This is a genomic window from Paenarthrobacter sp. NEAU-H11 (genome assembly GCF_050573415.1).
Classification (GTDB): Bacteria; Actinomycetota; Actinomycetes; order Actinomycetales; family Micrococcaceae; genus Arthrobacter.
In genome coordinates this window covers 1-56827 of the sequence record NZ_JBNZGA010000013.1, presented here as the reverse complement: position 1 = coordinate 56827, position 56827 = coordinate 1, and the positions used below count along the sequence as shown (strand labels likewise).

At 60.5% G+C, this 56827-nt stretch carries 55 protein-coding genes (1 of these 55 cut by a window edge); 20 read left to right on the top strand and 35 right to left on the bottom strand.

The window, feature by feature from the left end:
* The 13 genes from ACQ3DC_RS15890 to ACQ3DC_RS15830 all read right to left on the bottom strand — a co-directional run.
* Positions 1-1085 carry the 5' portion of a sensor histidine kinase gene (locus tag ACQ3DC_RS15890; RefSeq protein ID WP_430752704.1) on the bottom strand. It extends 130 nt beyond the left edge of the window, so only the first 1085 of its 1215 coding nucleotides appear in the window; its start codon is at positions 1083-1085; its stop codon lies beyond the left edge, outside the window.
* Positions 1086-1186: 101 nt separating this feature from the next.
* Positions 1187-1846: a LuxR C-terminal-related transcriptional regulator gene (locus ACQ3DC_RS15885; RefSeq protein WP_430752703.1), complete on the bottom strand. Its 660-nt coding sequence runs from the start codon at positions 1844-1846 to the stop codon at positions 1187-1189.
* Positions 1847-2226: 380 nt separating this feature from the next.
* On the bottom strand, positions 2227-2655 hold the full coding sequence (locus tag ACQ3DC_RS15880; protein WP_430752702.1) for a DUF4913 domain-containing protein: 429 nt from the start codon (positions 2653-2655) through the stop codon (positions 2227-2229).
* Positions 2652-4421, bottom strand: a complete 1770-nt coding sequence (locus tag ACQ3DC_RS15875) for a type IV secretory system conjugative DNA transfer family protein (RefSeq protein ID WP_430752701.1) — start codon at positions 4419-4421, stop codon at positions 2652-2654. Before ACQ3DC_RS15875 ends, ACQ3DC_RS15880 begins: the two co-directional genes overlap by 4 nt.
* A complete protein-coding gene (locus ACQ3DC_RS15870) occupies positions 4418-6013 on the bottom strand; it encodes an ATP/GTP-binding protein (protein WP_430752700.1) in 1596 nt (531 codons plus the stop codon). Before ACQ3DC_RS15870 ends, ACQ3DC_RS15875 begins: the two co-directional genes overlap by 4 nt.
* A complete protein-coding gene (locus ACQ3DC_RS15865) occupies positions 6014-7522 on the bottom strand; it encodes an SCO6880 family protein (RefSeq protein ID WP_430752699.1) in 1509 nt (502 codons plus the stop codon). It lies immediately after the preceding gene.
* Positions 7509-8681 carry a hypothetical protein gene (locus ACQ3DC_RS15860; protein ID WP_430752698.1) on the bottom strand — a complete coding sequence of 391 codons (1173 nt, stop codon included), beginning with the start codon at positions 8679-8681 and terminating at the stop codon, positions 7509-7511. Before ACQ3DC_RS15860 ends, ACQ3DC_RS15865 begins: the two co-directional genes overlap by 14 nt.
* Positions 8682-8796: 115 nt before the next feature.
* Entirely contained in the window at positions 8797-9552 is a 756-nt protein-coding gene (locus tag ACQ3DC_RS15855; protein ID WP_430752697.1) for a hypothetical protein, read from the bottom strand.
* A gap of 21 nt (positions 9553-9573) precedes the next feature.
* Positions 9574-9843 (bottom strand): hypothetical protein, encoded by a 270-nt coding sequence (locus ACQ3DC_RS15850; RefSeq protein WP_430752696.1) that lies wholly within the window; start codon positions 9841-9843, stop codon positions 9574-9576.
* A gap of 43 nt (positions 9844-9886) precedes the next feature.
* Positions 9887-10477, bottom strand: coding sequence for a DUF6668 family protein (locus ACQ3DC_RS15845; RefSeq protein WP_430752695.1), 591 nt, complete (start codon positions 10475-10477; stop codon positions 9887-9889).
* Positions 10478-10522: 45 nt separating this feature from the next.
* Complete coding sequence (locus ACQ3DC_RS15840) at positions 10523-11950, bottom strand: chromosome partitioning protein ParA (protein WP_430752694.1); 1428 nt, start codon at positions 11948-11950, stop codon at positions 10523-10525.
* Between the two features lie 40 nt (positions 11951-11990).
* Positions 11991-12500: a hypothetical protein gene (locus tag ACQ3DC_RS15835; RefSeq protein WP_430752693.1), complete on the bottom strand. Its 510-nt coding sequence runs from the start codon at positions 12498-12500 to the stop codon at positions 11991-11993.
* The gene (locus ACQ3DC_RS15830) at positions 12497-13576 is read right to left on the bottom strand and encodes a CHAP domain-containing protein (RefSeq protein WP_430752692.1); all 1080 of its coding nucleotides are present in this window, start codon (positions 13574-13576) and stop codon (positions 12497-12499) included. The genes ACQ3DC_RS15835 and ACQ3DC_RS15830 overlap by 4 nt, the downstream gene beginning before the upstream one ends.
* A gap of 168 nt (positions 13577-13744) precedes the next feature.
* Between ACQ3DC_RS15830 and ACQ3DC_RS15825 the strand changes: the two genes are divergently transcribed.
* Positions 13745-14896, top strand: coding sequence for an alpha/beta fold hydrolase (locus tag ACQ3DC_RS15825; RefSeq protein WP_430752691.1), 1152 nt, complete (start codon positions 13745-13747; stop codon positions 14894-14896).
* Here the strand turns inward: ACQ3DC_RS15825 and ACQ3DC_RS15820 are convergent.
* The 3 genes from ACQ3DC_RS15820 to ACQ3DC_RS15810 are packed head-to-tail and all read right to left on the bottom strand — an operon-like array spanning position 14893 to position 16710.
* Positions 14893-15804, bottom strand: coding sequence for a hypothetical protein (locus ACQ3DC_RS15820; RefSeq protein ID WP_237430659.1), 912 nt, complete (start codon positions 15802-15804; stop codon positions 14893-14895). The two genes, ACQ3DC_RS15825 and ACQ3DC_RS15820, sit on opposite strands and share 4 nt — an antisense overlap.
* A 6-nt stretch (positions 15805-15810) precedes the next feature.
* Positions 15811-16197: a hypothetical protein gene (locus ACQ3DC_RS15815; protein ID WP_430752690.1), complete on the bottom strand. Its 387-nt coding sequence runs from the start codon at positions 16195-16197 to the stop codon at positions 15811-15813.
* A gap of 60 nt (positions 16198-16257) precedes the next feature.
* Positions 16258-16710, bottom strand: coding sequence for a hypothetical protein (locus ACQ3DC_RS15810; RefSeq protein ID WP_108598333.1), 453 nt, complete (start codon positions 16708-16710; stop codon positions 16258-16260).
* A 711-nt stretch (positions 16711-17421) separates the two neighbouring features.
* Between ACQ3DC_RS15810 and ACQ3DC_RS15805 the strand changes: the two genes are divergently transcribed.
* Positions 17422-17658 carry a hypothetical protein gene (locus tag ACQ3DC_RS15805; protein ID WP_028272859.1) on the top strand — a complete coding sequence of 79 codons (237 nt, stop codon included), beginning with the start codon at positions 17422-17424 and terminating at the stop codon, positions 17656-17658.
* 302 nt (positions 17659-17960) lie between these two features.
* A complete protein-coding gene (locus ACQ3DC_RS15800; RefSeq protein ID WP_430752689.1) occupies positions 17961-19703 on the top strand; it encodes a MarR family transcriptional regulator in 1743 nt (580 codons plus the stop codon).
* A gap of 182 nt (positions 19704-19885) precedes the next feature.
* Here ACQ3DC_RS15800 and ACQ3DC_RS15795 read toward each other — a convergent pair whose 3' ends face one another.
* Together ACQ3DC_RS15795 and ACQ3DC_RS15790 are read right to left on the bottom strand one after the other, a co-directional pair.
* Positions 19886-20494 (bottom strand): hypothetical protein, encoded by a 609-nt coding sequence (locus ACQ3DC_RS15795; protein WP_430752688.1) that lies wholly within the window; start codon positions 20492-20494, stop codon positions 19886-19888.
* Positions 20495-20622: 128 nt separating this feature from the next.
* Positions 20623-21564, bottom strand: a complete 942-nt coding sequence (locus ACQ3DC_RS15790) for a ParA family protein (RefSeq protein WP_430752687.1) — start codon at positions 21562-21564, stop codon at positions 20623-20625.
* A gap of 1453 nt (positions 21565-23017) precedes the next feature.
* Between ACQ3DC_RS15790 and ACQ3DC_RS15785 the strand changes: the two genes are divergently transcribed.
* Positions 23018-23299, top strand: a complete 282-nt coding sequence (locus tag ACQ3DC_RS15785; RefSeq protein WP_430752686.1) for a hypothetical protein — start codon at positions 23018-23020, stop codon at positions 23297-23299.
* 35 nt (positions 23300-23334) lie between these two features.
* On the opposite strand, the gene ACQ3DC_RS15780 is transcribed toward ACQ3DC_RS15785, so the two are convergent.
* On the bottom strand, positions 23335-23466 hold the full coding sequence (locus tag ACQ3DC_RS15780; RefSeq protein ID WP_430752685.1) for a hypothetical protein: 132 nt from the start codon (positions 23464-23466) through the stop codon (positions 23335-23337).
* A 297-nt stretch (positions 23467-23763) separates the two neighbouring features.
* Here ACQ3DC_RS15780 and ACQ3DC_RS15775 point away from each other — a divergent pair, with 297 nt between their 5' ends.
* Positions 23764-24294: a hypothetical protein gene (locus tag ACQ3DC_RS15775; protein ID WP_430752684.1), complete on the top strand. Its 531-nt coding sequence runs from the start codon at positions 23764-23766 to the stop codon at positions 24292-24294.
* A gap of 481 nt (positions 24295-24775) precedes the next feature.
* On the opposite strand, the gene ACQ3DC_RS15770 is transcribed toward ACQ3DC_RS15775, so the two are convergent.
* On the bottom strand, positions 24776-25747 hold the full coding sequence (locus ACQ3DC_RS15770; protein WP_430752683.1) for a restriction endonuclease: 972 nt from the start codon (positions 25745-25747) through the stop codon (positions 24776-24778).
* A 266-nt stretch (positions 25748-26013) separates the two neighbouring features.
* Between ACQ3DC_RS15770 and ACQ3DC_RS15765 the strand changes: the two genes are divergently transcribed.
* Positions 26014-27720 carry a hypothetical protein gene (locus tag ACQ3DC_RS15765; protein WP_430752682.1) on the top strand — a complete coding sequence of 569 codons (1707 nt, stop codon included), beginning with the start codon at positions 26014-26016 and terminating at the stop codon, positions 27718-27720.
* Positions 27721-28008: 288 nt separating this feature from the next.
* On the opposite strand, the gene ACQ3DC_RS15760 is transcribed toward ACQ3DC_RS15765, so the two are convergent.
* Complete coding sequence (locus tag ACQ3DC_RS15760) at positions 28009-28431, bottom strand: hypothetical protein (RefSeq protein ID WP_430752681.1); 423 nt, start codon at positions 28429-28431, stop codon at positions 28009-28011.
* 272 nt (positions 28432-28703) lie between these two features.
* The gene (locus ACQ3DC_RS15755; protein ID WP_430752680.1) at positions 28704-29789 is read right to left on the bottom strand and encodes a helix-turn-helix domain-containing protein; all 1086 of its coding nucleotides are present in this window, start codon (positions 29787-29789) and stop codon (positions 28704-28706) included.
* A gap of 130 nt (positions 29790-29919) precedes the next feature.
* On the opposite strand from ACQ3DC_RS15755, the gene ACQ3DC_RS15750 reads away from it, so the two are divergent.
* Positions 29920-30105, top strand: coding sequence for a hypothetical protein (locus tag ACQ3DC_RS15750; RefSeq protein ID WP_430752679.1), 186 nt, complete (start codon positions 29920-29922; stop codon positions 30103-30105).
* Positions 30106-30404: 299 nt separating this feature from the next.
* A complete protein-coding gene (locus ACQ3DC_RS15745; protein ID WP_430752678.1) occupies positions 30405-33707 on the top strand; it encodes a type ISP restriction/modification enzyme in 3303 nt (1100 codons plus the stop codon).
* A gap of 351 nt (positions 33708-34058) precedes the next feature.
* On the opposite strand, the gene ACQ3DC_RS15740 is transcribed toward ACQ3DC_RS15745, so the two are convergent.
* Complete coding sequence (locus ACQ3DC_RS15740) at positions 34059-34403, bottom strand: hypothetical protein (protein WP_430752677.1); 345 nt, start codon at positions 34401-34403, stop codon at positions 34059-34061.
* A 452-nt stretch (positions 34404-34855) separates the two neighbouring features.
* Between ACQ3DC_RS15740 and ACQ3DC_RS15735 the strand changes: the two genes are divergently transcribed.
* Entirely contained in the window at positions 34856-36046 is a 1191-nt protein-coding gene (locus ACQ3DC_RS15735) for an HNH endonuclease (protein ID WP_430752676.1), read from the top strand.
* A gap of 111 nt (positions 36047-36157) precedes the next feature.
* On the opposite strand, the gene ACQ3DC_RS15730 is transcribed toward ACQ3DC_RS15735, so the two are convergent.
* The gene (locus tag ACQ3DC_RS15730; RefSeq protein WP_430752675.1) at positions 36158-37489 is read right to left on the bottom strand and encodes a DNA sulfur modification protein DndB; all 1332 of its coding nucleotides are present in this window, start codon (positions 37487-37489) and stop codon (positions 36158-36160) included.
* Between the two features lie 17 nt (positions 37490-37506).
* A complete protein-coding gene (locus ACQ3DC_RS15725; RefSeq protein ID WP_430752674.1) occupies positions 37507-37785 on the bottom strand; it encodes a hypothetical protein in 279 nt (92 codons plus the stop codon).
* Between the two features lie 384 nt (positions 37786-38169).
* On the opposite strand from ACQ3DC_RS15725, the gene ACQ3DC_RS15720 reads away from it, so the two are divergent.
* A complete protein-coding gene (locus ACQ3DC_RS15720; protein WP_430752673.1) occupies positions 38170-38307 on the top strand; it encodes a hypothetical protein in 138 nt (45 codons plus the stop codon).
* Positions 38308-38498: 191 nt separating this feature from the next.
* Here ACQ3DC_RS15720 and ACQ3DC_RS15715 read toward each other — a convergent pair whose 3' ends face one another.
* From ACQ3DC_RS15715 to ACQ3DC_RS15695, 5 genes are all read right to left on the bottom strand, one after another.
* Positions 38499-39632, bottom strand: coding sequence for a hypothetical protein (locus ACQ3DC_RS15715; RefSeq protein ID WP_430752672.1), 1134 nt, complete (start codon positions 39630-39632; stop codon positions 38499-38501).
* Between the two features lie 361 nt (positions 39633-39993).
* Entirely contained in the window at positions 39994-41388 is a 1395-nt protein-coding gene (locus tag ACQ3DC_RS15710; RefSeq protein ID WP_430752671.1) for a restriction endonuclease, read from the bottom strand.
* Positions 41389-41661: 273 nt separating this feature from the next.
* A complete protein-coding gene (locus tag ACQ3DC_RS15705) occupies positions 41662-42108 on the bottom strand; it encodes a DUF2188 domain-containing protein (protein WP_430752670.1) in 447 nt (148 codons plus the stop codon).
* 369 nt (positions 42109-42477) lie between these two features.
* Positions 42478-43446: a hypothetical protein gene (locus ACQ3DC_RS15700; RefSeq protein WP_430752669.1), complete on the bottom strand. Its 969-nt coding sequence runs from the start codon at positions 43444-43446 to the stop codon at positions 42478-42480.
* A 249-nt stretch (positions 43447-43695) separates the two neighbouring features.
* Complete coding sequence (locus ACQ3DC_RS15695; protein ID WP_430752668.1) at positions 43696-43923, bottom strand: DUF2188 domain-containing protein; 228 nt, start codon at positions 43921-43923, stop codon at positions 43696-43698.
* Positions 43924-44151: 228 nt separating this feature from the next.
* Here ACQ3DC_RS15695 and ACQ3DC_RS15690 point away from each other — a divergent pair, with 228 nt between their 5' ends.
* The 6 genes from ACQ3DC_RS15690 to ACQ3DC_RS15665 all read left to right on the top strand — a co-directional run bounded on the left by ACQ3DC_RS15690 (position 44152) and on the right by ACQ3DC_RS15665 (position 47436).
* Complete coding sequence (locus ACQ3DC_RS15690; protein ID WP_430752667.1) at positions 44152-44538, top strand: hypothetical protein; 387 nt, start codon at positions 44152-44154, stop codon at positions 44536-44538.
* 397 nt (positions 44539-44935) lie between these two features.
* The gene (locus tag ACQ3DC_RS15685) at positions 44936-45202 is read left to right on the top strand and encodes a glutaredoxin family protein (protein WP_430752666.1); all 267 of its coding nucleotides are present in this window, start codon (positions 44936-44938) and stop codon (positions 45200-45202) included.
* A gap of 5 nt (positions 45203-45207) precedes the next feature.
* On the top strand, positions 45208-46113 hold the full coding sequence (locus tag ACQ3DC_RS15680; RefSeq protein WP_430752665.1) for a single-stranded DNA-binding protein: 906 nt from the start codon (positions 45208-45210) through the stop codon (positions 46111-46113).
* Positions 46114-46407: 294 nt separating this feature from the next.
* Positions 46408-46860, top strand: coding sequence for an ABC transporter ATP-binding protein (locus ACQ3DC_RS15675; protein WP_430752664.1), 453 nt, complete (start codon positions 46408-46410; stop codon positions 46858-46860).
* A gap of 16 nt (positions 46861-46876) precedes the next feature.
* On the top strand, positions 46877-47146 hold the full coding sequence (locus tag ACQ3DC_RS15670) for a ParB family protein (RefSeq protein ID WP_430752663.1): 270 nt from the start codon (positions 46877-46879) through the stop codon (positions 47144-47146).
* A gap of 2 nt (positions 47147-47148) precedes the next feature.
* Positions 47149-47436: a helix-turn-helix domain-containing protein gene (locus tag ACQ3DC_RS15665; RefSeq protein ID WP_430752662.1), complete on the top strand. Its 288-nt coding sequence runs from the start codon at positions 47149-47151 to the stop codon at positions 47434-47436.
* Positions 47437-47960: 524 nt separating this feature from the next.
* On the opposite strand, the gene ACQ3DC_RS15660 is transcribed toward ACQ3DC_RS15665, so the two are convergent.
* Positions 47961-48269, bottom strand: coding sequence for a hypothetical protein (locus ACQ3DC_RS15660; protein WP_430752661.1), 309 nt, complete (start codon positions 48267-48269; stop codon positions 47961-47963).
* Positions 48270-48517: 248 nt separating this feature from the next.
* On the opposite strand from ACQ3DC_RS15660, the gene mobC reads away from it, so the two are divergent.
* Genes mobC through ACQ3DC_RS15645 form a run of 3 tightly spaced genes read left to right on the top strand, consistent with a single transcriptional unit; the run spans position 48518 to position 51293 of the window.
* Complete coding sequence (gene mobC / locus ACQ3DC_RS15655) at positions 48518-48913, top strand: plasmid mobilization relaxosome protein MobC (protein WP_066435253.1); 396 nt, start codon at positions 48518-48520, stop codon at positions 48911-48913.
* A gap of 7 nt (positions 48914-48920) precedes the next feature.
* Positions 48921-50525 carry a relaxase/mobilization nuclease domain-containing protein gene (locus ACQ3DC_RS15650; RefSeq protein ID WP_430752660.1) on the top strand — a complete coding sequence of 535 codons (1605 nt, stop codon included), beginning with the start codon at positions 48921-48923 and terminating at the stop codon, positions 50523-50525.
* A gap of 9 nt (positions 50526-50534) precedes the next feature.
* A complete protein-coding gene (locus ACQ3DC_RS15645; RefSeq protein WP_430752659.1) occupies positions 50535-51293 on the top strand; it encodes a hypothetical protein in 759 nt (252 codons plus the stop codon).
* A 145-nt stretch (positions 51294-51438) separates the two neighbouring features.
* On the opposite strand, the gene ACQ3DC_RS15640 is transcribed toward ACQ3DC_RS15645, so the two are convergent.
* The 4 genes from ACQ3DC_RS15640 to ACQ3DC_RS15625 all read right to left on the bottom strand — a co-directional run bounded on the left by ACQ3DC_RS15640 (position 51439) and on the right by ACQ3DC_RS15625 (position 55666).
* The gene (locus ACQ3DC_RS15640) at positions 51439-51783 is read right to left on the bottom strand and encodes a hypothetical protein (RefSeq protein ID WP_430752658.1); all 345 of its coding nucleotides are present in this window, start codon (positions 51781-51783) and stop codon (positions 51439-51441) included.
* Positions 51784-52133: 350 nt separating this feature from the next.
* Positions 52134-52811: a hypothetical protein gene (locus ACQ3DC_RS15635; protein WP_430752657.1), complete on the bottom strand. Its 678-nt coding sequence runs from the start codon at positions 52809-52811 to the stop codon at positions 52134-52136.
* Between the two features lie 83 nt (positions 52812-52894).
* Complete coding sequence (locus tag ACQ3DC_RS15630) at positions 52895-53278, bottom strand: hypothetical protein (RefSeq protein WP_387551306.1); 384 nt, start codon at positions 53276-53278, stop codon at positions 52895-52897.
* 531 nt (positions 53279-53809) lie between these two features.
* On the bottom strand, positions 53810-55666 hold the full coding sequence (locus tag ACQ3DC_RS15625; protein WP_430752656.1) for a glycoside hydrolase family 15 protein: 1857 nt from the start codon (positions 55664-55666) through the stop codon (positions 53810-53812).
* A gap of 283 nt (positions 55667-55949) precedes the next feature.
* Here ACQ3DC_RS15625 and ACQ3DC_RS15620 point away from each other — a divergent pair, with 283 nt between their 5' ends.
* Positions 55950-56783: a hypothetical protein gene (locus ACQ3DC_RS15620; RefSeq protein WP_430752655.1), complete on the top strand. Its 834-nt coding sequence runs from the start codon at positions 55950-55952 to the stop codon at positions 56781-56783.
* The last annotated feature ends 44 nt before the right edge of the window (positions 56784-56827 follow it).

Sequence of the window (56827 nt, the reverse complement as noted above, 5' to 3'; positions counted from 1 at the left end):
CGTTGGGCGGGGACCTTTTCAGTGTCGAAACCAGGACCCTCGTCCGTGATTTCAATGACAGCTTGAGCGGCTCCTGTGAGGGGGTCGCGATCGAGAATGACCTCGACCTGGCTGCCGCCACCGTAGGCGTGAATTGCGCTGTTTCTTACAGCTTCGGCCGTTGCTTGAATCAATGCGCGGCTGGGTACCAGGGGGAGGGCCAGGGGCTCTCCCGTGCTGAAATCCGTACATGTGATCTTGGTGGGGTAGCCCGCGGTGGCACCTGTGAGACGCCCGACGAGCTCAGCTGTGCTTATGAACGATTGCTCATTGCCCGTGCGAAGCGATTCCAACTGATCCAAAGAGTCTTTGGCCGCTTTTGCTGCGGCGTCAATCATTTCCGTTGATTTTGCCCGGGCTGCGATAGTCAGGGTAGCCATTACGGTGTCGTGGGTAAGCCCGTCCAAACGCGTCCGCTCGGTGCGCAGCGCCTCTGCTTTTGCAGCGCCAGCTGTTTTCAAAATCGCAGCCTCAGCGGCGCGATCGGCAGCGTCAGACGCCTTGCGGAGTGTGGTGATGGGACTGATGATCACCACCGCCATGGCGGCTGTCAGCAAGGCATCCTGTGCTGATTCGTACCACGCGCGGGCGTTACCGGCAGTTGTAAGCGGTACCAGGCACACAAGAGCTGAGAACACCGCACCGTATATAGCTGAAAAACCCGCATTGGAGGCGATGCATGCCAGTGCAATGCCGATACCGGCAATCCCATAGGACCAAGGCCGAGACGCTACTTGGCCGCCATGCCCAATCAGTCCTAGGTGCCATAAAAGAAAGCTGACGAGTATGAGCGCTGCCGAGATCCCTGCGGCTGTCTGCACCTGCCTTCCTTGATGCCGCACTAGTGCTGTCCAGAGAATAGTGCCCGGAATGCCCACCATAAGAGCCAGGTCCCATCCGAAGGCGCTCGTAGGTATCTGTACAACAAGGTCTGGAAGGGCAAGGCCATATAAGACTAGTGAGAATACGGACACCGAACGCGTCAGTAGCCGTTCGATGTTGGTTCGAGAAATTGTCTTCGGCTCCGTGGAGTTTTTCTTTGCCACTGCCATCCTTTCCGGGGCAAGGGATGGGGGTCTAGAGGAGCTATTCTGCAAAATAAGTTGGCGATGCCATGAGGAACATCTCTGCTCTTACCGAAGAGACTTTAGTCAGGATCAACAAGGCCGTCCTCCACTGCCCGCCGCCGCAGCGCTTCCTTGTCCTTAGCCTCTCGCCCCACTGCTTCATACTTTTCACGGACACGTCGAATGTAAGTCTTTACGCTGCTGTCCTTGACATTCATTTGGGCAGCAACTTGTGCTCGTGTTCTCCCGGTTGCGTACAAGCGGAGCGCTTCGCGTTCCTGATCGCTCAAGTCAGCGATCGCAGAAAAAGCGGCGTCTCCGTCGATGGCTGCTGCCATCTGTTGATTGTCAATAATTTCTCCGTCGGCAACTCTTCGAAGGAAATTCAGAGTCCGTTCGTAGTCCTCCGATTTACGCGAAACTCCCGCGGCGCCCGCGGCCAGTGCCTCCCGAAGATCTGCAGCCTTGTCGGCTTGGCTGTACACCAAGACCTTGTACCCAGCGTTAATGATTCTTCGAACGTTGTCCCCCGGCCTGGTTCCGTCGGCGAGGGACATATCAAGGGCGACGACGTCGAACATCTTTTCTCCCCCTGCCAAGAGATCTTCGACCGTGTCGCTGGCCCGGACTACTACGACTGGTACAGACGCAGTCTTGGCATCGAGGTAGGCCGCCGCTGCGAATCCCACCCGAAGCATCTCGTGGTCATCGACAACGCCGACCCTAATTACTGTTTTCATCAAAACCCCTATCGCGCGTAGTACGACCCATGCCGTCCCGCTAAGTATTCCAAGTTGCACGCGCGGATTTACGGATTCAGGCGTACTTCAAATGTTTGTCACCCATATGGGTGACAAACATTTGATTTACACGAAAACGGAGTCGTACGCGCAAAATGTGACCCTATTCTGGTGTCAACTGCTCCAAGTAAGGGAAGCCCGGTGCAGTCCTCTCAGTTCGACTTTCGAAGGCCCGTCCCATTTTCCTGCCGTGGATAACCCGGATTGACCCCAGCCGTGGACAGCTTGGAAGTCGGCTCAGTTCCTGGCGTGTGGTCCGCGGCAGCAAAGACTTAAGCGTGTCCCACGTCTTTTCGTCAATTCGTGACCATCCGGCGGTGTTAGTCAAAGATTCCTGCTTCAGGGGTTATATGGGGAAGAGCAGTCTTGTCAGGGGTGGGGGTTTTGTGTCCGTCGTAGGCGCATTTTTTGAAGGGGCCTTCTTTGTCCATGAGGATGCGCATGTGGGGGTCGGCGTGGTTCAGCCACCATGTGCTGACGCCGAGGGCGGGTTCGAGGCGTAGGTGTTCCCATGCGCGCCAGATGGCTTCCATGCGGATGAGGGCTTCGGGGTGTTTGTACCATTCTGGGCACCATGCGTAGGCTGCGCCCTCGTTGACTTCGCGGACGTAGGACTGGGCCAGGAGGTCAGCGAAGAACTCCACGGCGCTGGAGTAGACCAGTTCCGGTTCGGGCTCGGCGTGGCTGTGCCGGCCGGTCGCGGACTGCTCCTCTTCGTCTCCGAAGGCGTCCGCGAACTCTTCACTCACGGATTGTCCCCGTCCGTCCACGGGTTATGAGCTGGCACCGACACCGGCTCCCGCTCAATTGTTTCCTTGGCTGCGAGGGAGTCTTTGACCTTTTGGGCGTGTGGCCCTTTCATCCAGGGGATCGTTTCGATCAAGGTGGCCGGGGCGCCGGAGGCGAGCAGGATGGCCCGGAACCTTGGGAGCGCTGTTAGGTCGGCGACGGACAGGATTTCGTCCTTGCTTTCCTGCCGGGAGGAGGAGGATCCGGTTCTGCTGTGGCTGCGGGAGACGTTGATGTAGCTGTACTGGCCGATGAGGCGGGAGAGCTCGTCGAGGTAGCCGACTTCGGAGACGCCGCCGCCGTAGATTTTGACGTTGGATGCGGACCAGAGTTTCCGCATTCCTTCGAGGTTCCAGACTTCCACGCCCTGGGACCAGGACTGCAGGATGGTCATGAGGATGATGCCGCGGGAGCCGTAGTGGCTGTACTGGTCCGGCAGGGCTTTCCACCGGCAGACGTTCGCGGCTTCATCGAGGATGCCCAGCAGCGGGGTTGCGAGGCGCCCGCCGGGTTGGGAAGTGGCGTACTTTTCGGCAGCTTCGACGACGGCGACAGTCAGAGCGGTGACCAGCGGGCCTGCGGTTCCGACTCCTTCGCGGGAGAGGCTGTAGAGCGTGCCTTTGCCGCGGACGAAGTCTTCGGGGACGAACTGCGGACGGGGGTCGGTGTCGACGGTGGTGCCCGGTGTGGGGGTGACCCATTGGCTGACGTCCCGGTCGGTGAGGCAGGAAACCATTTGCCGGGCGGTGCCGTAGACGCCGGCCCGCTGCTTTTCCGGTTCCCTGATGTGGCCGATGACCATGTCTGCGAGAAGGTCAAAGCCGGCGGTGCGGAGGATGTCAGCCGGTGCTTCATCGTGTGGGCGGGTCAGCCAGGTGTACACCTGCGTGATCGGGGCGGCGCTGAGCGAGGCGGCGAGCAGGAGGGCTTTGAGCAGGTTTTGCCCGGCCGGGTCGAAGTAGGCATCTGGCTTGGTTCCGGGTTCCCGGGAGCCTGCGGAGAAGTGGGAGGCCATGTTCCCTGCCGTGGCTTCGTTCGTCACGTACGAGAGCGGGTTCCACCACCAGGATGGCTCTTCCTCGGCAACGGCCTGCGGGTCAAAGACCCACACCTGCCCGGCCTCCGAGCGGATAGGCCGGGTGACGTCGACGATGTCACGTTTGTTCGATGTGGCGATCACCGCGCCGGGTGCGTCAAGAATGGCGGGGACGGCGTAGGAGGTGGTCTTCATCGTGCGGGGACCTGCGATGAGGATCAGCATGTCCTCCCAGGATGCCCAGAGCGGCCGCTTCCCGGCAACGCTGCGGCCGAGGCGGACACCGGTGGAGTTTTCCACGCCGAGGCGCACGGCCGTGGCCGTGGCGCCCTTGGTCGAGAGGTGGTTCAGGTCCTTGCCTCGGCCCATGTACACCGCTGCCTTGTCCACCCTGGTGCGTTTGCTCGCGGTCCGGGACCGTACCAGCAGCACAGTCACCACCAGTGCGATCAGGACACCGGCCAGCACGCATGCCACCACTGTGGACTGGTCTGGCCAGGGCACCCGGCCCTTGGCCAGCCCGGCGATCAGGTCAATCGGGTGCGCCGGCGGGAAGTCGAGGCCGGCCATCCAGGACCCGAGGTGGGCGGCAACCCAGGTGCCGCCGCCGAAGATGGTGGCGGCGCCGATGGCGAGCCAGATCCCCAGGGCGTCGCCGAGGCCTGTTCCCTTGCGGTTCGGGGCACTCATGCCGCACCTTCTTCCCGGATTGGAGCGGCCGCATCCAGCAGGGTTTGTGCCGGTGTATGCCAGCGCTTGTTTGTGTCGTTCAGGGAGGCTTCGATGGAGGTCAGGCCGATTTGGACGGGGATGCCTGGGCGGCCGCCGACCTTGATGAGGAACTTGCCCCGGCCCGGGGGTTCGACGTCACCGCCGCGGGAGTCCCATGAGGGCGGGTCCTGCCAGGAGATGAGTTTCTGTTGTTCCTGCCTGGAGAGCGGGATCGCAGCCGTCAGGAGTGGCATTTCAGAAGCGGGGAGGCCTGCGCAGATGACCATGCCGGAACGTTCGACAAAGCCGCGGGCTTTCATTCTGTCTTCTTCCGCCGGGAGGGCCAGCAGGTCCGACATGGTGTGGGAGATCATGACCTGCCCGACCCCAACACTCCTGTTGAGCCGGGTCAGGGCGTCGACGCGGTCGACCATGCCCTTGCCCGAGCGCAGCGCCCGCCACAGCTCATCGAGGACGACGAAGTAGTTCCGGCGTGGTTCCAGTCCGGCGTCTGCGAGGGCGTTGGCGACGTTGACGGTCCCGAATCCGTAGGACCAGCACGCCAGGAGGATTGCTGCCTGCAGGTCGGTTTCGGTTTCGTCGATGCTGGAGACATCGAAGACCACGGCCCGGTCCCGCCGCATGGGGTTGGTGGTTTGCCGGGAGAAGATTTCGCCGAGCTTCCCGCCACCGGTCAGGCCCAGCAGGGTCGCTTCCAGCGCACGGGTTTCCTGGAGGTAGACGGTCATGTCGCCGCGGTCCAGGGCGACCTGGCGCAGCTCGGCCGGGGCCGCGGTGATGACGTCGAGGAGGTCTTTAAGGACCGGGATGCCGTTGAACGTGTCATCGAGCACCCGCAGGGCCCGGTCAAGGATGGTCTGTTCCTGATCCGTTGGGGGTGAGTTCCGGCTGATCGTGATGAGGGAGACGACCATATTTAGCCGCCGGCCGTGGGCGTCGGCCCGGACCCGGACGGCCGCGTCGTGGTGCCCTTGTTCTTCCAGCAGCTGGGCGACCTCGACGGCCTGGCCGGGATCAAGGATGTTCAGGTAGCCCCGTCCCCGGCCGAGCCGGATGACCTGACCGCCCAACGCCTCGACCGCGTCGACGTGCTCTGCCTTCAGGTCCCCCAGCACGAGGGGGTGCACGCCCTGGCCGGAGAGGCCCAGAAGCATCCGTCGCACCAGCGTAGATTTACCCAGCCCGGGTTTGCCGAGAATGAACGCAGACGGGTTGGAGATCAGGTGGGCACGCTGGAACCAGCTGATCGGGTCACAACAGACCGTCGCCTGGGTCTCCTCATGCCGGCCCAGCGGCACACCAATCATCGGGGAGGACGTGCCGGAACTGAACGGCCACAACCCGCACACCTGCACCGTCGTGCCCCGGTACTCCCGCACCGCAGGAACCAGGGCAGCTGCTCCCCCGCCACGGCCGCCCCAGCCACGCGAGCCGGGACCCCGGACACGGCCAGGACGCGACGCCCCCTCCTTCCCTTGCCCGGTGGAAGACTTCTTTGCTGTGTTTACTGTTTTCACTTTCTTCGCTTGCAGGATCGTGTTGCGGGCCATTTAGAGGGCCTCCCTGACTTCGCTGGGCAGCAGGATGTGTTTGGGGAGCACCAGGCCCAGCGGCAAGGACGCGGCGAAAGCGGTGTCCTGTGAGCCGTAGGCGCGGCGGAGCAGGACCCGGGCGGTCCCGGAGGTCTGCTCGATCGCAGCCACCGCATCCGGAAGCCGGGCAGCGTCGGTCACCGTGGCAGTGACGACCATGCCGAAGTTCACCAGCCCGGCACCCTGCGCTTCCTCCTGGGCAGTCTGAGCCGCCGACCGGGCATCGACCAGGGCCCTGGCGCTGGGACGGTTTCCGGAGGTGATGCGGACGTTGGCGTTGTTCTGGTCCCGCTCCACCACTGCGGCGGCACGGGCCGAATCCATCGGACGGTACAGCAGGGAGACGCGTTTGCGGTCAACGTCCCCGTGCGGGGCCAATAGCCGGGACAAGACCGAAGAGTTCACCGAACCCCGGGGTGCACCCGTCATGGTCCAGGAGACAGAGAAGGCACTGTCGTGCCGGTACTCGTCCCAGTTCGCCTGCGTCGCCGTGGGGCCGACCTCGCCCCAGGTCAGGGCGACCGGGGAACCGGCCGCGTGGGCCTCATCGATAATCAGCGCCGCGGGCGGATCGTAGGCAATCCGGACGACCTCGCACAGTTCCTGCGCTGACATCGGCCGGGCGATCCCGGCGCCAGTGGCCTGCAACCGGGCACCCAGCCCAGGAATGCGGGAGGCGATGTCGCGGGCCACGTCCTCCGGCTCCCGCTTCCGGGACCCTGCACGGAGGGAAGCGTTAAAGGTCAGGGACACCCAGGCCCGCACGGTCGCAGAACCTTCCGGGTAGGTCCGAATCACCTCCCGAAGGATGGCCTTAGCCGCTTCGGGGGCGTTCTCGTCAATGTTCATCTCGACTTCATTGCGCAACCGGTAGCCCGAATCCGGAGCCGTCTCTACAGTCACTGCGGCGGCTTCCAACCCTGCCTCATCGCCCAGTCCGGCGAGCCAACCACCCCAGTTCGCCACCCACGCATCGACCTGCTCAGGATCCACGAGCGAGGCGCCGTCTGGTTCGGTGGAAAAGATGACGGTGAAGTGACTGGTGGTCGGTACATGGAGCATGGCGAAGGGGCGGTTGTAGGAGTCGTTGAACTCATACAAGCGCGACTTCGCCGCCAACCCCGGAAGCTGATACATGCCCCACTCCGTCACCCCCAACGGACCCGAGCGGTACAAGTTCGCACCCGAGGAACGGGCGAGCCGAAAATTCATCCGGGTCGCGAAACGGTCCACCACGGACTGGCCGTGCTTGTCCTTGACGGTCAGCAGCAGAACCAGCACCCCGGCGACGGCCAGGACGCCCAAGCCCGCGAAAAGGCCCCAAATGGCAAAACTGATGATACCCAGCAGCAGCCCGGCCATGACAATCCCGGTGCCGACAGCGCCAAGGTCCCCCAGACCTGCTGACCTCGGGACCCGCCAGTTTCCGTAGGACGGTTCCTTGTATTCGGTATTAATTGCTGCCACTGGGGCCCTCCCCCGTTGAATCCTGCGCTGTCTGTTGTGCGGCCGAAGAGGCCCGTGAAGCTACCTGCCCGCCAACGGCGACAGCGACGCCGGCCGGACCTGCAGCCTTCGCCGCCCCCGACGCGGCTCCCGGGCCAGTTATGCTGGCCCCCGCACCTGGGGTCGAAGCCCCGGGGCTTCCTGCAGTGCCCTTACCGGGGACTCCCCCGGCTCCGGACGCTCCGGCGGATCCCGGGGAAGGTTTAGCGTTCCCGCCGTTGGTCCCGCCGGGACCTTGACTGCCGCCAGGAGACGCAAAGCCCTTGGATGGTTGGCTGGGCGGGGTCGGGGAAGCATTCCCGCGGCCGCTTCCGCTGCGGCCCAGAGATACAGCACCAGTGGCCATGGCCCCTGCAGCAGCAGGGGCGCCTCCGCCAGAGCCTGAAGCGATAGCACCGACCATCGGGGTGACAAACCGCATCAAAGCCGGGAGGGCAAGTACTGCGACCACCATGAGCGCGAGTCCTGTAATTGAACCGAGCAGTGCGTCTTTTTCCGTGCTGAAGTCCATGAGCTTGAAAGCTGACGCGTACACGATGGCTGCTGCGGGCTTGTACAGAATGAAGGCAATGGTCCACCCAACGGCCTTCTGAAACCACTGCCTGCCCATCTCTGTATTAGTGAAGGCAGCGGTAGTGGGAAGAATGCCGGCCAAGATGACCAGCATTCCGCCGCGGACAACCATCAGGACTATCTGGACCAATGAGGTCAGCAGGCCGATAAGGCCGAGGATGATGAGAATAAAGACAGCGTCGCTTTGGTGAATGACTGCCATAGCCGTGAACGCCTCGGCAAACCCCCTCCCGTCTGTGGAGCGCTCAATGATGGCAGCCGAGAAAGCGTCGGCCGCCATGACCAAGATTGAAATCACGCCGAGGCCAAGCCCTGCAACCAGTGTGAGTGTCAGAAGCGACCTGAGGAGGTCCTTTAGTGGCGCCCCGCGCTGCTCCCAAATCATCCGAGTACCGCCAAGAATGACCGAAAGTACGGCCAGCGTCAGCGTCCAGTAAGACAGTTCAGAATTCAGAAAGCCCACCACCGGGCTGGCCGTCACGCCGTCCTCTGTCGTGAGGTTAGTCGTCGGCATGCTCACCCAAAACGTCGACAGGGTAGTCACCATACGGCTCAGTCCTTCGAGGATGGACTGCGCAAGATTTCCTATCGCGTCATTTGCGATGTCGGCAACTACATCCCCGGCGACGCAAGTAATGTCCCCCAGCTTGCATTCAGCCACGTCAGACTCCGGACCAGAGGATGAAGCCGCTTAGGGAACTGAGCCGGGACGTGCCGTTGAATATCTGTCCATCATCAGCGGCCTTTACTTTCCAGTCCCCATCAACCCACCGGAGCGATAGCACCGAATGAGCCAGGGCACCGTTCGGTAACTCAAGGGCCAGATCAACGTCTGCTTCCATCGCGCTGTAGGACTTGATCAGAAATCCGCGTATCTGAGCGCTGTCTGTGCCAGTCGCTGACGAAGGCGACCTATTCTCGGCATCCTTTATGGCAGCATCCCGGCCGGGACCGGGGACCAAGAGCTTGTCGGCCAGCTTCAGTTCGTCCTGCTCGGTTGAAGAACCTAGGGCAATGACGTTGGCCGCGGCGTAGAGGGCTCCGGTTGGTGAGTGCGCGAAGCAGGAACGGAAACCGTCGGTGTCTGTGACTCCTGGCCCGAAGGTGTCAGGGTCTTTGGGCGTTGCCATCCTTCCTACTAGCTCCCAGTTGGACCCGGGGGCAGTTCCCAAAGCCGTTTCCGAGGTAGAGGGCAGACCGCAGATGCTACTGGACGCGGCGTTACTTGGTGTCGAGGCCGCCGTTGAGTTGCCTTCCAGAGCGGACGGGGCTGGCTGCTGCGCGCCACCGTCCCCCTTCGGGAGCAGGAAGATGACGATGACGGCTGCTATCAGTGCGACCACGAGGGCGGCCGAAATGACGAATCCGGGTTTGGTGAATGGATTCCGTTCGGTGTTGTTCTGTGTGGATTCGCTCATGATGAACCTCCGGGGATTGGGTTAGACGAAGGCGCGGACGATACCGGAGGCGCCGGTGATGATGATGCAGCCGGCGAGGACCCAGCCGAGCTTACCGACGGATTCGCCCCCTTCGCCGCGTCGTAGCTGGATGACCATGCCGATACCGACGATGATCACGCCCAAAACGCCGAGGACCAGGCCGATGCCGGAGGCCCAGTTCAGTACGGTGAGCAGGCCCTGTGCCTGGGGAGGTACGACAGGGGTCGGGTTCGGGATGACGCTGGCGGGAAGAGCTGCGATGAAGTTCATGGTGAGACCTTTCGAGGTATGGCGCTGTAGAGCTGTTGGTTGGTTAGTTGGTGAGGGCTGTTAGGTCGGTGATCAGGCGTTGGTAGTCGCGGCCGGGTGTCCCGGTGGTGGTGTCCCCTAGCCGCCAGGATTCGACCCAGGGGAGCATCCAGAGTCGGGGGGCTCCTCCGCCGATGAGAGCTGCGAAGTCCCGCAGGGCTTTGGGTAGTTTTCCCGGTGCATCGGCCAGGACCGCGAGGCCTAGCAGGTTAACGTCGGGAGCTGCGCCGGAGGCCCATTGGATGAGGGCTCTTTGCGCTGCTTTCAGTCCGTGCATGTCTGAGCGGCAAACCAGGAGGACGGCAGGTTTGCTGAAGCCGTCTTCAAGGATGGGCCAGGCATGTTCTGTTGGGCGTGCGCCCTCCACGAGGTGGCTGAGCCGGGTTTCGCCCGCTCCCCCGTGGGCGCCGGTAACCCAGACCGTTGCCGTGCCGGTGACCGTGCGGCGGGCGAGGCGGTCAGCTGCGTCGGGTTCCACCATCCCCAGGACCGGGCGGGTGATGATCGCCGGCGGAGAACCATGTTCATCTGCGGTGGCTGCTTCGGGCTCTGCCGTTTCTGGGCTGGTGATCCAGGGGTTCAGTTGCTGGTTCATCTGCATCCTCCTTTCAGGACTGGATTGTGGCGGTCAAGGGGGTACTTAGAAGCCTTTGGCGACGGCTGCCGCGGCGGCCAGCCATGCGCGCTGGGTGGCGGGCTGGAGGGCTTCGTAGCGGATGGGGCCGTTAACCAGGGCGGGGTCGTAGGGAATCCGGACGAGGGCCCGGACGAACGGTTCAAAACCATCGGCGATCCGCTGGGCCTCGTCCTTGGCCCGCTTCAAGGCATCCCCTGACATGGCGCGCTTGGCATCGGTGGATTCGGAGACGATGACAACGGCGTTGCGGGCCAGCTCGGCGTCGTGGCCACCACGGGATTCGAGGGTCTGCAGCGTCAGCCGGGCGGCTTCTGCGCGGTCCTCAATGGCCGTCACCGGCACGACGAGCTGGTTGGTGTGGTGAATCATCCTGCGCCAGTTCGCTGCCCGGGCGGTGTTGCCCGAATCCATGACCACCAGCCGGTAGTACCGGGTGAGGACCTGGTGGGCGATGTCCACTTCCTCAGCGGTGACTTCGTGGTCGCCTTCCTCGTTCTCATCCGAGCGCAGGACATCGAACTTGTCAGCGGTCTGGTGGTGAACGAATTTAGCAATCTCGGCAGCGTTCGTTGCCGGGGAGAGCAGTTCGGTCGAGGAATCGATCAGGTCCAGAACGCTCCGGTCATGGGCGCCCTTTTCCGTCCGCCAGCCCAGGGTGCCTTGGGATTCGTTGTTGTCCCAGGCGACGGTAGCTGCCCCGCTGTAGCGGGCGAGGATGGCCGAGAGCATCACGACCGTGGGGGTCTTGTTCGCACCACCCTTGCGGTTGACCACGGCAATGGTCCGGGGACCGGGCCAGTGCTGGCTGACCGTGCGGATATCTTCCCGCTCGGACAGTTCTTCGGCGGACGGGTCCATCCGGAAGCCAAGGCGCGTGAGCGCACCCCGCCAGCCCTGCGTGGCGGGTTCCAGGACCGGGGCGCTGACCAGGAAGGAGGTTTCCTTCAGGCTGCGCCGGGTCGGTGCCTCCTGGGCCTCCGGGGTCGGCGTGGACGTGGTTTCGGGTGTCAGGGTCATGGATGTTCCTGTCGCTAATGGGACGTTGCCCGGTACCTCAGTAATCGACTCGTCATTGATGGGCGCAGGGATGGTTTCTGCAACCGCAGGAGCAGGCCGGGATGCTGCGGGGGTGGGAGCTTCAGCCAGGCGGCGGCGTGAGGCCTTGGCCATGTAGGTGACGGACTCCTTAGTGCCGTCCGGGTTCACGATCAGCTCACCCTGGCCTTCCGGATCATCGACCTGGACACGCACCGGGCGATTCAGCGTCTTCGCTTCCCTGACCACGAGGGACAGGGCATTGTCGCGGAGTTGCTGCAGGGACTCTGCCGCTTTCACACTCCGGGAGTTGCCGGCAACAACCACTTCTGCGGTGCCGTTGGCACGGACGATGGCGTTGATCTTGGGGAAGGCCGGGACATCAGTCTGGTTCATGACCATAGCGTTCTACCTTTCTGAAACGTGGTGAGGAGTGTCAGGAAGCCGGTGGGGTGAGGCGGTTGACCTTCCACGGGGATTCCTTGCGCGTGCGGAGCAGCTGCACTGTGTAGGTCCCGGCGTCGGTGGGCACTGCCGCCATGACCCCGTAGCCGTTGGCTTCATCGACGTTCAGCATGGCCGGGCCGGTGACGCGGCTGGCGGGAATGTTGGCCGGGTCCACGGCGGAATAATCGGCGGTGGCCTGTGGCGTCAGCCAGCGGGCAAGATCATTGGCCCACTGCTCTTCCCCCAGACCAGGGCGGGCAAAGTCCGCCATGGCCTTCTGGGCGATGTCCACGGCCGCGTCCTTGCTGGCCTGATCCCAAGCGATGACGATCGTGGCCGGGGCCGTGCCACCGGGCGCCTGCGGGCCGCTGCCGGCGCTGAGCGAAACGGGCGCGGAAGGCGGGGCGGTCGATTCTGCCGGCGCCGGCGTGGTGTTCGCTGCCGGTGCGCACGCGGCGCAGAGTAGGGCTACTGCGATGAGGGCCAGGGGCTTCTTCACTTCGTCTCCTCTTGGGTGGGCAGGTACAAGAACGCTGAAGGGACATCGCTGCTGACTATGCGGGTGTAGTAGTTGTGGTCATCCGGGGGCGGGTTGCCGTTGTAGCCCTCTTCGACGTAGGTCCCGTCGTCCTTGACTTCCTTGACCACGGCGACGTGACCGAAGGTGGGGTCCGCTCCCCCAGCCCCGGGTGCATACCAAACGACCGCGCCGACCCGAGGCGTTTTGCCCGTGGCCCAGCCTTTGGCGTCCCAGCCGGCCTTCCACGTCAGGGCCGAACCAAGGCCCTGCCCGTCGGGGCGGAAGTTGCCGTTGAGGAACTTGAACGGTTCGCCGGTGGACCCCATTTGCTGGTTCACCCGCCATAGGGCGAAGTCCACGCATTCGCGGTAGAACATGCCCAGCGGTGATGCGGCGGCAGTGCTAGCTCCGACCTGCATCCAGGTCGGAGAGTCTTTCCACGGGTAGTCATCCCCGGCACCGGAGTGGCCTGGGATGGCGCAGTCGCTGCCTTCGAGGGTGAACTGCCCGTCCGAGAGTGCCTGGACGAGCTTTACGGCCTCCGGCCAGTACTTCTGGTAGTGGTACGGGTCGGCGTTGCGCTGCACCTTGTTGCCGGCAAGGGGCGGCTCTAGCAGCTCCCAGCCCTCGACCTTTTGCAGGGCCTTGATGAAGTTCGTGGCACTGATGGTCGGGTCCATGCGGTCGGCGTAGGAGCCCCACGCGCCGTTGTCGCGCTGCTGAAACAAGCCACGGGAATCGGGACCCGGTCCGTCACCGTAGTCCAGGACACGCAGCCCCGACTCCCCCAGCGCCACCATGACGCTGATGATCTGACCCTTCACGGACAGGTCCAGAGCCTTACCGGCACCCATGATCGCAGCGGCGTTCTTCAGCTGCTCCTCGGTGTAGCCCTCGACCTTCGTTTCGGCCTCGATGACAACTGAGACGGACGCGCCGCAATCGGCAGCCGCGGGCTTTGCTGGCGCAAGGAGCAAGAGGATGGAAAGGACCAGCCCTATCAAGATGCCAGGGACCACGATGACCGCCACGAGACCAAGTGACTTCCGCTGCATGCAAATCCCCCCTTTGAGCCCCCCACTGGCCCATACCAAGACTATCTGCGTGTAGTGGACATGTGCAACGGATGTAGTTGGCATGCTTCATACATATCCAAGGTTTGAGGAACGTTACGATGATTGGGCTTCGATACTCTTCCCGGGGTTGGCGCTGGAGGGCGGGACATGATGCTGACGACAAGGCGTGGCCTCGCCTGCCTGGCGTTCCTCGTACCCGCGGGCTCACTATTCGGATTCGCGGTCATCATGGCCCGCAAGATCGTTAGACGGGGCCCAAAGGACTACCGTCGTGCCGAGCTGACAGATGATGGCCGCAGAGTCCGCATCGACTTGGATGACTACACCAAAGCCCACGGCGACTTCGCCGTGTTTGACCCTGCGGCCGAGCGTTTCACCAGGGTCGGCGAGGTCACCCTGATCGACGAGGACCAAAAGTTCGTGGAGCGTCGAATCCATCCGACGGGGTCCGGGCCGGTGACTTTGGGACCCGTGGTCGACTGGACGCCCGACGTGTTCTTCGAACCTTCCGCTGTGGCCGAGCGGTTTGAAGAGGTACACATTCCCACCGCCTACGGCGCGGCGCCGGCATGGCTATTCGAAGGTAGGAACGCGGACACATGGGTGATCCACATCCATGGCAGCTGGACCGACCGCTCGATCATGTTTCGTGACGTCCACGCCTTCAGCGCCTTGGGATTCACCTCCTTGGTCCCCTCATTCCGCAGCGACCTGGAGGTCAGCCCACCGCAGGCCGAATCGAGCCACCTTGGTCAAACAGAATGGCGAGACGTGGAAAGCGCTGTGGCCTACGCCGTGGCTCACGGCGCGCAGCGAATCATCCTCTCGGGCTGGTCAATGGGTGGGACGATCGCCCTGCTCACAGCGGAGCGTAGCGCCTACCGTGACCGGATCGCCGGGATTGTCCTGGTTGGACCGGTCACGAGTTGGCGCAAAACCATCAGGGCAGGAGCGGAGGCCGCCGGCGTGCCTGCGGTAGGAGCCGGCCTTGTCATGTCCTTGCTTCAGGCTCCCCCATTCGCGAAGATGCTCGGACTGGAAGAACCGATCAACTTCGATGCCCTTGAGTGGGTCGACATACCTAACCGTGTGCCAATCCCAACCCTGGTCCTGCACTCGAGTGCCGATCAGGAGGTTCCCTGGGAAATCTCGGCGGCGTTCCAACGCGCGAACCCCGACACCGTCACCCTGATTCCCTTACCTGAGGCGCATCACACCCAGGAGTGGAATGTGTCACCCCACACCTTCACCAACGAGCTCACGAGTTGGATCAACAAAACGATCCTGACCGAAGGCTAGACCCGCGCGTCCAGCTTGGCCTCGATCTGGCTGATCCTGCCCTGAACAGACTCCGGGAACGGGCACATGTTCCCCCGCTGGTAGTTGTGCAAAACGATGAGGCTTTTGTAGACCCCATTTTCCAGCGTTTCGTTGAAAAGGTCCCATGCCGGACTAACTCGAGACGTATCTGCATTTACCCGGATCCTCAGCGCAGTAAGCCAAAGCGCATCGATCATCCAGAGCCGCAACCTCGGCAGCTGCTTGGACAGGAAAAGAATTAGCCACCCCGCGGCAGTCACCGAGAGGCCGGCATAGAAAAGACGGTCAAACCAGGCTCCGATCGCCTCTGCGAAGGCATCCCACGGCGTGAAGTGGAACAGCAGCACATATGCAATGTGGCACGAGACGGCCGCCGCGACCACGACCAAGCCCGCTGAGAATGTTGCGTACAGGCCCCTAGCCTTGTGCCGAAGCATGTAGATGATCCTAAGCACGGTGAATAGCAACGCGAACATGTACGTGCCGCTGTAAGTGGCAGTCGCAAGTTGGTCCATGCGGTAGTCAATGAAGTCCGCAGAGGTTGGACCTTTGTCCTCAATGAGGGCGAAGCTGACAATCATGATGGGAATGCTCAACAACGGAGCATAGTAACTCCACCTGACTGGTACGGTTGCTAACCGCCGCACACTGTCGTTGAAGAAGAAGATCGCCAACAGTGCGAATATGGCTTGAAGAAGGTTCGTCACGTTGACGCCACCGAGGTAGCTGTCGATGGACGCCAGCGGCGCAACCGTTCCCAGGACATAAAGTGCCGCCAAGCCGAACATCGATGCCACCCACGATGCCCGGGCTTCCGCCACCTTGACTACCGAGGGGATCCGAAGGAGGCATAGGGCACTGAGCAGCGCAAAGAGCAACTGTTTCATGGTCTATCAGAGGAAAGGATCAGTCTCGGAGGAGCTACGCGCACGGGTCTTCTTTGACATCTCGAAAGCAAAATCCTCCACCCAGCGTTCTACGGGATGATTCAGAACAGAACAGCAGCTCATGCTTTTCGCGCCGGCAGCCTCCTTCAGCATCTCTTCAGAGAAATCGGGCAGAACCAAGTGGCCTTGAAAGCTCTCCAGATATATGTGTCCGAGCTCGTGATAGATGCAATGAAGCTTGTACTGCGTCGAGTTTTGCGGCGGGACATAGATCTTGAAGTGATCTTCAAAGTCCAATTTGAAGGCTGTCAGAGTTCCCCAAGACCCCTCCTGCTCGATCAGCTTGATCGGCTTTTCGCAGATGACGGCCAGACGTTCCAGGACCTCCGCCATTGACGTCGTTCCGTCTCCGCATAACTCCCGGACCTTTTCTGCGACCGGTGGGAGGCCCATTCAGTCCTCCTCTTCGCCGTTCATCGACGCATCGATGATCCTGGTAATCGTCCGTAGCATTTCAGGCGAGGTGGCCCCCAGGTTTCTCGCCGCAAAGTTCTTCACCTTGAGCTTGCGCATCTGCACAAGGAACTCCATGCGCGCTTCCACCTCAGGGGGAGTCTCGCTGTTGAGATCACACAGATAACTGGCAGGTACGGCAAAAACGTACTCTGCTATGCCCTTTAGCAGTTCCTGATCGGTCACCAGGCTGCCGGTGCCGTTGATCAAGTATGACCAGCGAGTCCGAGACAGGTGGATTCCGTGGGCCGAAAGTGCTTCTTCCACATGAGGGTACGTGAGCACAGTGTTGTGATCGGACTCCCAGATATCCACCAGGATGCCCATGCGATCCGCCAGGCGCTCTTTCTTCTGCTGTTGCGTGAGAAACACGCTGCGGCCCCCATTTGCCATCTATAAAGCTCCTTAGCCAAGCTCAGCCTCTTGTATAGACCGCCACACAGAGCAGGCGGGCAGCTAAAAGAATGCTACCTGACGGCTACCAGAGGGTACAGGAAGTGAGTTGTGCATGTGCGGAGCATGTATGTAGTCTGTCGTTTGCTTGGGCTGTTGAAGGAACAATTAGGCAACCTCACTGTGGCAGTCGTTGACGTCGTAGAGCCGCAGAAAGGGCATGGGAGGGGGTGCGGGCACCTTTGGCGGGCGGGCTGAACAGATCTGCCGCCTGCGGCAGGCCGGGCGCAGCACACTACTCCCCCAAGCTTCTGCTAAAAGTTGGCACCAAGGGTGGCTCGAGCAGCAAACCCACCGGGCTGCCCGTCACAGGAGAGAACGAAGTTGGTGTGCTGAACACGTTGAGAGGACTGAAGGGCTTGGGCCGGCACGTAACCGATCGTCAACCTTGGGCCAGACCAGTCATTGGCCCACCCCTAACTGCTGAGCGGTTGCTGTTGGGAAACTAGTCCCCGTACCGAGGCGAAGATCGAGCTCAAAGTCACAAACGCGACACGCTACCGTTTTCTGAAAACAAATCCCCGCCCCTTCAATTGGCCGGTGATAGCTTCAGAGCAGTCGCAATGACAACCCAGTCAGTTTGAGCGGCAGGCAATACAACGATGAAGCTGTAACCGCTCTAGCGGGTACAAAATTCAAAGGACACAGCACATGACGGCAGTAGCAGTAAATCGAGGCGGCGGGCGCCCCAGTAAAGGCCTGCGTAAGTTCATTGGTTTCCGCACACAGGAACACACCGCTGACGGGATTGCCAAGGTGGCCGCCCACAAGGGTCTGACCGTCACTGAATACGTTCTGTCCGTTGTAGAGCCGAAGCTGCAAGAGGATCTGGCCGCACTCGACCAGGATGACTACCAGCAGGAGCTGCCCATCCGCATCGCCTCATAACAAAAGAGAAGGCCCGCACTGGGCGGGCCTTCGAAGCTTGAGACTTACCCTCTGGATTGCTTGCCGGCGGATCAGATTGTAAGTCGTGGAGAGCCTAAACAGGCCATCCTTTGTGTTGCTATGAAACCGATCTGGCAGGATCGGCCCTTTTTCGTACCTCAATCCCCGAAAGGATTACCCACATCGTACATCAGCACGTCTCCGTGCTGCCAGCACGCCCCGCTGTTGGCGTGTCAACGCAGCCAGACGACCCTGCAACCGTTTGGGCAGCTCTAGCTCCCTTGCTAGCCGGCCAGCCCCGAATGCGCCTCTCTCGTGATGCAGGTAAAACGTACCCGCAGAAGCACGAACGGAACCTGACCGAAGCACTCCCCTCGCTGCCCGCGGCCGTGAAAATTTTCGGTAAGGACGGAACCTGCGCGGCAATCTTTCTCGACTTTGACTCCTCAGTGGCCGGACTCGATTGGGTACAGGCCGACGTCCGAGCGGTCCAGTCCTGGCTGCACTCGGTTGGGGCCCGCTGGATTGAGGACTACTCCCCCAACGGCGGTCGCCACGTCTACATCCCCCTCGCACGGCGGGTCACCTTTTCAGAAGCACGTGACCTCGTCGAGGCGCTGGGCACCCGTTACCGGACCCTGGATAAGACCCCGCACCAGAACCTGCTTCATGGATGCATGCGAACTCCCGGGTCGCCGCACAAACGCGGCGGGCACCAGGAACTGGCAATGAGCCTGTCGATGGCCTACGACATCGCCCGCCGTCCCAACAGGCCCGCGGTCTGGGATGCCATGACCAAGGACCTGGCTGCAGAGATCAAGGCGGTTCGGGCGCTGCGCCAGGAAGAAACCTTTACGCCTACCACCTCGGACGCACCCATAATCGACCAGCCGGTTGGGCGCATGTCCCGCGCGATGCAGGTGCTGGCCCAGACCGGGATGTACGACACCAATCGCTACGCCTCTGACTCCGAGGCCCGCCAGGCGGTCATCCTCAGTGCCGCGGCTGCCGGCTTGAAGCTGCTGGATGTGGAACGTCGGATTCTGCAGGGAACCTGGCCCGGACTTGCCTCTTTCTACGCCCGCTACGCAGCCCGCCACCGCCTCCCGTCACTGCGCCGGGACTGGTCGAACGCCCTCAGCTACCTCAGTAGAAATCAGGCAAAAGGAACCGAGAAAAACAATGTCCGCAGATCCCCCACAAGCCAGCCAATTACACAGGCGGCAGGGATAAAGGGATCTCCTTCCATTTCAAATCCCGATGCAGAGCATCGGTACATCCGTACGTGGCGCAGTGCGCTCAGGATCCGGGAGGTGAACTACCAGCAAATCAGGACCGGGATGGGGCGACGAATGGTGCTCAGGGCACTGGGCGAGGCAGCCCACATGACTGGGTCGCGCTTTGTTGAATTCGGGGTCCGTTCCATTGCCGTGGCTACAGGTCTTGATCACACCACTGTTGGGCTGCATCTGAGGCAGCTGCGTGAGGAGAAGGACCCCCTAATCACCCTCGTTGAAGAAGCCAGGGGAACTAAAGGCGATCTCTACATGCTGACCGTTCCCGAAGAGCTGAGAAGTGTTGCCGAGGATGCTACTTGGCAGAAAGGGAAAATCCACGCGTTGCGGCCTGTTTTCCGGGAACTGGGTCTACCGGCCGCGTTCGTTTACGAAGCGCTGGAGCACTCTCCCGGGATGCCCATCGCCGAGATTGTGCGGGTGGCCAGACTTTCCAGATCCGCAGTGCACGAAGCCTTGGAGGTCCTCGCTGCATGGAACCTGGCTGTCCGCAGTCCTAGTCGGGCCTGGTCAGTTGTGGCCGGGACATCACTGAAACAGCTGGCCGAACAATTCGGGGTCCTCGAAGCGGTGGCAGCCCAGTTACAGCGCTACCGCAACGACCGGATCATTTGGCGGGAATGGCTCGCCAAAAACGTCAATACCGTGCCGGAGCTGCTCTCCCCCGACGAAGACTATCCCTGGGAAATGTTCGAGGGGCCACCCGATGAATGGCTGCTGTCCGACATGGCTTTCAACAGAACAGGATGAGGGTCAGCGCCAAAGGCGTGTCAGTTGTGACTTACGCCCGGACTGTACACTTTGACGGCGTTGATGGGCCGGTCGCCGCCTCCACTCCCCCGGTGTAGCTTTCACAGCCTCGTTTTCTTGCCATAAGTCATGCCATAAGCACTACTGGAAGACTAGCCATGCTTGTCCAAGGAGCTCCTGGATCACTCTCCCGCAGTCGATCCCGCGTGAATATGAAGCTTGAGGACGGCCGAGACGAGCGCGCTGCGTGACGGTGCGTCGAACTCGGCGACCTTCTCATCCAGCCAAGCGACCTGAAGCCCGTCGAGGCGCAGCTGGATCTGAATGCCGGCTTCGCCCCGTTTTCGCGGTGCACGGCGGGGCATGCCGGAGCTGGTCAGCGTGGTTTCGGGAGTGAACTCATTGGCGATCTGATTGTCGTCGACGGCTTCGAAAGCATCAATTAGCAGATCTGCGTAGGTGGTTCGTTCTTGGTAGACGGCATCCTTCACTCGGGCCAGGAGCGCCGGCGGCAGGTAAACCCCGACGTTGCGCAGCGCCCCGGGAACCAGTTCGGAGGCTTTGGTTGCGTTAGCTGCCTTCTTGGCACCAGGTTGATGCCGCGTGGTGGCCTTTGGGGCCTTGACGACTGTAGGCGCGCGCTCCTCCTGGGCCGCCTCAAGGGGTGCTTCTTCAACAGGTGCCTGCTCAGCTGGCCACTTATCCGCCTGCGGTTGCTCAATAGGTACCGGTGCGGGTTCCGGTGCTGCTGCTGGCTGCACCGGGATAAGTTCAGGGGCCGTTGTCTCCATGGACTCTCCGGTTTTGTGTTCCGGTGCAGGAGCGCCCCTCCCCCGCTTCGGAGCCAGCAACCCTTGGAGTGCTGCACCACGGGCAGGCGCTACAGGTGCGAATGCCCCCGCAAGGCTCTGTCGGCCGCTCATTCTTCGTTCCCACTTTCGATCTCGTTTAGTCGGGCGAGGATCTCGCCGGTCAGCTGCTCGTACTCTTCAGCGAGTCCCCCGGCATTTCGCGAGAAGAAGCCATCCGTCGGCTTCTCCCCCGCCCGGAGCGCCTTCAGGCGGTTCTTCTGAGCGTCGGTAACGGCACCTTCAAGTTCGTGGAAGAGCAGGCCCTTTCGGCGGGCGTCGGCGCTTGCGCTCTCGAGATTCCGGATGCGGGTCGCGAAGACCGGGGCAACGGTGCCGAGCATTTCTTCCAACGTGTCTCGGACGCTGCGTTCGAGACGCATGGAGCGCGGTCCTACACCGAACAAGACGATGCCTGCCAACTGCAGGGACGGGTTCCGGTCACGTACAGCCATGAAGCGGCGTGCAATGCGTTCGACACCGTCGATGCTTGCATCATCGGACCGGGTAGGAATGACGACTGCACTGGAGATCGCGAAGGCACCTTCTACGAGGATCCGCTCCCCCGGCGGCGTGTCGATCAGGATCAAGTCGTACTCGTCTGCCAACGGGGCCAAGACTGCGTAGAGCATGTCGCCGAAGTCGCCGGCGCCGGAGCGGCTGGAGCGGGACACCATCAGGCCCTGGATGTCTTCAAGGTCCTGGCCGCCCGGGATTACGTCAAGGTTTTCCCGAACGTCGCGCAGGATCATCGGCGGCGTGCCGGCGATCAGGGCCTGAAAGAATTCCCTCCCTGTCTGCCGTTCGTACCCGAGGTCACGGGCCAGATCGCCCTGCGGGTCAAGGTCGATCAGCAGCACACGCGAGCCGGCCAGCGCCACGTAACCGCCAACGTTGGCTGCAGTGGTCGTCTTACCGACTCCACCTTTGCCGTTCGCCAGAGATACGACACGGTCAAGGGCCCGAGTTGCTTGAGGTTTCGGGGGTACGGGGGTTTCCAGCGATCGTGCCATCGGCCGACGACTCTCCTACTTGATCGGGTGCATGTTGTCCTACCTTCAACGCTATGTGGGTTCCGCTAGGAATGTTGGCAGTGACACGCGCAAGAGTAATAACGTTCCGTAGAGCAGGGCTATACGCGGTGCATCACGCTATTGATATGGCAGGAGTCGTCGTCTGCATACCTACGTGTCATCGAGCCTGTTGCTGCATTGGACAGCTCAATGTGGTTCCACACCGTGCTTCGTATTGTGCTGACCGTAGAAGTATCGATTGCTCGACCTGTAACGGGTCACGTTTACTGTCACGCATGCCCTCCTGCCTGTCTTCCCTCGTTGGCTCAAGCTTTGCGACCTGTGGGGTCTCCCATTGTCTTGTACAGCGTTGCGTCAGACGGGTCCAATGGCCTTAGTTCGAAGCCTTATTCCAGCGAGTCCTTCAACTGGTCGTCCAACAGGAGATATGGCATGCCTTATGGCATGAAGCGATGTTGACCCCGGAGTGGACTGCATACCTGTAGCGCAGCAAGGACCATGGTTGCGCCTACGGCCTGCAACCAATGTTAACCGAGCCCCTGCGCAGGAGCCCGCAGTCGCCGCCCGGGGGGAAATTAACACAGTCGCGCTATTAGCCGATGGCCGGAATTCTGCTGGCCGCCAGGGGAGAGGGCGGTGATCCAGTACTCCCTACGCGACTTCCCTAGCTCATCAAAGGCCCACTTTCCCTTTGTTGAGAATGGCTCAGTTGAGACACATTGTTGAGACGACGTAAGATCCGCTGGAACCGTTGGAAGGCTGGCCCCGAAAAATAGTCGACGACCTAGCCCTGGCAAAAATACTGGCAGCCGTCGCGGGGAATACAACCTCGTCCTACTTGATTGCCCGCCGGCAACGAGCCGCTGCAGGCAGCGGCCGTCGCTGCCGCACGGTATGCACTGGTGCCGCTAAAGACTGACATGTCTAGCCGTAAAGGTGTTGCTGCGGTGGAAGCGCGCATGGACGGCGTGGTGGGAATCAACCCACAACTGGATCTCCTGGGTGTTGTCTTGGTGGGAACCGGAACCCACTCAAAGCAGGTCCACAAGGTCACCCGCGATCACCTCATTGCCGACTTGGGTACCGACGAAGTTCTGTTCTCGATGACCATCCGTCACGCAGAGGCGACTGCCCGGGCCTGCAGGGAAAGGGGGGCTGCTGGCGCACGAACTAGACCGGGAGCTCAGCAAGGCTCCCGAATGGTGGGAGGTTCTTCGCGGAGAAGCCAAAGCCACGAATGCAAGACCAAAATCTGCTTCCAGCGTCGCTGAAGCCCTGCATGCCGTCGCCATGGAAGTAGCGCGGCGCGTCGCCGCTACGGAATCCCAGGAGGTTACCGCATGAGCACCGTCCAAAACTCCAGCCGGCTCGCACTCGGGCTCCCACCGCGCCCCCCAGCGCTGCCCCCACGACCGATGCGCCTCTAGCGCGGATGCTGCCGGGTCGCCGCAACGAGGCGGCCGCTAAGAAGGAAGAACTCAAGGACGCCGAGACGGCGGCCATGACTGTAAACATCCCCACCGCCATTCGCAACCGTGCCAAGGCCGCGTACAAGGCGGCAAGCTACGTCGCGGGGGATAACATGTGGGCCCATTTCGTTGTTAAAGCCATCGAAGCGGAAACCCTACGGCGCAAAGCGGAACACAACCAAGGCGAAATGTACCCGGCTTGGGGCGAGAAGCTGCCCGGCGGAAGGCGGCTGAAGGACAGCTAAAGGCACCCATTCTTCGAAGCGCGGCATCTCCTCGACTACCGAAGGCGCAGTTCGAGCTTTCGGGAGAGGTCGGGGTGATCGAAGTAGACCGCCTCGTCGCCTTTTTCGAGCGTAAACAATGGATCCAAGTCCTTGTGTGCTTCTTCCGCGAGGTCCGCTAACGACACCTCAGGTTGGTGGTTGAGACGGAACAACGCGTAGTGAACCGCACAGATAGATCCCGCAATGGGCGTTTACTCCGAAAGATGCCATCTTCGCCGCGGACTAATGGTCCACGAGAAACGGCGCCGGCCTTGTCTGCCCAGAAGAAGGCGGCGGCTTATGCCCACTGCACGGAAGGTACTACGCGGTCCTACCTCGTTATGTTAAACACTGTTGCACTCGCTAGGAGCATGAGCTATCGTGTCCTATACGAAGCTAAACAATGCTACGGCCCCTACTAGAACCATGAAGGACGGACTATAATGAGCGAGTACACCGCGGATGACCTCAGTCGAGCACTTGCCGCGGCTGCCGAAGCGTTTCTCACTACGATTCGCGGCGACGAGGAAGCGGACTTCAACTCGGCGCTCCGGTCCGAGGACGTTACATGGGCACCCGCGGCAGCCGAGCCGATCTTGTTCGACCCTCTGACCGACCCGCTTCCGATGAAGGCCACACCCGACCGAGAGGCGGACCAGAAGTTCCAGGACATGTGCTCGCTGGTTTATATCGGCAGCATTGGCCGGTACTACGCCGAAACGGGCGAGGGCGCCGGCGCCGAAGAAATCCGCCGATTCGCCCTAAAGGCTGGATACAGGAACGGTCGTGCCGTGAACGGTTGGAGTTCACGACCCGGTAGCATCCGTGCGGTGGAAGTGATAGGTGGCAAGCGATATATCAATCAGACCGCCGCGAACTGGCTTCCCAAGCTAGAACGCGCCCTGGGCATCAAGATCAAGGGTGACACCCGGTGGGTCGAGGTCGATGATGGAGGCAACGTGTCCCTTTCGTAGTTCCCGACCGCGTGCAGCCCGTGGCTTCTGACACGTGACCTCTCGTTGACCTTAAGGGGAGAGCCCACGCAGCGGTCCCAGCCGAGCGCCGGACTGGGGCCGATGCTTCTGGTGTCCCGCTGGGAGGGTCCCACTTCTAAGGAAGTGGGACACTCATGGGGAAGATGCGGCACCACTTACTTGTCTCGCCACTTAGGATGACCATCAGTATCGAAGTCCGGAGTTGCGGTACGTAGTTGTAAGAATCGCAGGGGTATTGGAATCGGCCTCCGCCTAGAGACTGTAGCTAGATCAGTGAGACGCCTCGTATCCGAAGCGATGCAAGACAGCCCACGGACTCAGTGGGCGGGCTGTGCAGCGGCTTTGGACATTCCGGGCAGCCGACTTCGAAAACTGACAAGACTGCACTGTTGGGAGCGGCCACCAGGGTGTCCCAGTTCCAAGGAACTGGGACACCCTTCTAGTACTTCACGAGCCACAGCTATCGCGACAGACTTGGTAGCCCTTTGAGTAAGGCTAGTTCCGCTGCAGGGGTTCTTGCATCGAGGGTCCCCTGGGTGAAGTCGTAGACAAACAGGGCCATCTTCACTTGTTCACCGAATTCAATAGATGCAGATGAGTAACCAGACAAGGAAAAGAAGAGCGCCGTCTTCCCTTCAGCGGTGGCCACACCGAAGATCTGCCGCACCAAGGCGGGCCCGACTGGGGCGGCGTGGTGCTTGACTTCAGCCACGAAGCGGCCTGAAACTACGTCCGCCCCACCGTCGCGGGTTGCTGGAGATACCTGACAGCCGGATTCACCTAAGAACAGCATCCAATCCCTTGCCAAGAATTCCGCCTGTCGATCATTGCATGATGCCATGGCTGAAGGTTGCGGCCCACAAGGGGTCCACGCTAACTCGCGACGCGGCCTGTCGGGTACATGGCTGGCCGGAACCGTGGCCACAGGCCTGCCGAATTCGTACCAGGCTTCATTGATCTCTGAACCAAGTCGGCGCGCCAGTTCGGACCGGAGCTCGTCACGATGCTCGTGGTGCGGATCATACCTTGTCCAATACTGTTCCTTTGCCCTGTAGTAGCGTTTCTCCCGCGTGGACGAGATGAACCACAGCGCCACATAGCAAATCCAAAAGGTGATTACGGCAGCAAGGATTCCCTGATATTTCGCCCCTGCTCCCGCCAACCCTGCAATGGCCACGACGGATGGAACGACACTGCATATCCCTACTAGGGCCATGAAGTTCTGGGGGAAGCTAGGTCTCCGCGGCGGCGCTGGGAGCCGACCAGGAGGTGGAAAGATTTGCTCGGCTCTCCAACGAGCCCATTCGTCCATGTAGGGATCGTCTCGATCCGGGTGGATTCCTTTGCGGACAAAATCGTTCGCCAGCTCTTTGAGTTCCTCGTCCAGACGGGAGTAATCGATCTTCAGTCCGTCCAGCCTGTAGCCCCACATAATTCCTCCACCTGGTGTCAGGCTGACGCCTTGGCTGTATTAAGCGCAAGCCTATAGCGAGTTTCGACCAAAATTCAGGCTCTAGGTAGTGGCGCGGAGGCGCGAGCGGCTCAGGGGGAAACGTCAATGCGGCATTAGACAGATTGCCGCTCTGCTGCCAGCCGTAGAGTGACTTTGGTGGCTGATTAACGGTAGCGGCGCCGACAGTTGCTACGTCGGTGAGTCCGCTCCATTTTCATGTCTGCTGCTCATGCGATCCTGTGTGAATGACTGTGGTGAACTGGGAACGTGAATCGGGCGATCGTGTGGAGGAATTCGCGGCGGCGCTGATCCTTTTGGATAATCCACAGGGCAACCGCATCACGCCTTCAAGAGGTGATGGCGGAATCGACCTTCAGGTCCAATCGAACGGTCGGTGGGACATCTACCAAGTCAAGAAGTTTGCCCACACTTTGACTGGTTCCCACAAGAACCAGATCAAGGAATCGTGGGAGAGGTTTGTTGCAGAGACACTACCTCTAAAGAACGTTCGGTCATGGACGCTGGTCATGCCCTGGGACCCCACCCGTGAACAAATGGGTTGGCTTGAGGAGCTGACCAGCGGCTACACGTTTGAAGTCCGCTGGTGGGGGCGAGCCCATTTGGACGGCCTTGCAGCCGGTCGACCAGCCGTCGTTGACTACTTTTTCGGAGACGGCGGCCGGCGCATAACCGCGCTGATGGAGCAGATGCTGGCTTTGGGAGGCGGCATTCCAGATGGCCGACGAGCTGGCGGCCTGCTTGAGCGCATCGTTGAACGTCAGCAACAAATTGTCCAGGCTCTTTCCCACGTTGACCCTTTCTATAAGTACGTGGTGGAAATCCGTGCGGGCAACGTGAACGACGTGAGAGAAAGCCAGATGCAGGCGGACGCCCGAGGCGCGTCCCTCGTCCAATACGTTCAGATCAATGAAGAGCAGTACGCGGGGATACGCGTCCTGCCTTTATCGGCAGAGTCTTCGTGGCTCCGGCCGATAGGCGGGACATTTGTTTTCACCCCACCTCCCGGTAGCGACCAAGCTGCGGCGCTTGCTGACTTTTTGGCCTACGGGACGGGATTTACCGCAATGCCTGGTGAGCTAACCGATGTAAAAGGGCCGCCTGGACTGATAGAACCCGGTGGCGGCCTATTCTCGGTCATTCCGGTCTTTGATGAGAGCAGTGTGCCTCCCCTCGAACTCCAAGTGAGCGCTCCTGGTGAGGGCGTGATCCTGCGCCTACCACTGACAAACGTCAAGGCTATGGGCGCGCCACGCGGAGATGGCTTCTCACTGACAGCAGAGGATGTCAGCGGAACACTAAGCTTCGGCTTCAAGGGAAGAACCCACGAGGGAACTGGCCAAGAGACATTCAATTTCCGCGCCCATTCTTCTGTGGGAAAGTACCCCCATGACGTCCTGCCGGCCATTACCTTCCTTGCACAGATGGACGGGAAGAACGAGGTTAGTCTTGCTGTGCGCGGTGGTCGACCACTCCTTAAGCCTTTGGTAGGCAAAAACGACTCACGGAACCGGGCCTTGGCATTTGTTAGCTTTTTAGAGGACTTGATCCTGATCCAACAACACACCCACGACGCACTGAAGATCCCCGACCTTGAGGCGTGCTCGCAAAAGGAACGTGATCTTATCGGGGCCACAGCCAAGATGCTGCGAGGTGAAAAGGTGGAGGGCCGCTGGAACACGTTTACGACAGACGGGATAGATGTGAACCATCCGATGTTTAGCAACGGTGAACCCATAACTATCGTTACGCAAGAACCCATGTCCCTGACTTTGGAAGGTGTCCGGACGGAGCTGGATGCATGGATGCGCGTCTGCTCCTCAGGTCTCCCGGAGAGTCGTTCATTGGATGCCGGCGGACTTCTGACCGTCAGCGTGGCTGACGGCAAGCTCACCTCAGAGATGATCGAACCGCCTATCGACACCCTTGATTAGGGCCTAACAAAAGGCGGGTCAGGGCAGAATGGCCTCATGTGCGGCAGATACGTGATGTCCAGGCAACGGGGGCTTTTGCCTGCAATTTGCAGCGGTAGACGGCTCTCCTTCGCAATGGAACGCGGGCAGGTACGAGTTGACGCGGTCGCTGTGCGAGCCCAGTCCCTCAAAAGCAGCCCTGATTGTCTAGAAAAGACTTTTGAAGGGAGCCTGGACCGCGAGCCCTCTAAAGGACCAAACCTCTAGCGGTGTTCGAAGCTGCCCGAAAGCACACCCGGACCAAACTCTCTATGGTTCAGGCGGGGGCGCGGCGCGGCCATATCTTTCGTGGACTGTCTTCACCTGACGAATCCAGAACTCGTCCTTGTCCATGCCGTCTTTGAACAGGTCGACCTCACGAGCCTTCGCATAAAAGCCGCTGCCCGCATCGTTCGCGTTCAGGTAGATCACTAGGGACGAGATCATCAGTGAGGGGTTCAACTTGCGATCCTCATCGACAATCCTGCCCAGCAAATATCCCAACGCCGCCCGCTCTTCTACTTGGTTGAAGTCAAAGCCTCTGAGACCAGTACGGCGCCGCAGGACCGCGTCGAGCTCAGTGTAAGTGGTGTACCTGTGCCTTCGCGCCACGTCAATCAGGAAATCGTGACCCACCCTGACCAGTTCGTCCCAGTCCTCATCAGACCGTCCGTACATTTCTGTTGCCCCCATCCCCGCTGGTCCAAGAGTAACGCGGACGCCCGAACATTTAGAGATATACAGGGCGATGAAATCTCCTTCGGATGCAACTCTGGACGCAAGCGGCGGAGAGTAAGGGCGATGTATAAATGATCAGCCAGACCAGAAGTATCGACCTCGACTTCAAAAAGAACCAGCAGGGCGACATGGCCGCGGGGGAGTGGCCCACTGGGCTGTAGCACTTCCAATCTAGCGGGACAGGCATGGCACTGCGCGTTGTAGGCAAGTGAAGGTCCCTGTCGCGTTCAGACACGGGCCTTAACGGCATCCTGTGACTGCGTTAGCGCCTTGTCGGCCTGCTTGATCAATTGATTCAGGTCCGCGCTGTCGTACGTGGTCAGGAGTCTCTGAACATCAATCGTCAAGACCGTGATTTGTGCGGAAGCGATCTCGAAGAAGTCTTGGTAAAGTTGCCGATTGCTTTGGCTTAGTGATTCCCAGGTCAGGAGTCCCGACCCGACTTGAGTCCTGATTTGATTGTTCCACCGGTCGAGTGCATGGCCGGCATGTACCGCTATGTAGTCGAGGGTCTCGGTTGCTCGCGGGAGTATGTTCTGGAGCGCTATGAAGCCAGGGGTGGTGGCCTCGAATTCGGCTTCTGCCCGCTCGAGCTTTGCGTCCAGTTCCTGCTGTCGTTTGCGGTTGCGCTTGGCGATCTCGATGAATCCAATGGCGGCCAAGGGTGCAGCAGCGATAATGGGCAGCACCATGGCTCCGCCGGCACCCGCGGCTGCCAGTCCGGCGACTCGCCTCAGCAAAGCAAGTTGGAGGTCGCTTGCTTCCTTGCCGGTGCTGGACGCAGGCGGCAGCGGGACGCTTTCTTTTGTGGCGTCGAACTGGCTGGACACATCGCCCGCGGCATCGTCGTGGAACGGTCCCGGGTCGGGCTGTCGTGCGCCTTCGATGCGCTCCGCGATCTCAATGAATTTCTGCAAGAACTCATCGCGGGCCCGGTCCCGAGCCTCGTTGTACCCATCGCTGAGGCTGATGAGGTCATTCTTCCGCCGATCGACTTCCCGCTCAATCCGCCTATAACGTTCCTTGGCCCCTTCCGCGCCTCGGGACTCGGTAGCAGTAGCCGTCTCGGAGTTGATGGCGGTCTGCCGGAAGGCTCGCGCTTCCAATTCCTCCGGAGTGAGCCCGAGCGCCTCCGCAAGACCGTGGAGTCGTTCGGCGCCCGGCTTCAGCTGTCCATTTTCAAGCCGGGAGATGGAGACGCCGGCGCCGCTGCGGTATCCGGCTTTCGTCCCGAGCTCATCCTGGGTCAGCTTCTTCGCAGTACGAAGTTCCCGTACCACCTGCCCGAGAGCCTCCATACGGTTTTGCGTCATGACTAGACCTTATCGCACTAAATTAGTTTAGACCTAGTTGACACCAGAAATTTAGCTAGCTAAGTTAAGCTAAATCGGCGCAAACAGCCCGAGGTTTGTTCGTTCAATCAAGCTAGAGAAGGGCTCTCCAATGGCTCGCATTTACCCCACCCAGCAGACCTCCAACCGCGCCGACTTCTTTCGCCGCCTTTACAAGCTCTCTGAGAAAGACACCGTCCGGAACGCCGGAAGGGAGGCCAGTCGCGACGCAAGGAAGCTGACTAAGTCCGTCAGCAAACTGATCGACGCTGTCCGCAGCGCCTGGCCACCCGCCTGAGCCCGGATGGAACACTTCGGCCACTCCAGAGCAACACGGGCGAAGAAACGACTCAACCCTCGTTCGTGTCGACCTCGGCAATAGGTAAGTCGCCGGCGCGGAGGAAGAAGCCCAGCGCCGAACTTGGTTGTAGACCACCAGGGGGCGGTTTCACCGTTGGACTTCATACGGCTGATGGTTCCTTCAGTGCCCGCGCACTGAGGCACTGCATCACAGATGTCGCCGGGTCATGAGGGGCGTGGCTGGTTCCCTTTGTACCCGTAGAGTGATCGCAACAAGTACGACAAGTGGGGTTCTAAGTGGCGAATAATTGGCTTCAGGAATACGTGTCTGCGTTCGGCGCCGACTGCAAGAACAAGCTGCAAGGCAATGTGGGCCAAGCTGAAGCTTCCATAAGAAAGCCTCTGGATGTACTAATAACGTCAATCGGCACGGAGTTGGGCTTGTCGGTCGTTGCCTTTGACGAAGCCGCTGATCTCGAACGCAACGTGCGCCCTGACTACGCCGTTCAAGTTAACGGTGCCGTGACCGGTTACGTGGAAGTCAAGGCGCCAGGTGAGAACCTTGAACCCGCCGCTTTCAGAGGACATAACCTCACGCAATGGAACCGGCTGAAAGACCTGCCAAACCTGCTCTATACAAATGGCATTGAATGGCGCCTTTGGCGGGCGGGGGAACCCCTAGGTGAACCCGTCCACCTGATAGGAGGAACACTCACAACTGCCGGGGCGAAGCTTTCACCGGGCGAGCGGTTTGAAGGACTCCTGACAGACTTTCTCCGTTGGAAACCCACAGAAATATCATCGGTAAAGAAGCTCGTCACAACAATCGCCCCCCTCACCCGGCTACTGCGTGGAGAAGTTTTGGACACCCTTGCCGCTGAGAGGCGCGCCCTCAGTAGTCCCGGGGGAAAGCTATCGGAGCAAGTCTTTCTGGGCATGGCCAAGGAATGGAAGCATCTCCTTTTTCCAGGAGCAACCGATGCCGAGTTCGCCGATGGTTACGCCCAAACAGTGACATTCGCCCTGCTGCTGGCCAAGTCCGAGGGAATCGACCTCGATGAAAAAGGTCTTCATGACAGCGCAAATGACCTCGGGGAGTCCCACGGACTGATGGCCAAAGCCCTCCAGCTCCTGACGGATTCTGTATCCAAGAAATTCCGGATCACCCTCGATCTGATGATTCGCACCATAAACGCGGTGAACTGGAAGCACATACATTCCGGGCTCAGCGACATGTACCTTCATCTCTACGAGCATTTCCTGGCCGTCTACGACAACGAGCTGAGAAAGCAATCGGGCAGCTACTACACGCCTGCTCCAGTGGTTGAGGAAATGACTCGCTTGACCGAGGAAGTATTGGCCGACAGGTTGGGCAAGTCGCTCCGCCTGCGGGACCCCGACGTCCGAGTGATCGACCCCGCAATGGGAACAGGAACGTTCCCCGTGCACATCATGGAACGTGCAGCTTCACAAGCCGCACTTGAAATAGGTCCGGGTGCAGCAACCGAAGCCATCAATTCAATCGCTCGGCGGCTCTACGGGTTCGAACTCCAGACCGGGCCCTACTCAGTGGCTGAGCTTCGCCTGTCCGACCTCATTCGCGCCCACGACGCCAAAGTTCCAGGCAACGGTCTGAACCTCTTTGTAGCCGATACCCTGGAAGATCCCCACGTTGCAGTCGGGCAGATGTCATACATGACTCAGCTCATCGCGCAACAACGCCAACGAGCCAACCACATCAAATCAACAACCAATGTCACCGTGTGCATCGGCAACCCGCCCTACAAAAACAACGCCGAAGGCAAAGGCGGCTGGATTGAGAACGGCCCCTTTGGCAGCGAAGGTGAAGGCATCCTGGCCGACTTCCGCAAGGAGGGAAACGGTGCTCTCGAATATCACCTCAAGAATCTCTACGTGTACTTCTGGCGCTGGGCATTCTGGAAGGTCTTCGAGTCGACTCCACCTCCGGGGGCTCTTTACGGCGATGCCGGCATCATCTGTTTCATCACGCCCTCCAGCTTCATGTCCGGACCCGCATTCAAGGGAATGCGGGAGTACATCAGACGGAACTGCTCAGAGGGTTGGGTTATTGACTGCTCGCCTGAAGGTCTGCGGCCTGAAGTGAACACTCGCATATTTCCTGGCGTCCAGCATCCCCTGGCCATTTCCATCTTCGTCCGAAAGCCTGACAACAATTCAGAGGTTCCGGCCAGTCTCCACTACACATCCCTCCATGGACGCCAGAGCCAAAAGTTCCAGCAATTGCGCGACACCGCCATAGACGGAGCAGGGTGGCGGCCAGTGCGAACCGACTGGACAGCACCTTTCACTGCCGCTGCTTCAGGAGACTGGGACGCATACCCAGCCATCCATGACCTCTTCCGTTGGCTCTCACCAGGCATTAAACCGAACCGGAACTGGGTTGTAGCGCCTAACATCGAAACCCTGAATTCCCGTTGGCTCGAACTCGTTTCGTGTGATGACCGTACGCGGAAAGAGGAACTGTTCAAAAAATCCAGAGACTCTTCCCTAGACAGGAGCAAAGTTCCTCTGTCCGGAAGCGATGTCGAGCAGCAAACTACAAAAAGGTTTGCTGACGAAATCCGACTTGAACCTACAGTCGTCAGAGTGGGGCACAGGTCATTCGACCGACAATACGTAATAGCTGATCATCGCCTAATGGACACACCTCGGCCAGACTTGTGGCGGGCGCGTATCTCCGGTCAAGTGTTTCTCTCCGAATTGCATTCCAGTTCATTGAGGTCTGGGCCAGGAGTCAGCTTCTCGGGCCTGATACCCAGCGAGCACTATTTCAGGGGTAGCGAAGGAGGCCGCATCGCGGCCATGTATCACCCGGATGGGAGCCCCAATGCCACCAAGGGTCTTCTGGAGGCCCTTTCCTCCGAGCTTGGGACGCAGGTATCGATCGAAGAACTCATGGCCTACGTCGCATGCACCGTCTCCCATAGTGCTTACACCGCGACTTTCGCGGAAGAACTTCAAACCCCCGGGGTGCGCGTACCCCTGACCAGGGACCCCGAGCTTTGGCGCCAGAGCGTCGAACTGGGCCAGGAAGTGCTCTGGCTCCACACTTATGGACAAGCCTTCGCTGCAGGGCGAGCGATAAATGTCCTGTCCGGCAGCGCACACCAAGTCAGATACCTGTCAGCCGTGAAGCAGCTCGACGATGAATACTCCTACAACCCTGCGACCCAAACATTAAGTTTCGGCGGCGGCTCGTGGGGCCCCGTCCCGCCCCAGGTAATGGAATACAACACAGGGGGCAAGAAGACCGTGAATGCCTGGTTCTCGTATCGAAAGAAGTCACCAGTCGGCAAGAAAACGTCCCCCCTCGACGGCATAACTGCCACCTATTGGGACGCAGACTGGTCTACCGAATTGGCCGAGCTCCTAACCGTATTGGCACACCTTGTGAGTTTGGAACCCCGGCAGGAAGAACTTCTCAGCCAGATCATTGCCTCAGACCACTTCACGCGCAGCGACTTGGGAGAACTGGGCGTGAAGTGGGCTGCGACCCGCAGCGACAGGGCGCCAAGCATCAGCTTGGAATCCGCAATGACTGAGGGCCACTTGTTTTAGTGACGATGACTCTTGGGAATGGTGAAGTAGCGGGGGAACTCAGCCCAGGGTCGCAGGTACCGGATTACATGACGGAAGGCGGTCCCTGTCCACGCAGTGTCAGCTGAAACTTCGACCACCAGGGGTTCCACCAGCGTCAGGGGCACAAGCTTCCTTCCTGGAAGATGTCGAGGAAAAATCTACCTCGCCGGAGGTTGGACAAAAGGTGAAAGAAACCAGCGACGACGGCCTCAAGAAGGAGTGGCCCCATCAGACTAATCACCCCGATCTTTTGGGAAGCAGCGAAGGCCGGCACCTGCGACGACAGGTGTCGACTTCGCTGCTACGTGCCAGAAGTTGCAATCTGTTTGTTTAGAACAACCCAGGTTCAGGCGGTGGCGCGTTCACTGCCTTGTGTTCCTTCAATTGGCGGGACAGTTGGCGCATTGCTGCCTTGTACGCGTCCAAAACAATCTCGTGCCCCCCGCCCTGGAAGGAATACATCAAGGCGTCGTCAAGAAGAAAAACCAATCGAATGAGGTCACTCAAAACTATCGGTTCTTCGCCCGGGTTGGGCTCCTGAGCGTGATATTTAGTGTCGATGTACGTTGACAACAGTTCTCCTTCGTCATCCCCCTGCCCTTCCGGCCCTTCGACCTCTTTCCACTTCTCCCACGCTTCGACGAGTTGGTCCGCTAGAGCTTCTACATCAGTCATGCTCGAACAATATCGCTATGGCGTGTATTCAAGCTCGCTAAGTGCAAATTTTGCAGGATGAACAGCGTTATAACAGTGAACAGCGTTATAAACGGGGAGCAAAAAGAATGCGCCTAGCCTTGTCGATATACTGCCTTTTCGCTGTCGAACTGCCGACAGGCATTCCAGGTGCGAATTGGCGAGTACTAAAACCGCTTGCAGGGCCAATCGATGGGACGAGTGTTGAGCATCCCCAACGGTGCGAACGGCGCAGTCGGTGTCCTCGCCTGGCCGGGTCGGTACTGCTGGAACATGTACTGGACGGATGCTGAAGTCGCGGCGCTGTTCGATAGCGGTGTGCTCTGATTAGCCTCACTGTTGCACCGCCGGCAGCACCCAACTCGCCAAACGCGTCAAGTTGTCAGGACCGTAGTCCCCCATGGATAAGCTTCATCCATGGGGGACTACGACAGATGGGGCTGACGCAACGGCAAACCCATAGAGAAAGAATTCTTGCAGTCTTGTCCGAAGAGCCGTCGGGCAGCCTGCGAAGGTCCGAAGCATTGCAGCGCCTCGCCACAGGGTTTTCTTGGTCAGTTGAAGACAGCGTGTCTCCCAAAACTCGGCCGTGGGAGACGAAATGGGAGAATCGAGCCAGTTTTGAGCGAGCCGAAATGGTTCGCGCGGGGCTGCTGAAAGGCGACGAGCATGGGCTATGGACGCTTTCGCCTGCCGGCTGGGCACAAGCACGAGAAGCACGCAGCCGGAACCAACCCGGTTTCGGTGATGAATACCTACGGCGAGAAGAGATGTGGAAGGCTCTGTTGGCTGCTGGTGGTCCGCGTGAAGTGAGCGCAGGACTGATCCGCGACTTAGGCATCTACGCGGGAGCCCGAGGCATCTATGTGAATCAGGAGCGGACCAAGTCTCCTATCGCTCCAGACGGGATAGCGGTGTCTTTCCTCCACACAGGGGGAAGTTACGCTGATGACCTGACTGAAGACGGCGCTATTTACCACTATCCGAAGACGAAACGTCCAGGACACGACAAATTTGAAGTGTCTGCGACGAAAGCCGCCTATCGGTCTGGCTTGCCGGTGTTCGTGATTGCACCAGGAAAAACGTTATCCAAACGCATCGTCTACAGAGGGTATGTCGAACGCTTCGACGACGAGCTGGGCGCCCTGCTCATTACTTTTACAGAAGATGAACTTCCCCCTCCGCCGCCTGAGGGAGAGGACGAGAGCCCGTTCACGCTGACGGACGAGGCCTCCAAACGGACATACAGTTTGAGACAAAATCGGCCCAACCAGGGTCGATTTGCGATGAAGGTTTTTCAGCGTTACGGCAGCGCTTGCGCCGTCTGCGGGCTCGACGTCTATGGCCTCGTGCAGGCCGCCCACCTTAGGGCCAAGAAGCGAAGCGGTAGTGATGATGAACGCAATGCCCTACCGTTGTGCGCGAACCACCACCTCGCTTTCGACCGGTTCCTGTGGGCTATAGAACCAGGGACTTTGAAGCTGGCGAGCCGCATCAGCGGCCCTGATCTCAGTGAGTTGGGAATTTCGAAGCCTGATCTGACACACCTGAAAAGCACACCGCATGATGCCGCGGTCGTTGACAGTTGGCAGGAGTGGAACAGGGGGCAAGGCGAGAATCTCTAGACTCCTCCAGTGATAATTCCGTCTGCCGGGTATTGGATGCCTTAGGACGCCAGAAGGAGGGCGCCTGTGCGGCGCCCTCCTGAGGGTAGACCATCGTTAGGTGCTGTGTGTCTAACTCGTCGTGATGAAGGTCTTGACCTCCATGATTTCGATGAGGTAGCCGTAGGCGGCGTTGCGGGTCTGGCTGGTGTTGCTCACGGACGTTCCGGTGACGCCTTCGGGACCGTACTGCTCGATCAGGATTTTGCCTACCCACTCGGGGTTCTTGCGGCTCATGACGGGCCCGTTGAAGGTTTCGTTGCCTGATTCGTCCTTGACGGAGATTGTTTTGCCGAGCCTGGCGACGGCGTCCTTCCATTCGGTAGCCGTGGTCCAGTCAGTTTTATTGAACCGGTAAGTCATCCAGAGGTCCTTCGCGATGCGGAAAAGCGGATGGATGAGGATGTTGCTGATCGCGAACGTATCGTTGCGGGTCTGCATCCTCAGCTCGCGGCTTGCGCCAGCTTGGACGGCAGGAAAATGGGCTGCGTACTCCTCGAAGAAGTTGGCAAAAAACTTCTGCAAGTCCTTGTGTGCGCCGGTCTTGCCGTTTTCGTCCTCGAGTTGGCCAAGGAGTTTCTTGAAGTGGTCGGCAGCGCCTACGAGGGTGTTGTTCGTCCAGAGCTTGCGGCTGTCAGTCCCGATGTTGTTGGAGTGCATTTCGATTTCAGTCTCGTCGAAGATAGGCGAGATCCGCATCAGTCCGTCGAGAATGAAGCGTCTGCCCGGGGTCTTCAGCGGGTTGAGGGCGTTGCCAACGGCTTTCTGCGGCGCCCGGGCGTCGAAGTTGAACTGGTCATACAGGAAGCCCTCCTCCTGGGGAGCCAGGTTGTAGATTTCGAGGAAGATTGTGGCCTTCTCCGGGTCAAAGCTCTCCAGCATTTTCTGGATCTCAGCCTGCGGTACTGCCTTGTCGTTAACTGTGACCTGGGTGGGAACACGCTTAGGGTCCGAGGACCACTCCCACAAGATGTAGTGCGCAAGGTGGCGGTGGGCAGTGTCGGGGATGGTGATCTCGGTGAAAATCTTCAGGTCATGCGTGGTCGGGTCGTACTCCGGGGCGGGTTCGGCCGGGTCTTTGCGTGCGTTCCAGATCAGGCTGGCGGAGAACAGGGCGCCCGTCAGGTATTTGACGGCCATCTCTTCCGAGCGCTTGCGGTTGATCTGCAGAGCCTTGTCCGTGATCGGCAGGAGTACGTGGTAGGCGTTCGGATCGTCTTCGACTTTCTTGAAGCCGCGCTGGTACTTGGGGGAATACCGGACGACCGACTTGCGAAGCAGCTTCGCCAGGGTGGCGACGGTAATCAGGGCGCGGTACACCCGGCCGGTGCCGGGCATCTCCACGAAATCGCGGACGTCACGGACGACGACTGCGCTGCTGATGTCGTTGGGCTTGTCACTCATGAGAACTTCTTCCCGGCCTAGGCGGCCATGCTGTTGCTGTAGAGGTGCTGCAAGTACTGGAAGGACCACCGCTCTATGCGGTGGCGACTGGATGCAAGGTGCAGATCGATGCGGTCCTGCGTGCGTTGGATGTAGTCGGTCACGTCCTGGCGTGAGCGTCCGTCACGGATTAGTCGGCGGGCTATTTCATCCTCTTGAAGCAAGATCACCCCTAGGGCCGGGGCGATCTGTTCCAGGACGGCTATCGATCCAAGAATGGTCTTGGGTGATTCGCTGACCACTACTTCCAGCGCCACCACCGGCAGGCCACCGAGCTGCTCCCCGTGTGCTGGCCGTGTCAGCCATACCCCGTCGGACGGGAACCGCCTTGAGTAGGAACGCCGTGTCCCGAATCCATGGCGTTCGCCCAGGATAAGAAATTTGTCTTGGGCCTCCTTGTGGCCTTGACGCATATGCCTTGCCCTCCCTGACGTAACCGCCGGTGCTGATGTTCTTAGTAAAGCACCTACAGCACATCAGCGCAAGTACTAAAGGACATCACGACAGACATCATGGCACATCATGCCACGGGTGAATTCGCAGGGTCCCTTAGGCTCAGGAAGCTGAAATGAGCCAAAGGGAGGTACAGACAGATACATGTGCCCGAGGATTTTTAGCACACGTTGGGGGAAGAAAGGCCGGTGATCTCTGGGCTGTATCCGGCAGGGCAGAACTACTTCAAGAACGTAGGCCGGCTGATCACAGCACGGAATCAGGCCGAGGAGATCGCCGGCCACGCATTGCTCTCGCCATCGGAGTCGGAGGACGAGGACGATTAGGGGAATTCGAACATCACAAAGAGCACCTGAAGTGGACGTCGTCGTGCAGCAACTCCGGGAGCAACTTTAGAGACCGGTCCTTGTAACTCTGCACGTCTTGGGACGACTGGCACCGGACAGGTGCCGGTGGTCCCGCCGGGAGCACCTCGAAGACCTCAGGTGCTGGTGCTTAAGCGGGTAATAACTGCCGGCTAACCCCGTTCCAGCCTGCTACGAACTTGCTGAGCCGGGATCGTTGGAGGACGAACGGAGGGTGGACGCTCACCGGCCGGTATGGGGCGCCCGTTGCCTATACCCGGTACTGGGAAGGATGCGGAGCTGATGCGGGCTGCTTTCCGGGCTTCATTTTCCTCCCGCCCTTCATGTGCGGATGCATCGTTCTGCGGTGAAGGCGGTGAGTTGCGGATGAAGGAGGTGCCCTCCTGGTAGACCAAGTCCATGCCGGAGTTGTGAATCAGGTTGGTGAGATCTTCACCGGGGTCAGAGGGGAGTAGGACCGTGCATCGGGCCGGTGGTGGATTGATGTGTCGGCGGTAGTCAAGGAGTTGTCCGATGGCGAGGCGGACATCGTTGCGGGACACGCTGCCTTTGGCTTCGTACAGTTCACTCTTGTCGGCGTCCCACGTATCGGTGAACAGCGGACTGGCTTGGCCCTCGAGGGTGATGCGAAGCCTGCCAGGTCGGCCGCCCGTCATCTGCAAATGACGGTGGAAGGCATCTTCGAGGGACCGCTCGCGGCGCACGCCCACGGACTCCTCCTGGGCTGCCCTGGTGAACGCGCCGGTATTGGAGGCCTCGGGTTCGACCGCCTCCACTCCGGTTCGGGTGGCAAGTTCCGGGGTGTAACTTTCGGTGTGGGTACGGGGAGCAGGTGACGTCTCAAGTCGTTTGAGTCGGAATACGATTGCAGATCGTGTTGCGCCGCTTGCGTCCGGACTGTCTTCACGGCGCCAGGGCGCGTCAGGGTCAACGACGAACTGGCCCATGTAGCGGTGCGTGCGTTCCCGGCTGTCATTTCGGTACCCGTCAGCGACGAAGAGGTGCACCTCCCGGCCTTCGTCGGCGGCGTCGCGCAGCACCCGGTTTCGTCGGGTAAATTCCTGGTCCCCGGCGGAGCCTTCGCCGGTGTAGAAAAACGTCTCGAGGTTCTCGTTTTCCCAACCATCCCAGGTATACCCATACTGAGCACCCGGGGTCGGGTCGGAAAACAGGAACATATAGCGGCCGCCAGCCGGAGTAAGCATTCCGCCTTGAATTCCTCCGCCATAAGCAGCATTAAGGTCCTGGCGGGTGACGATGTCATCAACTTGAAGATCCAAAGGCATGGAATCGACAGTATCTGACGAGCCGGCGGACGCGGCGTGATGTGCGCGAATCCTTCATCTACTCACGCTCGGCCATCAGGGCTAAACAATTGCCGTTACGGGCATCATCGAAGCCCTGATACCTATCAGGACGGCCGGGAACTTGTCTTCCGGAGGGGTATGCACCTCAGAGTGGTGGACGTACTCGGCAGAAGTCAGTTTCTTCGGGGGCCCCTGTTTGGTACTCCATCATCGCTCGCCAGCTGCATGCTCAGTTGTTGCGGCGGACCTTGTGGCAGAAAACATGAGAGCCGGCACCTGCCGGTTCCTTCAGACGGGACCCAAGTTTCCCGGCAGGGACGACCCGCAGGCGGTGGGGGTGCTAGAGCTCCGTGAGGTCCATCTCGTATCTGACCTGCTTGAGCCGTTGAAGTGGCGCCGGGAACACTTCGTGGTCACCTCGGACGGCATTTCGGGGGCCAGTATCGTTGACAGTCTCGCGGAGCATCTCGACGTCAGCTGGTTTGCTCCCGAGGGGAAACCGTTGATCCGAATCAGACAGGAATTCTGACCTAGAACCAGTGATGTATAGCCGTCTCAGGCAACGATCTTCGGTCAGACCAAGGGGATTGAGCCGGGCAACCAGATCACAGGCCTCGGCGTCACGAGGGCCGCGGCCTTCATTGCGCCAGCGCGAATGGAGGGTCACGGTATCGTCGGCTATCGTTCCCAGACCGGCAACTACCCGTCTTGTCATCTCAGCTGTACCAGGAATAGCCTCTTCGTCCGTGAAGGCGGCTTCGTCTACCAGGGCGCTGATTTGCGCCTCCCGCAGTTCCCAATCGCAAAGTGTCGCGGCCCATTCATGGGGGAGCAGTTCACGTAGGCGTTCAAGGCCGGTGACTTCTTTGTGCAGAGCCAGGAATTCTTCGGCAGCGCGTTCAATAACGGCGGGGGAATACCTGACGTTAACCCCTTTCCACGGAAGCCATCTGCCCTCGCGTGCCCACTCCAGAATCTGGACAAGTCTCTGGGCTGTCTCCCATCGTGCCTCCTTTGGCTGGCGTTCCGTTCTGTAGTAGGACGAGCACTCAACCATAATGAACTCGAAGGTTGCGTCACCCACCACGTCTTGCTGCTGGATGCGCGCTTCCAATTCGCCGGCGGCCTTCAATAATTCCAGCACTATGTCCTCACCATGTTGTGACCGGACTGCCAGCGTGCTTGCCTCTTCACGGAGTTGCTCGCGCATTTGCTGCCGTACCCGGGTGGCAAATGCGGCTTTCTGCAGAGCCTCCTTAGTTGCCTGGGCGGCTTTCTCCAGAGCCTCCTTAGCTGCCTGAGCTGCTTTAGCTTCGGCTATTCTTGCCGCGTTCTGGGGTGCTGATTCCAACAGCATCCGGGCGGGGGCATTTCGCGGTGTGACATCGCCATAGATCGTGTAGCTAAAGAGAGAAACGCCCGCAGTCGAGGCGTATTCGATGGCTTGTTTTGTGAAGCCAGAGAGAGCGAAAAACAAGGCATGTTCTGAGCCGTGGCTCGCGCCCTTTGCCTTTTGGATTTCAGGGGCACCAACCGGCGAGGCGTAATGTTTCACTTGGGCGGCAGCCGTGGCAGAGCGGACGTCAATCCCACCATCGGCTCCGCTGCGGGTCAGCGCGACTGCTTCCAATTCGAGGGTTCCACGCATGTACCATGCGGCCAATTCTTCGGCATCCCGCCAGTCATAGACGAGAATTTCTTTCGTATGCCGCGACGAACGGAACGGGCTAGTCATGGAGAGAGCATACTTTCACCCCACGTCACTTACAGCTTGAGACTTCCGCTGCAATTTGACGCCTATAGGAGCATCATGGGCACGGCAAAAGCTAACTCCTTCGGGCTTTTCCCGCACACATGATGGACGACGGGACCCACCTGACCGGCTGCACACAACCGCTGGCTCGCCGACTCCGGTTACCTCACCGTCCTGTAACCGGCGATCATGCACCGCCTCCGTGCCGGGGGGAGGGCACCCGCAAAAGACCGGATTAAGCCGGACAGGTGATGCTCAGCCCGGAACGTTCCTGGGGTCGTTGCCGTAACTGTTCTTGCCGCTGATCTTCCCGTCCTCATTCTTGATGACGTGCTCGACCCCGTCACGCCTGGCGGCCTCCCTGCCCTCGGCAACAGCCTCAGACTTCGTGCCGTAACCGGCGCCGAACGAGTGGTCAGCGAGGCGGGCGGCCCGGACTTCGTCGGTGACGTAGGACAGCGGGTTCCACCACCAGGTGGGTTTCTTCCAAGGCGACGGCCTGCGGGTTTTGGTGCTCCCTGGATCTCGAGCTGGAACCTCGTTGGGTGCGCCCGGACGAGCACCATGGAGAAGTGCACAGCAGGCGTTGTACGCCGCCGGATGCCAGCGCCAGGACGTGACTTTCAGCAATGGCCAAAGGACCGAATTATTGACCGGGGTAGTCCGGAGAAGATACACCCCCAGCGAGGTCGAGAACATCATCCTCGAGGGCTTGAAGCCAGCCGAGGACGACGCGGCCGCATAAACACCCTTGCCGGGCGGAACCACACCGCCCGGCAAACCCCCGGCCACCCACCACGCAAGGGCCAGGAACCTTCCAGAAGTCGGGCGGTCCGCCGCCCAGGGCGAACCACAGCAGCCACTCACCAGCGGCGGACCGCCGATCAACGCACCACCAGGTGCCGCGCTGCCGGAACAACGACGTCCACTGGGCAGCTGCAGGCACCACCCGACAACATTCAGCTAGCCTGAATCCGTAGATTTCCTTTGCCGAGGAGAACGCAGTAGGGCCGGCTCATTTTGAGCCGGCGCTTGTTACTGCACTTGCAGTTCCCGCATCTGAAACTTGGACTAGATCATTCTGGAGCGGGCGGACTTCCACCGTGCACGTGTACCACGGTTGGCTGCAAATGCCTTGTAGGTCTCCGCTCTGCTTTCCCACATTGCGGCAGCAAATATCGACAACCGTTGACCTGCAAATCCAAGCACTACCGAGAACATAGCGACGTAAAATGCCCAAGGGTGCAGGGACCACTCGTCCATTGACGTTGTACTGAACAAAAGAGCCAGTGACGTTCCGAGGGCGCCGCCGCAAACGAGAACTATCCCTTCTCCCAGAAGCCCGCGTTGTCGAGCAATACTGGCCGCGAGCCATGCATAAGCTTTGGCCTGCTCTATGCTCATTTTGTGCCCAACGGGTTTCGGCCAACGACCGAAATTGTGTGATCCATGTTCAAAACGCCAGAGAATCGAGCGATCCCAATCTTCAAAGGGAAGCTTTCGCCAGCCCCTTAGTTGTAATAGAACAGGGGTTGCTCCAACTAGGGTCAGTTCGGTCGCGAGGGCAAGAATAACAGCCGTGACTAATGGGATCAGTAGAAGCTCGATCGTCCAAGCCAATATCAGATCCCAACCCTCGTCGTAGAGAGCATATTCGTCCCAGCCGCTAAAGAACAGTTGCAGCCCAAAGGTCACTAGAAGAAAGCCTCCGAATAGGAGGCGCGGACGATGGCCCCGCCAGGGAATCATGGGTATCCAGCGCCTAGCTGTTTTCAAGGGTTCCAACAGAACAGTCGAAAGATAGCCGAGACCCAAGAAATAGCTGCCCATCCAAAGCAGGAACACGTAGCTGAAATTGCTCTCGATCCAAAAAAGCAGGTACAGGGACCTGTAACGGCTTAGTAGCATCAACATGCCGAGCATTAGCATGGCCAACCCTGCCGGCATCATCAGCCAGAACAGGCCGACAACGAGCGCAGTCGACCTTAGATAGAGGGTCGGGTAAGTCGGTGCTTTGTCTTGGCGGGGCTGGCTGTTCATAACTAAAGATATGAGGTCTGGTGCCCTGAGTAAACGCTACGCATTACAGCGGCGGGCCGCCGATCAACGCACCACATAATGCCGCGCTGCCAGGGACAGCAACGTTCACCTGTCAACCACGGGGCCCGCCGACCACCGACAACACAGCTATGCATTTCCTTTGCCGAGGAGAACGCAGAAGGATCGGCTCATTTGAGCCGACCCTTCTTGTCTCCCCGCGCGCCGGAGCGCCAGGGTGTGGATTAGCGATCAGCCAGGGACGTTCCGCGGATCGTTGCCGTAACTGTTCTTCGAGCCGATCTGGCCGTCCTGGTTCTTGATCACGTGCTCGACCTTGTCCGTCTGGGCAGCTTCCCGGCCTGCAGCTTCTGCTTCGTCCTTGGTGTCGTAGCCGGCACCGAACGCGCGGTCGCTACCTTCGCGCTTGTTCTTCCACGAACCGTCTTCGTAGTACGTCTCAATATCGCCCTGAGCCACTGCCCACTCCCTCTGCCGTTCCGAATCCTGCATCTGCTGCCCACATGTGGATAGCGAAAAGCCCCGCAGCACGAGTCGTAAAGCGGGGCCTCCCTGGCAACCACTCCGCCTGATGGGGGACAGGCGGAGAAGCTGACATCAAACCTAATAGAAAGCATGCTTACCTTTCAAGTTTGCCGCGCCGTCGCCCGTAAGCTATGCCAAAAAGAGAACTCATTGGGGGAGAGTATGGGCCAGTCGATAGACACTGACCAGAAACAGCAATTAGCGGCCTGGAACAAACGCTGCGGGATCCTATGGCTTAAATACTTCGCCATCGTGCTGGCCCCGATATTTCTGCTGATGTTCCCGTTCGTCCAGGTGCTCAACTACTTTCTGGACGTAACGCGCCCCCTGGTCACGGGGGAGATGGTCTACGGCCAGTCCGGATACTACGAGTACCAGGCCGCAAAGGACCAGGCACTGATTATCCTGGCCGTCCTCCCTGTTCTCGCCGCAGCCCACTATTACCTCTGCAACCGCTGGTGCAATAAGGCAATCCGCGCCCTCGGACTGCCGCCCGGAGACACCACCAGATGGAACCGCTGGGTATTAGGAAAGGCGCAGGACTCTTAGAGACAGGCCGGGAACGTTTCCCATGGTCCACACCATGCGCTGCCGACGCACCATCCGCTGTGGGCGTTCTTCCTTCAGTAGGGACGACACCTATTCAGCACTCCCACTCCAGCCGGGTACGCTCATCACCTCAACTCCTGGGGATTTCTCAGGCACAGGGGGGCTGGACATTGGGGAACCTGCGGGGATGACCACCGTCGCCGGCGGCGCCACCCACCGTTCGTCTCCGTGGTTTAGGCCCGCACGAAATTGCATATTTTTTGAATCAAAAAGGCTCCCAAAAACCTCTAAAATACGCGGTAAAAGCACTGTTCATTCAGTTGAATGATTGCTAGAATTGAAGTAGCAAGTCAGTCAGACGAACGAAACTCATTTGATACGAAACCAGGTGCTGAAAATGACTGCAACACCGACCGCTTACACGGTTTACACCAAGCCCGAGTGCCCGAACTGTGAGAAGACGAAGGACTACTTCGACTCCAGGGGCATCACCTACACGGCCGTGGACATCACCGAGGTGCCAGCAGCGCTGGAGTACATCACCGCCGAACTCGGCTATTCCCAGGCGCCCGTTGTCGTGAACAACGCTGACGACGAGGACCACTGGGCCGGCCTGCGCCGCGACAAGCTTGTCCAGGCGGCCATGAGTCACAGGGCAGCGTGAGGGCCGTGACCACCCCGCGCCCGGTCGTCGGGTACAAACTCAGCCCGCGGATCCCGTTGGAGGTGGACCTGTTCCGGCAGGTTAACCCCAGCGGCAGGATCTACCCCGACGTTGTGGAACCCTACGTTGTGGAACCCGCCATTGTGGAACCACTCAACGTGGACCTGTACGACGGCTATGCCGTCCCAGACGAGGGAGCGGATGACCGGTACCTTGAGGCGATCAACGGCGCCCCGCTTGGGGAGGGCGGGTTCTGGGACGCGCACACTGCGGACCAGTACCAACCCAACGATCTCACCCACGAGGAACCGGGTGGGACCGAAGCTCAGAACGAACCCGCAACACACACCGAGAACATCACCAGCACACGAGGAAAAGGAACCATCATGGCCGGCGAAACGACGATTACTGTCATTGGAAACCTGACATCAGATCCGGAGCTGCGCTTCACTCCGAGTGGGTCGGCCGTAGCGAACTTCACCATCGCATCAACGCCCAGGACGTTCGACCGGCAGTCCAGCGAGTGGAAGGACGGGGAGACATTGTTCCTCCGTGCCAGTGTGTGGCGGGAAGCGGCTGAGAACGTGGCGGAGTCCCTGACTAAGGGCATGCGCGTCATCGTCACCGGCCGGCTGAAGTCCCGCTCCTACGAAACCAAGGAAGGCGAGAAGCGCACCGTGATCGAACTCGAAGTGGACGAGATCGGCCCCTCGCTCCGGTACGCGAACGTCAAGGTCGACCGCAGCCAGCGGAGCACCGAGGGTGGACAAACCGGTGGTGGTTTCGGCGGCCAGGGAAACAGCGCCCAGGGCTCGCAGTCAGCCCCGCAGGATGACCCTTGGGGTATCCCGGCGACCAGCAACGCCGGCGGCGGTTGGGGCAACGGACCCGACTCCGAACCCCCGTTCTAAACCGTACAACTGTCGGGGTCAGCAGATACGCTGGCCCCGACAGGGTTTACACCCACCCTTTGAGATGACGGGACCAGAATGGCCGAGAACTTGCCCACCGTTGAAGACATTCGGGCCCGTGCTTTCGCGCTCCTGGGAGATCCGGAAGACGAGCTTCGTTCCGATTGGCAGCCCGGGACCGGGCCCACTGCGGAACAAGGCCGCGCGGCCAGTGAAGCCAAGCAAGCCATCGCGCAGGCTAAGGCTGCCCTCGACCGCGCTGCCCGCTGACAGAGACGGAGTAAAGGACACACAATGACGCACGCCGACGACCTTCGCGCCTGGGCACGAGGCACCTACACCACCGAGGCCGCGACGGAGCTGCTGCTGCGGGCTTTCGGTGGCCGCTTCGCCGCTCCCGGCAACCCCTGGGTCCATGCCAAGACCACGACGCCGGAGGGCTACACAGAAGGCCCCTGGATCGACTTCGAATCGATTCCCGGAGAGGTAGGCGTACTCTCCGGTGGGGAGCGCCGTTTCCTGCTCCTGGCCGCGTCGCTGGCCGAGAATGTGCCCGTGGTTCTGGGCGACCTCGTAGCGGGACTGGACAGGGAAAATCTTGACCTTGTGCTGGCTGCGATCGCGCATGCCGGCGGCAGTCACCAGCACTCCGATGTCCGCCTCAACGACGACGGTTCCATGTCGCTGGGGAAGGGTTACCTGGACAGTCTGCACCCATGGCCACGGCTCCTGCGGGCCGTGCAGTGACGACTATGGCGTGCTGATGGCGAAGCCGAAGAAGATTGCGGCGTTCACGCCCTATTACACGGAGGAGCAGGCGGGTCAGGTCCGTGCCGCTTTCGTCGCCGCCGGTAAGACCGAGGAGGGTGATGCGAGCGTCTCGGATTTCATTGTCCGGGCGACAATGCGTGAGGTGAAGAGGCTGCAGCGAAAGTACAACGGTGGTAAGCCGTGGCCGCCGGTGAAGGCAGGCGAGCTGCGGCGCGGGCAGAGAACGATGGATGAGATGCAGCACCGGAATGAGGACGCTTAGCGATGGGAAAGCCGACCGAAGAAGTGAACAAGGCTGCCGTGCCGGCGGCTTCGCCGTTCCCCAGGATGCTGACCCTGGATGAGGTTCAGGAGGTCTTGAACCTGGGCAAGCCACTGGTCTATGCGCTGGTTAAGAGCGGTGAATTGAGGGCTGCGCAATTCGGCGGCCGTGGCATCTGGCGGGTGCGGCAAGACGACTTGGAGGCTTACATTGAGGCCGCCTATGAGAAGACGGCAGAGCGCATCGCATCTGGACAGATCCCGGACGGCGACGCCCCGGGCGAGAGCTAAATGACGCGGCCCTGACAAGCGTGAAGGCCGGCACCCATCGGGTGCCGGCCTTCGTCGTTCTGGTGGGTGTTTGTGATACCCCCGATGAGCGGTTGGTGCCATTGCCTGGATCACGCGCGAGCGGGGGGGACTAGGGGGCGATGAGCGCCGCCCTGCAGCTTGTCGTTGTCACCGCCAACGACCGAGCCGGGAGGCCACCCGGGCGCCTCGAAAGCCGCCGGTCGACCACGGCTCCTTGCCACCCAATGTCGCTGAATGGATGCGTGTTGTCCCTGCTGGAAGAAACCCAACCCCCACAGTGGGTGGGCCGGCGACGGCGGTCTTGGACCATGGGGAAGGGGGCCGTTGGTGATGCCAGCGTGCCTAGGCTGTGCACATTCGCCGGACCCGGCGGTGACATACGCATCCCTGGTGTCCTGGCGTTTGTGTGCAGCCGGTCAGGTGGGTCCCGTCGTCCACATGGGTGCGGGAAAAGCCCGGAGGATTTAGCTTTTTTGCCGTGCCCATGTGGACGAGGGGCAAGCCTACTCAGCCCCGGTAACCTCGCCGTCAGAAGACGGGAAATCATCGGCCGCGGACCGGGTGGTGGCCACTTTGCGGCGGCGCGTGGCGGCGCCGGATTCGAGCCCGAGTTTCTTCAATTCCTCCGGGCTCCACCCGTCCCTGGTGGCGCGAACGTAAGCGCGCTTGTCGTCGCGTTCGGCGTCGGCGAGCTGTTCGCGGAGCTCGGTGATGCGCTGCCTGGTCTTGACCAGGTTCGTGACGGACTCGATGCGTGAGTCCAGGAGGGCTCGGGCCTGGTTTCGGGTCTGTTCAATATCGATGGTTGGCATGCACCCACGGTAACCACACAGGTGCCCGTCTTTGGTGGAGCGACGCGCAGCCGCGGTCCAATTCCCGACCCGATAAGCGTCTGAGGTGCGGAAAAGTGGGTGAGCCGCTCTCGGCGGAGCAAGCTGGAAACTTAGCCGGGCTAAGTTCGTGTCGCTCCCGGAAACTGCGTTCCGGTCACAGCAGACTGGTGTCTGGTCCCGGGGTTTCCGGGTCGCTGCGCTGGCAAGGTAGGGGAGGGGCGGAATAGGTGAGTGAAGGCAACGGCTTCGCCGGGTGGAAGTCCCGCCGCCGCCGGGCGAACGTTGACGGGGGCAGGATGCACCGTCACGAGGTCAAGGTCAGCCCCGAAGAAGAGGCCCAGCTGTTGGCCCTGGCGGAGAAGCACCGCGTCACGATCCCACGGCTCCTGATCGAGGCAGCGTTGAACGAGGACAGTGAAAGTCCGTCGGAGCGGCGTGATCAGTTCATGCAGCTGTCGAACCTGCAGCGCCTGATCGGATCCGTGGCGAACAACATCAACCAGATCGCCCGGCACGCCAACTCAACAGGGGAAGTACCGCCTGACGCGGCGCCCGCTATCGCGCACGCCAGGAGCGTCATCATCCGCATCGACCGCCAGCTCGCTGACATGGCCGGCCGGTGATCCTGCCGTGATTCCGAACATCACCCAGGGCGACCGCATGGCGGGCCTGATGATCTACCTCGCCGGGCCGGGACGTGCCAACGAACACGAGGAACCGCACCTCGTTGCCGGCGACGCTGCGCTCATGGCCTGGCATGACGACAACGAACTGAACCGCGACGCTGCCCTGGACATCGCCAACGCCCTGGACCGTGCCAAGCAGTTCTACAAAACCGAGGTCGACGGCGGCCACGTCTTCCACTGCTCACTGAGCCTCGCGGCTGAAGAAGGCCAACTCACTGACGAGCAGTGGGGCGCCATCGCCAACGACTTCATGAAGGACATGGACTTCACCGAGGACGGCGGAAAAGCCCCGGCCCGGTGGGTCGCCGTCCGCCACGGACTGAGCAAGAACGGCAACGACCACATCCACATCGTGGCCAGCATGGTCCGCGACGACGGCACCAAATGGAACAGCTGGAAGAGCAAGTACAAGTCCCAACAGGTCGCCCGGGCACTGGAGAAAAAGTACGGTCTCACCGAACTCGACGCCGTCCGCGCCGAACGCGGATACACCCCCGCAGAACAAGCCAAAGCCACCCGCCAGGGATTACCCGAGGTTCAACGTCACAGCCTCGCCCGCAAGGTCCGCACCTGCGCGACAGCATCAACGGACGAAGCAGAATTCGTCCGCCGCGCCCGCCAAGAAGGCTTGCTCGTTCGGCCCCGCTACGCGGCCGGCCGAACCGACGTCGTGACCGGATACTCTGTTGCCGAACGGCCACGGAAGGGGGAGCGGGCCGTCTGGTTCGGCGGTAACTCCCTGGGACGCGATCTCGCCCTCCCGAAGCTCCGCAGCGACTGGGAAAGCACCCCCGAAACTGCCACCGCGGCAGTCGCGGAATGGAACGCCGCAGCACGCAACCGCCGACCCGTTGCACCCGGCAGGGAGACGCTGCAGCCATCCGCGGAACTGTGGAACAAATACGCCACCGACATCAGCGCTCTCCGCGAGAAACTGGCCAACACCCCGCACAACGACCACGCCGCCTGGGCGCAGGCCGCCCGCGAAACCGCAGCCGCTTTTGGTGCATGGTCAAAGCGCATCGAAGCCACCCCCGGGCCACTCGCGGATGCTGCGCGTGAGCTGTCCAAATCAGCCCAGCTCCGCCGCTACCCGAAACGGCCGGCGGTAGCGCTGCCGTCGGTACGGGGCGCGACCATGATCCTGCTGGCGGCCACATCCAAGAGCGAACGGGCAGCCTACGCGCTGATGTTCCGGCAGCTCGCTCAGACCGCCCGGGCCATCCACGACATGCACAAAGCCACCGACGACCTGCGACGTGTCCGCGGTCTAGCGGCAGCGGTGACCGCTGCCAGCAAAGCTGTCGAAGCCAGCGCCACAACCCAGACCATCAAGGCGCAGCCCATCACCATGGACGCACTGCGGGAACAGCACCCTGGAGCCAGCGACGAAGCCCTCCGCGCGCGGCTCATCGCCGAGCGGAACCGCGGCGGCTCACCCCTCCCGACGACACTGACCAGGGCAGAAAAAACACTGCAGCAGGCCGGAACCACGGGCCCGCAGGGACCACAAATGGACAACCATCCGAAACCAGGCATCGAGCGATAGGGGAGAAGCATGAGCGAAGCAGACGGAATGGACGAAGCAGTAGACGGCGCAATGCGTACCGGGCTAATGGTCGCCGCCCGCATCGGCGAACAACTGGCGCGAATGCGGGAAGAAGAACAACGCAACATCGCCGCCGCAGAAGAACAACGCGCACGGCAACTGCAGGAACGCTTCGACGCCCAACGCGCTGCCGCCCGCGCCCAGCTCGCGCCCACCGCCAGGGATGACTGGTGGGACAAAGCCACACCCGACATGATCGAACAAGCCCACCAGACCGCCACCGCATGGAAGGCCTACGACCCCGAAGCCGCCCAAGCAGCAGAACACTTCCGTGAGCAGGTGAAGGCCCACTACGGCATCGACGTGAACAACACAGGGGCCGACGAAGCATCCGTGTCCGCAGCCCTCACCCAGGTACAGCAAGCACGTACCCAAGCCGAAAACGAACGGACCAAAGCCGCAGCTGCACGCACTGATGAAGCGGTTGCCGGGTCTGCGGTGGCCGGCGCCAACAGGCAGGACAAGGCAGCACAGAAGACACAGGAGGAACCGGGTTACGATTCCGCGGAGCGGCGTCAGCAGTTGGCGGAAAGCCTTGAGGGCAAGGGCGACCGTGAAGCGGTCAACTCCCGACTCCTCGCGGACAAACACCAGGGCACGCCCGCGACTGCCGCAGTTGCCCAAAAACCTTCTGTTGCTAAGACGTCAAAGATGGCCAAGCTAGCGGGCAAGGGGAAGACGCTGGAACGCGGAGGACTCGAACGTTAGCTGTCGCGCGCGGCCGTTTATGCCGAGAAGCCCAGGCGTAGGTAGGCCCTAATCAAGGGGGAACCGGAGGCTTTTACGGAGGAGGCACCGGGGTGTCGCAGAAAGCCTCGCAACGTCGGCAACCAAGTTTGCTGTTACATGCCGGTCAGTCCTGGAATGCATCTGGGCGCATGTCTTCCAGGTCGAGCTCCAAAGCCAGCTTTTCCTGGTCGGTCAGTAACCGCACCGCCCGCTCGTACAAATGCACGCCGGCGGCCCAGTTGTCCCAGCGGCCATCGCTTTTCACCACGCCAGTCCTGGAGGCAAAGGTCCGGACAGCAGCAGCAATCAAGATCGCCGTGACCACTTGGTCGTAGGGCTTATTCTCCGTCTTACAGAAGTCACTCATATCCGGGTAACGGGACGGATCGGTGCCCCTGAGGTGGAACGTCTCATAGCTTTCACCGGCAGCTTCAAAGCCGTTCAACCGGATGCCCGTGGTTTCGTTCATCACAGGGAGGCCTTGGCCTCTTGGACCGCAAATGGTCACGGCTGACGCGGAGATGATCTTGCCGGCATCGGCGAGTACATCGACTGTGGCCCTCAGCCCCGGAAAGTAATGCGTATATCCCATGATTCCCCCTCTTCAGTCCTTCCCACGCATCTCTGAGGCGCCCCCCGCGTAGTCATGGCCGGGAGCGATCCTATCCGTCCTACAAGAGAGTAGAAAGAACCAGTTCCGCCCGACGGCGACGGCTCCGCCCGAGTTGATCAGGCGCGGGGGAGTGCTGGATGAGTTCGCTTGGCCTGCGCCTTGGTTCAGGGGCCCCAGATCCCTTGAGTATCCCAGGACGTGGGCGGCTAGCGGCACTCCAGCCCATACAGGGAGAGCACATAATTGAGATCGGTGTCGTCGCGGTGGATCTCGGTTTCCGTTTCGAGTTCGACGGGGTCAGGTCCGAGCCGGTCGTCCTGTCGGCGGAGCCAGTACGCCCAGCAGTGACCACCACCGTATTTGGAATGTGCCCGGACACCGGCAGCATAATTGGCATCGTCAAGAACCTGGTCACGCAGCCATTCGGCGATGGCTGTTGTCGCGGCACGGTTTTCTCCAGCCAAGGTGGCCAGGGTGACAGTGCCAATGCCGAATGTGTCGTCGAGCTGCTGCCCGAGGTGCCGGTTCAGGGCGGCGATCGACTCGGCCGCTGTCAGGTCGATCCATCGGATCGGTTCGTTGACCCTCAGGGTGTACATGAGGCGTCCGTCCCTCCAGTTGGCCGGCAGCCAACCGGGGACCATATTTCCGTTCCTGGTCCAGTCGTCCTGGATCATCCTGCGGGCAGCTTCGACAGGAATGTTGAACTGTCTGGCCGCGAAGGCCACCGCGTCGCGGAATTCCTTCCCGACACGGGCCATGGCCAGCGTCTCCGCGTACGCTGTGCGGCGGTCCCCAGCGAGGTACATGGTCGAACCCGGGGTATCGAAGCGCGACCACGAGGAGCGATCGACCGCTCCTGCGCTTCGCGCCAGCGGATTCATGGGTCCATATGATGACTTGGCAATCCGGTATCCAGTAACGGGCCCTTCCAGATAGGCCAGGCCGGTACTGGAACAGACTCCCGTCAACCGGAGAACCTGTCTTCAGTCATCGCCGTGGCGGCCGCCATGACCTCCTTGGCACGCATGTCCTTGATGGCCTCAATGGGGGAGACTTCATCCAGCCAGGGATTGGCACCGACAAACCACAGCCGGGCCACGTGTTCGCCCTCCACGCTGGAGACGACAGTCCAGGCGCGGTGTGCGAGCTGCAGCCGAGCCTGCGCCTCAGGCCGAGGCTCAGGCCCATCGGTGCGAGCCCAGCGGTAGCTGATCTTTGGGTCCTTGCTGCCAGCCAAAGCAGCCACCAGCGTGGCACCGAGTGCACTGTTGAGCTGCCGGACAATCTCGCGGATGCCCAGCCGTGCCGTGCCGCTGTGTGCGGTACCAGCGTCAATCGAGATACTCACAATGCCTCACTCCTTCCGGTGCTTCCCATTCTACCGGCAACCACCCCAAGGTTCCACTAAAAAGCCACTAAAGAGCTACTAACTCAACGCCGGAGGTCCCGCCTTCTGTGTCTGGCTAGGGTCTAGACGATGCCCCAAGGGCATGTAAGAAAGCTCTGCCCGACTCTATTCTGACGCCATAACGCTTAGTCGCCGGACGTCAGGTTGGGGTGTACCAACCCTGTCGATGCAGGATCGGTTGTCGACGGCAGGGTCGGTTGTCGAGGTCAGGGTTGAGCCGGTCCGATGGATAATCGAGCAAGACATCTCTGCGTAGGCTTTTGCGACTCGCCGTGGGGTATCCACTAGCCGCGCGCGCCAGACCGACGGATTCAGAGGCGATGCCGCGACCAGTGCGACGACCTCCGGATTTCCCGACCCGCGTCGGATCTTGATCAGAAGGTCGGTGCCGATGTTTCCCGACCAGATGATCGCTGCTACAGTGCTCAGCGAACCGCTTGGAGTGATAGTCGTCACCGCCTGAGCATGTTCCTACTCTGGCCCCGGGCCCTCCCGGGTCGTGTCACTGAATTGCAAGGAGTCGACAGCGAGACTGAGACGGTCGACCCCATGCATGGCGTCTGCTGCCCTAACCAAGGTCAGGTGTGAGAATGCTTGCGGATAGTTTCCGGCCATCCGCTTTTCGTCGGTTGCGTATTCTTCGCTCAGCAGGCCGAGGTCGTTGGCGAGCCCCACGAGTTTGTCCATCAAGGTCTTTGCCTCCATATGTCGACCTGTACGTGCGTACTGTTCCACGAGCCAGAATGAGCACGCGAGGAAAGGATGTTCACCCGGCTCCAGGCCATCAACGCCGCTCTCTGTTCGGTAGCGCAGCAAAAGGCCGTCATCGGTAAGGAGTTCCTGTTCCAGCCGGGCAACTGTACCGAGCATGTGCTTGTCGCCGTAAGGAAGAAAGCCCACCTGGGGCATGACCAGCAGCGCCGCGTCCGTTTGCCGTCCACCATAGGTCTGAGTGAAGGAGTCGATGCTTCGGTCGAATCCCTCGCGCATGATCTCTTCACGCAGCCGGTCACGGAGATGTTCCCATTTCCTGGCATCTCCGTGTAGTCCATGGATCTGTACGGCCCGTATCCCGCTGTTGAAAGCGGCCCACATCATCACCCTGGAGTGGGTGAAGTACTGTGCGTCACCGCGCATCTCCCACAGGCCGAAGTCCTTATCATCAAAGTGTTTTTCGACGAACCCCAATAGCGCCCGCTGGAGGGCCCAAGAGAAGTGGTCTTCTTTACCGCCGGCCATGCGCAGTCTTTCCAGGGCCACCATCACCTCGCCAACAACATCAGCCTGGAACTGCGACACTGCCGCGTTTCCAATGCGCACAGGCCTGGAGTCTTCATAACCAGGGAGGTGATCGAGTTCGCGTTCAGGGAGTTCCCGTTCTCCACCTACCCCGTACATGATCTGCATCTGCTCCGGATCGCCGGCCAGGGCCCGAAGGAGCCAGTTCCGCCACTGCAGCGCCTCGGTTTCATAGCCGTGGGTCAGCATCGATTCCAGCGTCAACGCGGCATCGCGCAGCCAGCAGTATCGGTAGTCCCAGTTCCGTGTCCCACCAAAATCCTCGGGAAGGGACGTCGTGGGTGCTGCGACAATGCCGCCTGTTTCAAGATGCGTTAGGGCTCGCAGCACCAGCAGCGAACGCTTTACCGCACCTCCGTAGGCACCGTCCTGCCGACAGTGGCTTCCCCAACGGCTCCAATACTCGGTGGCTTCCTCTAAGGCGGCATCAACGTCAGTTGCTGCTGGCAAGGGGCGGTGCGAGGGGAACCACGTTAGTTCGAAATCCACCGTCTCACCGTGCGAAATGAGGAATTTTCCTTCATGCCCGTGCGCATAGGCTTGCGGAAGATGAGGTCCTCTCAGAGCGAGTGCATCCGGGCCGGCCATGGCCAACAGAACAGGCGTCGCAGTCGGCCCGCTGTCACGGACACGACTCACCCAAGGCAGGACCGTTGCATATCCTGGCCGAATCCGAAGTTCCTGGCGCATTTCAACCCGGCCTGACAAGCCAGTAACCCGGCGCACAAGGGACGAACCGCGATCCCCTAGCGGCATGAAATCCGTAACCAAGACGCTGCCGGTGGCAGTATTCCAGATGGTTTGGAGGACAAAAGTGGAGTCAACGTAATGCCGATCGTCAACGACGGCGCCGGGTTCGCTGGGAGCCAATAACCAGCGGCCGTGCTCATCGGACCCTACAATCCGGCTAAAGACGGACGGTGCGTCAAAGCGCGGGAAACAGAGCCAGTCCACGCTGCCGCCCCGAGATATAAGGGGCCCCGTTTGGAGATCCGACACCAACGCATAATCTTCGATCAGTGCAGCCATGGCGACACTCTTTCACATATAGGCCAGTACCGCCCCATGTAAATTCAGTCCGCTTGGAACCACTTTAGCCGCCTATCCCTCGTGCATTGGGCGCGAAATTTCCTACTCACACTTGTGAGTGAGCGCTTAGTAGTTTACCTTGAGGATGTAAGTCCGGCTCGGGGTACAACGATCCCTCCCGGCTCCCGGTCACTGTTCGGATCACGTCTAGAACTGACCGGACACATCCCCATCACCGTATTCATTTCTGCCGTTGGAGGCTGATCGCAGGATGCACACTGCCATGCTTAAGCTCGACCACTTCAGTGTCGAAGCAGACGGGGCCTCGAGCACCGTCACCGAAATTCTGCCTGAGTGGCACAAACACCAGCGCTTTGGGATTGTCATCCAGGAGCCCATGGGTCACGTCGGGGCCGGATTGTTGAGCCAAGCTGCCATCGCGGCGTTTTTCGAGGATCTGTTCAAGAACTCATGGGCCGACGTGCCAGTCCCGAACGAGGACCTGCCCGGTCCTTCCCAGTACCCCGGCACGTATCCGGAGATCTACGCGTTCCACGTCGGTCGTCGCCACGGCACGCTCAGCCCCGCTGACTTTGTGCCGAATTATAAGGAAGTCCTGGTCGAGGCCGATCCGATGCGGGTGCTGCAGGAAATTAATGGTCGTGGCATCACCATCCTCGCCGTCCCCGAGGGGGAGGAGAGGACTCACAAGTTCTTCTGGCCCGAACACCGGGCTTTCCTTTGGCGGACCGAGTGTGTGCTCAGCTACAGCGCCAGCGGGCGGGTGGCAGACCCGGACATTTCCATCACGTCGCTGCACGACGAGCCCGAGGCCAATGTGGACCGCCTGCTTGACCCAATGGAAAGCGCCGCGCCGTTTCGTGTAATCAACCCCGAGCGGACCAAAGTAGAGGCAGAGGGCGTGGTGTTCGAGGGGGACACCCTCGACGACCTCCTGCGCTGGACGGCCGATATTGACATGCGCCACCACGACGTCACGGAAGAAGAGCGCGCTGCGGCGGCCGCCGCCAGAAACGCAATCCGGGTCAACGGGCGATCCACCGAGACCTACCGCCGCCGCGATGCAAACTACGCCCTCAGACGACTCGTGCGCTAACAACACCCTCGGACGCTTCCGTCGTACGCCCGACTTTTGAAAAA

Coding starts and splice junctions, on each gene's coding strand:
- ACQ3DC_RS15885 (WP_430752703.1), bottom strand. CDS start 1,846: ATGAAAACAGTAATTAGGGTCGGCGTTGTCGATGACCACGAGATGCTT.
- ACQ3DC_RS15875 (WP_430752701.1), bottom strand. CDS start 4,421: ATGAGTGCCCCGAACCGCAAGGGAACAGGCCTCGGCGACGCCCTGGGG.
- ACQ3DC_RS15870 (WP_430752700.1), bottom strand. CDS start 6,013: ATGGCCCGCAACACGATCCTGCAAGCGAAGAAAGTGAAAACAGTAAAC.
- ACQ3DC_RS15860 (WP_430752698.1), bottom strand. CDS start 8,681: ATGGTGACTACCCTGTCGACGTTTTGGGTGAGCATGCCGACGACTAAC.
- ACQ3DC_RS15855 (WP_430752697.1), bottom strand. CDS start 9,552: ATGAGCGAATCCACACAGAACAACACCGAACGGAATCCATTCACCAAA.
- ACQ3DC_RS15850 (WP_430752696.1), bottom strand. CDS start 9,843: ATGAACTTCATCGCAGCTCTTCCCGCCAGCGTCATCCCGAACCCGACC.
- ACQ3DC_RS15845 (WP_430752695.1), bottom strand. CDS start 10,477: ATGAACCAGCAACTGAACCCCTGGATCACCAGCCCAGAAACGGCAGAG.
- ACQ3DC_RS15840 (WP_430752694.1), bottom strand. CDS start 11,950: ATGAACCAGACTGATGTCCCGGCCTTCCCCAAGATCAACGCCATCGTC.
- ACQ3DC_RS15830 (WP_430752692.1), bottom strand. CDS start 13,576: ATGCAGCGGAAGTCACTTGGTCTCGTGGCGGTCATCGTGGTCCCTGGC.
- ACQ3DC_RS15825 (WP_430752691.1), top strand. CDS start 13,745: ATGATGCTGACGACAAGGCGTGGCCTCGCCTGCCTGGCGTTCCTCGTA.
- ACQ3DC_RS15820 (WP_237430659.1), bottom strand. CDS start 15,804: ATGAAACAGTTGCTCTTTGCGCTGCTCAGTGCCCTATGCCTCCTTCGG.
- ACQ3DC_RS15815 (WP_430752690.1), bottom strand. CDS start 16,197: ATGGCGGAGGTCCTGGAACGTCTGGCCGTCATCTGCGAAAAGCCGATC.
- ACQ3DC_RS15810 (WP_108598333.1), bottom strand. CDS start 16,710: ATGGCAAATGGGGGCCGCAGCGTGTTTCTCACGCAACAGCAGAAGAAA.
- ACQ3DC_RS15805 (WP_028272859.1), top strand. CDS start 17,422: ATGACGGCAGTAGCAGTAAATCGAGGCGGCGGGCGCCCCAGTAAAGGC.
- ACQ3DC_RS15800 (WP_430752689.1), top strand. CDS start 17,961: ATGCGCCTCTCTCGTGATGCAGGTAAAACGTACCCGCAGAAGCACGAA.
- ACQ3DC_RS15795 (WP_430752688.1), bottom strand. CDS start 20,494: ATGGAGACAACGGCCCCTGAACTTATCCCGGTGCAGCCAGCAGCAGCA.
- ACQ3DC_RS15790 (WP_430752687.1), bottom strand. CDS start 21,564: ATGGCACGATCGCTGGAAACCCCCGTACCCCCGAAACCTCAAGCAACT.
- ACQ3DC_RS15785 (WP_430752686.1), top strand. CDS start 23,018: ATGCTGCCGGGTCGCCGCAACGAGGCGGCCGCTAAGAAGGAAGAACTC.
- ACQ3DC_RS15775 (WP_430752684.1), top strand. CDS start 23,764: ATGAGCGAGTACACCGCGGATGACCTCAGTCGAGCACTTGCCGCGGCT.
- ACQ3DC_RS15770 (WP_430752683.1), bottom strand. CDS start 25,747: ATGTGGGGCTACAGGCTGGACGGACTGAAGATCGATTACTCCCGTCTG.
- ACQ3DC_RS15765 (WP_430752682.1), top strand. CDS start 26,014: ATGACTGTGGTGAACTGGGAACGTGAATCGGGCGATCGTGTGGAGGAA.
- ACQ3DC_RS15760 (WP_430752681.1), bottom strand. CDS start 28,431: ATGGGGGCAACAGAAATGTACGGACGGTCTGATGAGGACTGGGACGAA.
- ACQ3DC_RS15755 (WP_430752680.1), bottom strand. CDS start 29,789: ATGACGCAAAACCGTATGGAGGCTCTCGGGCAGGTGGTACGGGAACTT.
- ACQ3DC_RS15750 (WP_430752679.1), top strand. CDS start 29,920: ATGGCTCGCATTTACCCCACCCAGCAGACCTCCAACCGCGCCGACTTC.
- ACQ3DC_RS15740 (WP_430752677.1), bottom strand. CDS start 34,403: ATGACTGATGTAGAAGCTCTAGCGGACCAACTCGTCGAAGCGTGGGAG.
- ACQ3DC_RS15735 (WP_430752676.1), top strand. CDS start 34,856: ATGGGGCTGACGCAACGGCAAACCCATAGAGAAAGAATTCTTGCAGTC.
- ACQ3DC_RS15730 (WP_430752675.1), bottom strand. CDS start 37,489: ATGAGTGACAAGCCCAACGACATCAGCAGCGCAGTCGTCGTCCGTGAC.
- ACQ3DC_RS15715 (WP_430752672.1), bottom strand. CDS start 39,632: ATGCCTTTGGATCTTCAAGTTGATGACATCGTCACCCGCCAGGACCTT.
- ACQ3DC_RS15710 (WP_430752671.1), bottom strand. CDS start 41,388: ATGACTAGCCCGTTCCGTTCGTCGCGGCATACGAAAGAAATTCTCGTC.
- ACQ3DC_RS15705 (WP_430752670.1), bottom strand. CDS start 42,108: ATGATGTTCTCGACCTCGCTGGGGGTGTATCTTCTCCGGACTACCCCG.
- ACQ3DC_RS15700 (WP_430752669.1), bottom strand. CDS start 43,446: ATGAACAGCCAGCCCCGCCAAGACAAAGCACCGACTTACCCGACCCTC.
- ACQ3DC_RS15690 (WP_430752667.1), top strand. CDS start 44,152: ATGGGCCAGTCGATAGACACTGACCAGAAACAGCAATTAGCGGCCTGG.
- ACQ3DC_RS15685 (WP_430752666.1), top strand. CDS start 44,936: ATGACTGCAACACCGACCGCTTACACGGTTTACACCAAGCCCGAGTGC.
- ACQ3DC_RS15675 (WP_430752664.1), top strand. CDS start 46,408: ATGACGCACGCCGACGACCTTCGCGCCTGGGCACGAGGCACCTACACC.
- ACQ3DC_RS15670 (WP_430752663.1), top strand. CDS start 46,877: ATGGCGAAGCCGAAGAAGATTGCGGCGTTCACGCCCTATTACACGGAG.
- ACQ3DC_RS15665 (WP_430752662.1), top strand. CDS start 47,149: ATGGGAAAGCCGACCGAAGAAGTGAACAAGGCTGCCGTGCCGGCGGCT.
- ACQ3DC_RS15660 (WP_430752661.1), bottom strand. CDS start 48,269: ATGCCAACCATCGATATTGAACAGACCCGAAACCAGGCCCGAGCCCTC.
- ACQ3DC_RS15645 (WP_430752659.1), top strand. CDS start 50,535: ATGAGCGAAGCAGACGGAATGGACGAAGCAGTAGACGGCGCAATGCGT.
- ACQ3DC_RS15640 (WP_430752658.1), bottom strand. CDS start 51,783: ATGAACGAAACCACGGGCATCCGGTTGAACGGCTTTGAAGCTGCCGGT.
- ACQ3DC_RS15635 (WP_430752657.1), bottom strand. CDS start 52,811: ATGAATCCGCTGGCGCGAAGCGCAGGAGCGGTCGATCGCTCCTCGTGG.
- ACQ3DC_RS15625 (WP_430752656.1), bottom strand. CDS start 55,666: ATGGCTGCACTGATCGAAGATTATGCGTTGGTGTCGGATCTCCAAACG.
- ACQ3DC_RS15620 (WP_430752655.1), top strand. CDS start 55,950: ATGCTTAAGCTCGACCACTTCAGTGTCGAAGCAGACGGGGCCTCGAGC.